49 protein-coding genes and 1 pseudogene (1 of these 50 running past the window's edge) are annotated in these 57,671 nt (G+C 43.3%); 29 read left to right on the top strand and 21 right to left on the bottom strand.

Annotated features, from left to right (window positions below):
- Positions 1 to 341 precede the first annotated feature (341 nt).
- The 5 genes from BS63_RS0101930 (at position 342) to BS63_RS0101950 (ending at position 5,535) form a co-directional block, all read left to right on the top strand.
- Positions 342 to 866: a DUF6287 domain-containing protein gene (locus tag BS63_RS0101930; RefSeq protein WP_002959657.1), complete on the top strand. Its 525-nt coding sequence runs from the start codon at positions 342 to 344 to the stop codon at positions 864 to 866.
- 244 nt (positions 867 to 1,110) lie between these two features.
- On the top strand, positions 1,111 to 2,133 hold the full coding sequence (argC, locus tag BS63_RS0101935; protein ID WP_002959656.1) for an N-acetyl-gamma-glutamyl-phosphate reductase: 1,023 nt from the start codon (positions 1,111 to 1,113) through the stop codon (positions 2,131 to 2,133).
- A gap of 73 nt (positions 2,134 to 2,206) precedes the next feature.
- Complete coding sequence (argJ, locus tag BS63_RS0101940; protein ID WP_002959655.1) at positions 2,207 to 3,400, top strand: bifunctional glutamate N-acetyltransferase/amino-acid acetyltransferase ArgJ; 1,194 nt, start codon at positions 2,207 to 2,209, stop codon at positions 3,398 to 3,400.
- A gap of 220 nt (positions 3,401 to 3,620) precedes the next feature.
- The gene (gene argB / locus BS63_RS0101945) at positions 3,621 to 4,355 is read left to right on the top strand and encodes an acetylglutamate kinase (RefSeq protein WP_002962442.1); all 735 of its coding nucleotides are present in this window, start codon (positions 3,621 to 3,623) and stop codon (positions 4,353 to 4,355) included.
- Positions 4,356 to 4,404: 49 nt separating this feature from the next.
- On the top strand, positions 4,405 to 5,535 hold the full coding sequence (locus tag BS63_RS0101950; protein ID WP_002962440.1) for an acetylornithine transaminase: 1,131 nt from the start codon (positions 4,405 to 4,407) through the stop codon (positions 5,533 to 5,535).
- A gap of 239 nt (positions 5,536 to 5,774) precedes the next feature.
- On the opposite strand, the gene BS63_RS1000000111610 is transcribed toward BS63_RS0101950, so the two are convergent.
- From BS63_RS1000000111610 to nrdH, 6 genes are all read right to left on the bottom strand, one after another.
- Entirely contained in the window at positions 5,775 to 5,936 is a 162-nt protein-coding gene (locus BS63_RS1000000111610) for a bacteriocin class II family protein (RefSeq protein WP_002962438.1), read from the bottom strand.
- A gap of 254 nt (positions 5,937 to 6,190) precedes the next feature.
- Entirely contained in the window at positions 6,191 to 6,886 is a 696-nt protein-coding gene (locus BS63_RS0101960) for an LrgB family protein (protein ID WP_028798409.1), read from the bottom strand.
- Between the two features lie 3 nt (positions 6,887 to 6,889).
- Positions 6,890 to 7,252: a CidA/LrgA family protein gene (locus BS63_RS0101965; protein WP_002962434.1), complete on the bottom strand. Its 363-nt coding sequence runs from the start codon at positions 7,250 to 7,252 to the stop codon at positions 6,890 to 6,892.
- 160 nt (positions 7,253 to 7,412) lie between these two features.
- Entirely contained in the window at positions 7,413 to 8,372 is a 960-nt protein-coding gene (gene nrdF / locus BS63_RS0101970; protein ID WP_019768892.1) for a class 1b ribonucleoside-diphosphate reductase subunit beta, read from the bottom strand.
- Positions 8,373 to 8,838: 466 nt separating this feature from the next.
- Positions 8,839 to 10,998, bottom strand: a complete 2,160-nt coding sequence (nrdE, locus tag BS63_RS01000000110810) for a class 1b ribonucleoside-diphosphate reductase subunit alpha (RefSeq protein WP_002961319.1) — start codon at positions 10,996 to 10,998, stop codon at positions 8,839 to 8,841.
- An 86-nt stretch (positions 10,999 to 11,084) separates the two neighbouring features.
- Positions 11,085 to 11,309: a glutaredoxin-like protein NrdH gene (gene nrdH / locus BS63_RS0101985; RefSeq protein ID WP_002961320.1), complete on the bottom strand. Its 225-nt coding sequence runs from the start codon at positions 11,307 to 11,309 to the stop codon at positions 11,085 to 11,087.
- 517 nt (positions 11,310 to 11,826) lie between these two features.
- Here nrdH and BS63_RS0101990 point away from each other — a divergent pair.
- From BS63_RS0101990 to BS63_RS0102000, 3 genes are all read left to right on the top strand, one after another.
- A complete protein-coding gene (locus tag BS63_RS0101990) occupies positions 11,827 to 12,090 on the top strand; it encodes a phosphocarrier protein HPr (protein WP_002961321.1) in 264 nt (87 codons plus the stop codon).
- Positions 12,091 to 12,094: 4 nt separating this feature from the next.
- Complete coding sequence (gene ptsP / locus BS63_RS0101995; protein WP_002961322.1) at positions 12,095 to 13,828, top strand: phosphoenolpyruvate--protein phosphotransferase; 1,734 nt, start codon at positions 12,095 to 12,097, stop codon at positions 13,826 to 13,828.
- 223 nt (positions 13,829 to 14,051) lie between these two features.
- Positions 14,052 to 15,482: an NADP-dependent glyceraldehyde-3-phosphate dehydrogenase gene (locus tag BS63_RS0102000; RefSeq protein ID WP_019768890.1), complete on the top strand. Its 1,431-nt coding sequence runs from the start codon at positions 14,052 to 14,054 to the stop codon at positions 15,480 to 15,482.
- Between the two features lie 107 nt (positions 15,483 to 15,589).
- On the opposite strand, the gene BS63_RS0102005 is transcribed toward BS63_RS0102000, so the two are convergent.
- On the bottom strand, positions 15,590 to 16,348 hold the full coding sequence (locus BS63_RS0102005; RefSeq protein ID WP_019768889.1) for a glucosaminidase domain-containing protein: 759 nt from the start codon (positions 16,346 to 16,348) through the stop codon (positions 15,590 to 15,592).
- Between the two features lie 950 nt (positions 16,349 to 17,298).
- On the opposite strand from BS63_RS0102005, the gene BS63_RS0102010 reads away from it, so the two are divergent.
- Both BS63_RS0102010 and tpiA read left to right on the top strand, forming a co-directional pair.
- Entirely contained in the window at positions 17,299 to 18,033 is a 735-nt protein-coding gene (locus BS63_RS0102010; RefSeq protein WP_002962970.1) for a PHP domain-containing protein, read from the top strand.
- Between the two features lie 97 nt (positions 18,034 to 18,130).
- Positions 18,131 to 18,889: a triose-phosphate isomerase gene (gene tpiA / locus BS63_RS0102015; protein ID WP_019771007.1), complete on the top strand. Its 759-nt coding sequence runs from the start codon at positions 18,131 to 18,133 to the stop codon at positions 18,887 to 18,889.
- A 101-nt stretch (positions 18,890 to 18,990) separates the two neighbouring features.
- On the opposite strand, the gene BS63_RS0102020 is transcribed toward tpiA, so the two are convergent.
- From BS63_RS0102020 to BS63_RS0102045, 6 genes are all read right to left on the bottom strand, one after another.
- Entirely contained in the window at positions 18,991 to 19,653 is a 663-nt protein-coding gene (locus BS63_RS0102020; RefSeq protein WP_002962972.1) for a CPBP family intramembrane glutamic endopeptidase, read from the bottom strand.
- Positions 19,654 to 19,955: 302 nt separating this feature from the next.
- Entirely contained in the window at positions 19,956 to 20,120 is a 165-nt protein-coding gene (locus BS63_RS1000000111620; RefSeq protein ID WP_019768808.1) for a ComC/BlpC family leader-containing pheromone/bacteriocin, read from the bottom strand.
- Between the two features lie 296 nt (positions 20,121 to 20,416).
- Positions 20,417 to 21,649: an aminoacyltransferase gene (locus BS63_RS0102030; RefSeq protein ID WP_002962973.1), complete on the bottom strand. Its 1,233-nt coding sequence runs from the start codon at positions 21,647 to 21,649 to the stop codon at positions 20,417 to 20,419.
- A complete protein-coding gene (locus BS63_RS0102035) occupies positions 21,646 to 22,860 on the bottom strand; it encodes an aminoacyltransferase (protein ID WP_002962976.1) in 1,215 nt (404 codons plus the stop codon). The genes BS63_RS0102030 and BS63_RS0102035 overlap by 4 nt, the downstream gene beginning before the upstream one ends.
- Positions 22,860 to 23,669, bottom strand: coding sequence for a sugar-phosphatase (gene yidA / locus BS63_RS0102040; protein ID WP_002962978.1), 810 nt, complete (start codon positions 23,667 to 23,669; stop codon positions 22,860 to 22,862). The genes BS63_RS0102035 and yidA overlap by 1 nt, the downstream gene beginning before the upstream one ends.
- A 613-nt stretch (positions 23,670 to 24,282) precedes the next feature.
- On the bottom strand, positions 24,283 to 25,575 hold the full coding sequence (locus tag BS63_RS0102045; protein WP_019768804.1) for an HD domain-containing protein: 1,293 nt from the start codon (positions 25,573 to 25,575) through the stop codon (positions 24,283 to 24,285).
- Between the two features lie 129 nt (positions 25,576 to 25,704).
- Here BS63_RS0102045 and BS63_RS0102050 point away from each other — a divergent pair, with 129 nt between their 5' ends.
- On the top strand, positions 25,705 to 26,094 hold the full coding sequence (locus BS63_RS0102050; RefSeq protein ID WP_002961446.1) for a YwiB family protein: 390 nt from the start codon (positions 25,705 to 25,707) through the stop codon (positions 26,092 to 26,094).
- 118 nt (positions 26,095 to 26,212) lie between these two features.
- Here BS63_RS0102050 and BS63_RS0102055 read toward each other — a convergent pair whose 3' ends face one another.
- Entirely contained in the window at positions 26,213 to 26,806 is a 594-nt protein-coding gene (locus tag BS63_RS0102055; protein ID WP_019772599.1) for a helix-turn-helix domain-containing protein, read from the bottom strand.
- Between the two features lie 124 nt (positions 26,807 to 26,930).
- Positions 26,931 to 27,992 (bottom strand): annotated as a pseudogene (locus BS63_RS0102060) (PrpR N-terminal domain-containing protein).
- Positions 27,993 to 28,151: 159 nt separating this feature from the next.
- On the opposite strand from BS63_RS0102060, the gene BS63_RS0102070 reads away from it, so the two are divergent.
- From BS63_RS0102070 to BS63_RS0102095, 6 genes are all read left to right on the top strand, one after another.
- A complete protein-coding gene (locus BS63_RS0102070) occupies positions 28,152 to 29,390 on the top strand; it encodes a four-carbon acid sugar kinase family protein (protein WP_028798410.1) in 1,239 nt (412 codons plus the stop codon).
- 13 nt (positions 29,391 to 29,403) lie between these two features.
- Complete coding sequence (gene pdxA / locus BS63_RS0102075) at positions 29,404 to 30,339, top strand: 4-hydroxythreonine-4-phosphate dehydrogenase PdxA (protein ID WP_231910500.1); 936 nt, start codon at positions 29,404 to 29,406, stop codon at positions 30,337 to 30,339.
- A 54-nt stretch (positions 30,340 to 30,393) separates the two neighbouring features.
- A complete protein-coding gene (locus BS63_RS0102080) occupies positions 30,394 to 31,563 on the top strand; it encodes a sialidase family protein (RefSeq protein WP_002961354.1) in 1,170 nt (389 codons plus the stop codon).
- Between the two features lie 216 nt (positions 31,564 to 31,779).
- A complete protein-coding gene (locus BS63_RS0102085; RefSeq protein WP_028798411.1) occupies positions 31,780 to 34,461 on the top strand; it encodes a cation-translocating P-type ATPase in 2,682 nt (893 codons plus the stop codon).
- 198 nt (positions 34,462 to 34,659) lie between these two features.
- Positions 34,660 to 35,226, top strand: a complete 567-nt coding sequence (locus tag BS63_RS0102090) for a helix-turn-helix domain-containing protein (RefSeq protein ID WP_002961358.1) — start codon at positions 34,660 to 34,662, stop codon at positions 35,224 to 35,226.
- Positions 35,227 to 35,517: 291 nt separating this feature from the next.
- Positions 35,518 to 36,696, top strand: a complete 1,179-nt coding sequence (locus BS63_RS0102095; protein ID WP_002961359.1) for a CPBP family intramembrane glutamic endopeptidase — start codon at positions 35,518 to 35,520, stop codon at positions 36,694 to 36,696.
- 161 nt (positions 36,697 to 36,857) lie between these two features.
- On the opposite strand, the gene BS63_RS0102100 is transcribed toward BS63_RS0102095, so the two are convergent.
- Positions 36,858 to 37,511 (bottom strand): MBL fold metallo-hydrolase, encoded by a 654-nt coding sequence (locus BS63_RS0102100; protein WP_002961361.1) that lies wholly within the window; start codon positions 37,509 to 37,511, stop codon positions 36,858 to 36,860.
- A 162-nt stretch (positions 37,512 to 37,673) separates the two neighbouring features.
- Between BS63_RS0102100 and BS63_RS0102105 the strand changes: the two genes are divergently transcribed.
- Together BS63_RS0102105 and BS63_RS0102110 are read left to right on the top strand one after the other, a co-directional pair.
- The gene (locus BS63_RS0102105) at positions 37,674 to 38,852 is read left to right on the top strand and encodes an ATP-grasp domain-containing protein (RefSeq protein ID WP_002961363.1); all 1,179 of its coding nucleotides are present in this window, start codon (positions 37,674 to 37,676) and stop codon (positions 38,850 to 38,852) included.
- 586 nt (positions 38,853 to 39,438) lie between these two features.
- On the top strand, positions 39,439 to 40,191 hold the full coding sequence (locus BS63_RS0102110) for an esterase family protein (RefSeq protein ID WP_019778096.1): 753 nt from the start codon (positions 39,439 to 39,441) through the stop codon (positions 40,189 to 40,191).
- A gap of 209 nt (positions 40,192 to 40,400) precedes the next feature.
- Here the strand turns inward: BS63_RS0102110 and BS63_RS0102120 are convergent, their stop codons facing one another.
- Positions 40,401 to 40,673, bottom strand: coding sequence for a GNAT family N-acetyltransferase (locus BS63_RS0102120; RefSeq protein ID WP_002961077.1), 273 nt, complete (start codon positions 40,671 to 40,673; stop codon positions 40,401 to 40,403).
- 98 nt (positions 40,674 to 40,771) lie between these two features.
- Complete coding sequence (locus tag BS63_RS0102125; protein WP_002961073.1) at positions 40,772 to 41,602, bottom strand: alpha/beta hydrolase; 831 nt, start codon at positions 41,600 to 41,602, stop codon at positions 40,772 to 40,774.
- Positions 41,603 to 41,767: 165 nt separating this feature from the next.
- Here BS63_RS0102125 and BS63_RS1000000111630 point away from each other — a divergent pair, with 165 nt between their 5' ends.
- From BS63_RS1000000111630 to BS63_RS0102165, 8 genes are all read left to right on the top strand, one after another.
- On the top strand, positions 41,768 to 41,869 hold the full coding sequence (locus tag BS63_RS1000000111630; RefSeq protein ID WP_002961071.1) for a hypothetical protein: 102 nt from the start codon (positions 41,768 to 41,770) through the stop codon (positions 41,867 to 41,869).
- 360 nt (positions 41,870 to 42,229) lie between these two features.
- Entirely contained in the window at positions 42,230 to 44,701 is a 2,472-nt protein-coding gene (locus BS63_RS0102135; protein ID WP_002961069.1) for a bifunctional DnaQ family exonuclease/ATP-dependent helicase, read from the top strand.
- A gap of 154 nt (positions 44,702 to 44,855) precedes the next feature.
- On the top strand, positions 44,856 to 45,335 hold the full coding sequence (locus BS63_RS0102140) for a cell wall elongation regulator TseB-like domain-containing protein (protein WP_002961029.1): 480 nt from the start codon (positions 44,856 to 44,858) through the stop codon (positions 45,333 to 45,335).
- On the top strand, positions 45,332 to 46,516 hold the full coding sequence (locus BS63_RS0102145; RefSeq protein ID WP_002961031.1) for a pyridoxal phosphate-dependent aminotransferase: 1,185 nt from the start codon (positions 45,332 to 45,334) through the stop codon (positions 46,514 to 46,516). Before BS63_RS0102140 ends, BS63_RS0102145 begins: the two co-directional genes overlap by 4 nt.
- Before the next feature lie 9 nt (positions 46,517 to 46,525).
- Entirely contained in the window at positions 46,526 to 46,897 is a 372-nt protein-coding gene (locus tag BS63_RS0102150) for a VOC family protein (RefSeq protein ID WP_002961032.1), read from the top strand.
- 275 nt (positions 46,898 to 47,172) lie between these two features.
- The gene (asnS, locus tag BS63_RS0102155; RefSeq protein ID WP_028798412.1) at positions 47,173 to 48,519 is read left to right on the top strand and encodes an asparagine--tRNA ligase; all 1,347 of its coding nucleotides are present in this window, start codon (positions 47,173 to 47,175) and stop codon (positions 48,517 to 48,519) included.
- 147 nt (positions 48,520 to 48,666) lie between these two features.
- Positions 48,667 to 49,761, top strand: coding sequence for an iron-containing alcohol dehydrogenase family protein (locus BS63_RS0102160; protein WP_002961034.1), 1,095 nt, complete (start codon positions 48,667 to 48,669; stop codon positions 49,759 to 49,761).
- Positions 49,762 to 49,779: 18 nt separating this feature from the next.
- Positions 49,780 to 50,157 (top strand): RidA family protein, encoded by a 378-nt coding sequence (locus BS63_RS0102165; RefSeq protein ID WP_002961035.1) that lies wholly within the window; start codon positions 49,780 to 49,782, stop codon positions 50,155 to 50,157.
- Between the two features lie 348 nt (positions 50,158 to 50,505).
- Here BS63_RS0102165 and BS63_RS0102170 read toward each other — a convergent pair whose 3' ends face one another.
- The 3 genes from BS63_RS0102170 to BS63_RS1000000111640 all read right to left on the bottom strand — a co-directional run bounded on the left by BS63_RS0102170 (position 50,506) and on the right by BS63_RS1000000111640 (position 56,041).
- Positions 50,506 to 51,297 (bottom strand): ElyC/SanA/YdcF family protein, encoded by a 792-nt coding sequence (locus tag BS63_RS0102170; RefSeq protein ID WP_019769676.1) that lies wholly within the window; start codon positions 51,295 to 51,297, stop codon positions 50,506 to 50,508.
- Between the two features lie 345 nt (positions 51,298 to 51,642).
- The gene (locus tag BS63_RS1000000111635) at positions 51,643 to 54,246 is read right to left on the bottom strand and encodes an acyl-CoA dehydratase activase-related protein (RefSeq protein WP_080651894.1); all 2,604 of its coding nucleotides are present in this window, start codon (positions 54,244 to 54,246) and stop codon (positions 51,643 to 51,645) included.
- 13 nt (positions 54,247 to 54,259) lie between these two features.
- Positions 54,260 to 56,041 (bottom strand): acyl-CoA dehydratase activase, encoded by a 1,782-nt coding sequence (locus tag BS63_RS1000000111640; RefSeq protein ID WP_002961424.1) that lies wholly within the window; start codon positions 56,039 to 56,041, stop codon positions 54,260 to 54,262.
- 442 nt (positions 56,042 to 56,483) lie between these two features.
- Here BS63_RS1000000111640 and BS63_RS0102180 point away from each other — a divergent pair, with 442 nt between their 5' ends.
- Both BS63_RS0102180 and BS63_RS0102185 read left to right on the top strand, forming a co-directional pair.
- Positions 56,484 to 57,092: a TetR/AcrR family transcriptional regulator gene (locus BS63_RS0102180; protein ID WP_002961423.1), complete on the top strand. Its 609-nt coding sequence runs from the start codon at positions 56,484 to 56,486 to the stop codon at positions 57,090 to 57,092.
- Positions 57,093 to 57,275: 183 nt separating this feature from the next.
- Positions 57,276 to 57,671, top strand: the 5' portion of a protein-coding gene (locus BS63_RS0102185; protein ID WP_002961422.1) for a DUF1003 domain-containing protein. It continues 360 nt past the right edge of the window; 396 of the gene's 756 nt are visible here — the first part of the coding sequence; the start codon lies at positions 57,276 to 57,278; its stop codon lies off the right edge, out of view.

The raw sequence follows: 57,671 nt of genomic DNA on the forward strand, positions 1-57,671 counted from the left end.
TCTGCTAGTGTTAACTGTTTCCCTTTTGGTGTATAATAGTCTTGCATCTCAGAGTCCTTCTAATTGTTGTTGTGGTGATTACAATTATATCTCTCTGAGGTGTTTTTTTATACCCTTGTGCTGGCTAACTTCATTTTAGAACTTTCAGTCTTTTTAAATTCAAAAATTTTTCAAAAAAATATTTTAATACTACTTGTCAAACCAAGAAATAGATGGTAGAATAATTTCTGCATTTGCGGGAGAGAGAAAAAACAGGAGGATAGTATTTTAATACTATTCTCCTGCCTGGAAACTTCTCTGAAACACTAGATATAGTATTTGAAGTTTGGGGGTGACACAAGATGTTGGTGAAGATGTCAAGTGTGCTAAAAGGGAGTAAAGAAAAGAACAAAAATCTAAGATTTGATTTGCAACTTGCTCTACTAATTACTATTGGTATTTTGATTGCTTTCGCTTTGGGAGCAATCGAGCATAAGGTAAGTTCAGATACATCTTCTTCAGAACATCCTGTTGCCCAGACTACTGGCAAAATTTTGCCTTTAGATGTTAGTGGTGTCTTGAATGGCGATTATTCAAGTGTGGTAGGTACCTGGAAAGGTGAGTCTGGTGCTAGTATCACCTTTGATACAGCAGGTCAAGTCACTTACAAAACAAAAAAGGGTAAGACCAGTAAAGGTCAAATTTATAATGCTCGTCTCTTGGACGGACGGTTGGAAGCCCAATTTCAAATCAAAGGCGGAGATGTCGTCAGCATCTTCCTTGTTCCGACTGGCACAGCAAGTAAATATGAAAACCAAACCTATCGGTCTGATGCTGTTCTCGTGAATTCCAAGACTTCAGATGATAAACATCCCTTTTACAGATAATTATGCTTTCCCATTTTTGAGTTAATGAGCGTATCGTTCATTAACTCTTTTTCTATTTCGGAAGGTAAAAAAATTAATACCCAAGAAAATATCAAGATTTAAACTTTGATTTTCATCAACTGTAATTAGAATAGAAAGAAAATTATTATTTATGCATAAAATCGTTTTTTTACGAAAAAACCTTGACATTTATACAATATTCTTTTAGAATAATCACATATTTATTCATAGCGAGGTAAAATACATGAAAGTAGCAATTGTCGGTGTAACAGGTTATAGCGGACTGGAATTAGTTCGTCTCCTGGCCCAACACAGCCAAGTCCAAGTAGCATCCGTCCATGCTACAAAAGAAATTGGCCAGAAGCTATCAGACCTCTATCCCCATCTAAATGGTATTTGTGATTTGCAGCTTGAAGAATTTCAAGCTTTGAATATTATACAAAATACAGACCTAGTCTTCTTTGCCACCCCTAGCGGCGTTGCCAAGGAGGCGTCAGAAGTCTTTGTCCAACATGATTTCCCCATGATTGACCTCTCGGGGGACCATCGTTTGCCAGCTGCGGTCTATGAAAAATGGTATGGCAAGAAGCCAGCTAGCCCTGCTGTTTTGGATAAATTCACCTATTCTTTGGCAGAATTTGCTAATGACAAACTGGGAAAATTTATCTCAAATCCTGGCTGCTATGCGACAGCGACAGAACTGGCTTTGATTCCACTCATGACTTGGGATAAGGTTGATTTGGATTCCATCATTGTTGATGCCAAGAGTGGTCTGACTGGAGCTGGAAAGAAGTTGGCTGAGTCCAGTCACTTTGTCAATGTCCATGATAATTATATGACCTATAAGGTCAATAAACACCAGCATATTCCTGAAATTGTCCAAGAGTTAAAGAAATTTAATCCTAATTTCCAACATCTGCAATTTTCAACCTCCCTCCTGCCTATCAATCGGGGCATTATGGCTACGGCCTATATCAAGTTGACGGCAGATGTCAGCCAGAAGAAAATCAAGCAATGTTACCAGGAATTTTATGGAGACAAACCTTTTGTTCGACTGCAGGCGGGCCTGCCTAACTTACACGATGTTCTTGGTTCGAACTTCACGGATATCGGCTTTGCCTATAATCCGGTAACTAAGATTTTAACCGTGGTTTCTGTCCTTGATAATTTGGTCAAGGGAGCTGCCGGCCAAGCTATTCAGAATATGAATTTGGCCTTCGGCTTTGCAGAAACAGATGGACTATTATCAGGACCGAACTACTTGTAAGAAGAGGATAAAAAGAGATGTTTCGCCAAGGCGAAAACTTCTAGCACACTTACGCGTTCATAAGGAGAAAATGATGGAAATTCTTGATGGAAATATTGCTAGCCCACTGGGCTTTTCAGCAGATGGCCTACATGCTGGTTTTAAAAAGCGGAAGATGGATTTTGGCTGGATTGTTTCAGAATGTCCAGCTAGTGTGGCTGGAGTCTATACCACCAATAAGGTAATTGCGGCCCCTCTGATTGCCACCAAGCAATCGGTGGAAAAGGCTGGACAGATGCAGGCTATCGTTGTCAATTCTGGCATAGCCAATTCCTGCACTGGCGTTCAGGGTCTGGATGATGCCTGGGAAATGCAAAAATTAACGGCTGAAAAATTAGGCCTGGCCCCTAAACTGGTTGGGGTTGCTTCGACCGGTCTTATCGGTGAGCTCCTACCTATGGATACCTTGAAGACAGGTCTTTCTAAGATTGTCGTGAACGGGAATGCGGATGATTTCGCCAAGGCTATCCTAACAACTGACACTCATACTAAGACGGTAGTTGTCCGCCAAGATTTTGGTCGGGACACGGTCACCATGGCTGGTGTCGCCAAGGGTTCAGGCATGATTCACCCCAATATGGCTACCATGCTGGGCTTCATCACCTGCGATGCCAATATTTCAAGCAGCACCTTGCAAAAAGCCTTGTCCAATAAGGTTGAAACCACCTTTAATCAAATTACAGTTGACGGCGATACCTCGACCAATGATATGGTTCTGGTCATGGCTAATGCTTGTGCCAAGAATGAAGAAATTCTGCCAGATACTCCTGAGTTTGATCAATTTCTTGCCATGTTGGAATATGTCATGGCTGACCTGGCCAAGCAAATTGCTCAAGATGGTGAAGGGGCCACCAAGCTTATCCAGGTTGACGTGGAAGGTGTAGCAAGGGCACTAGATGCTCGAATGTTGGCCAAGTCAGTTGTTGGGTCCAGCCTAGTTAAGACAGCTATTTTCGGTGAAGATCCCAATTGGGGTCGGATTCTAGCAGCTCTGGGCTATGCAGGCGTTGACATTCCCGTTGATAATATTGATATTTATCTGGGCCATCTGCCCGTTATGTTGGCTTCCAGTCCTGTCACTTTTGATAGTGAGGAAATGGATGAGATTATGCAGGCGGATGAAATTCAGATTAAGGTTGATGTCCATGCTGGTAATCAATCCGGTCGGGCTTGGGGCTGTGATCTCTCCTATGATTACGTAAAAATCAATGCCCTCTATCGGACCTGATGGCAGAGTTTATAAACTACTTAGTGTACTTGAGATTTTCTATGGAAAATCTCGTAGTAAAACGAGAACTATGCTATTTTGTGAGACTGCTCAATTGAACACGCCAACAACTCCGTGAAAAAAGACGAAATCACCTAGATGCTGTTCGCATCTTCGGTTCTTTCGCTATTTTTCTTTGAGTTGTTTAACGGCTTAGTATCTTAATCAAGAAAGGAACCCTATGTCAGATACAATCGTTATTAAAATTGGTGGTCGGGCCAGCCAGCACTTGTCTCAAGAATTTTTGGAACAGGTGGAGGCTTGGCAAGCCCAGGAAAAATCCTTGGTCATCGTCCATGGGGGTGGCTATGCCATTAATCAGCTCATGGAAGCGGCCCAGATTCCTGTCAAAAAGATTGATGGGCTAAGGGTGACTGACCAGGAGTCTTTGAAGTTGGTCCAACAGGCTCTCATTGAGATTGTTGGGAAAACCATTCATGCCAGCTTGACTCAGGCTGGTCTGCCTAGTCAGCAGCTGGTAGACCAGTTGCCAGACCTGGTTGAAGCGCAATTCTTGGATCAGTCCAAGTACGGTTATGTCGGCCATGTCAGCCAGATTCATGAGCAAGTCTTAGCCCCCCTCTTGGAGCAGGGAGTGATTCCCTTGATTCCCTCTTTGGGTTATCAGGATGGCCAGACTTTACTTAATATCAATGCTGACTACCTAGCAACAGGCTTAGCTGTCGCCTTGCAGGCGGAAAAATTAATTCTCATGACCGATGTTCCCGGTGTCAAAGAAAATGGCCAGGTTTTGTCCAGACTGAAAATTGGGGAGATTCCTGAGAAGATTGAGCAGGGCATTATCACCGGTGGCATGGTTCCCAAGCTAAAGAGTGCAGCCCAAACAGTTCGAGCCGGTGTTAAGCAAGTCTTGATTGGTGACAATTTGACTAGCGGTAGCCTGATTGAAGCCTGATAAGGTAATAGAAGAAAGATAAGAAAGCAGCAGCCAGCTGGAGGTTAAAATGACGAAACTATTTTCAAATTATAAGCGAGCAGACATTGAATTTGTCAAAGCCCAGGGCAATGAATTGATAGATAGCCAGGGCAAGCATTACCTAGATTTTTCAACAGGGATTGGGGTAACCAATCTTGGTTTCCACCCTCAGGTCAAGGCTGCCTTGGAAAATCAGGTTCAACAGATTTGGCACAGCCCCAATCTCTATCAAAATAGCCTGCAGGAAGAAGTAGCCCAAAAATTAATCGGTGATTACGACTATCTGGCCTTCTTCTGTAACAGCGGGGCGGAAGCCAATGAAGCAGCCATTAAGATTGCCCGTAAGTCTAGTGGCAAGCAGGGCATTATCACCTTTGAAAATTCCTTCCATGGTCGGACCTTTGGCTCCATGTCAGCCACCGGTCAGGATAAGATTAAGACTGGTTTCGGGGATGCCGTTCCTCATTTCACTTACGCCAAATTCAATAACCTAGCCTCTGTCAAGGCTCTGGCTAATGAAGAAACAGCTGCTGTCATGCTGGAAATGGTTCAGGGAGAATCCGGCGTTCTCCCAGCTGACCAAGGTTTCGTCCAAGATTTAGCGGTCTTTTGTCAGGAAAAAGGGATTTATCTGATTGTTGACGAGGTGCAAACGGGTATGGGGCGGACTGGTAAGCTCTTTTCCTTTGAACATTATGGCATTGTTCCCGACATCGTCACCTTGGCTAAAGGCCTAGCCAATGGTGTTCCCGTTGGGGCCATGCTGGCGAAATCAGCCCTTAGTCCGGCCTTTTCTTACGGTAGCCACGGTTCGACCTTTGGCGGTAATAAATTAGCCATGTCCGCCAGTTCAGCCGTTCTTGATGTCATGATCGCACCCGGTTTTCTCGAGCAGGCCTGGGAAAATGGAAATTACCTCCAAGACCAATTGAAAAAGGCCTTAGGAGATAATCCCAAGGTCAGCGATATTCGTGGTCTCGGTTATATGATTGGCATCCAGACGACTGAGAATCTGGCGGACCTGGTTCAAGCTGCCCGTGACCAGGGACTGATTGTCCTGACAGCTGGTAGCGATGTCATCAGACTCCTGCCCCCTCTGACTCTGAGCAAGGAAGAAATTGATCAGGGCGTGGCCATTTTGTCTCAAGTATTTGCCTAATCGAAGATTCCTGTTAAAATGACTTTTCCATTTCATAGTTGCCGAACGAAATGGACTAAAAAGATAAAAACTAGTGATGAATTTATCATCGCTAGTTTTTCTAATCAAGTTTTTTTGTCAAGTAATGAAGGACAGGCATCGCAGACTGAAAACAACTCTACTGACATAATGAAAAGAGCGCTTGGAATACTTTCCGAACACTTCTGCAATGTCAATAGAATTGTTAAGGAATCGGGGAATTACAAATATCTATCAAGAATCCAATGATTGATAGGAGGATCATCCAGATAGTAAACCTCTCTATATAAAGGGCCACCTATGTAGTCCCCGTCCCCACCTTCCACAGTAGCCAATGCTTGGCTGTCCATGGTGTTAAATTGTTCAAATGTTTTTGAATTCATAAGATCAACTCCTTCGTTTTTTTGATAGATTTCCTATCTGACAAAGTTAGTGTCAAATATTTTTTTTAGTTTGTGTACCCAAAAAGATTGAAGTTAGAGGGAAATAATGACTTTGTTAAATAAAAAATCTTTGAGGAATTTTAATTCAAAAATTCTTTCAAATGAAAATAAATTAGAGTAAACCTTATGATAATCATTAAATAGAAGTGGACCTGACTCAGTATGTCGCAGCAGTACTTCGCTACCTCGTAAATTTATTTCAAAATTAACTGGGCAACAATCGGGCTGATAATAACATACATGACACCAGTAATCCCAATGGCCAGTCCTGCCATGGCCCCCTGAATTTGACCATATTTGAGAGCGGCACCGGTTCCGATAGCGTGACCAGTTCCCCCCAGAGCCAGCCCGAAGGCAATTGGGTCCTTAATTTTGAAGGCCTTGAGCACGGATGGACCGATAACACTGGTTAGAATTCCTGTCATAACCACGACAGCCAAGGTCAGGGTTGTGAGTCCGCCCATCTTTTGGCTGATACCGATAGCCATGGCTGTTGTAACTGATTTGGGAAAGAGAGAAATTGAAAAGAAGAAATCAAGACCAAAGGCTTTAGCAATAAGAGCCGTATAGATGGTATTGACCAAAGTAGCAATCCCAGTTCCCAAAAGAATACTGCGGTAGTGGTGCTTCATCAGGGGAAAATTCCGATAGAGAGGAATAGCCAGGGCCACAGTCGAGGGAACAATCAAGGAATTGAGATAGACCCCGCCCTTGTAATAATCGGCATAGGAAATTCCCGTCAGCTTCAAAAAGACAATGAGAACGGCTGTTGCCATCAGAAGAGGAGTAGTTACCGGATGGGGAAAGCGACGGAAAATTAGCAGGCCAATCAAATAGGCAAAGATTGACAGAGAAAGGCCGAAAATAGGATTAGTATAGATAGCAGACATGACTCACTCCTTATAATCCCCTTCAAAGTGATTCTTTATCCAGGAAACGACAAAACCAATAGTCAAGAGATTCAAAATCAGAGCTCCAACGGTAATAATCAGAATGGGCAAGATATTAGGAATGATGACATTGAAGTATTGCATAATCCCGACACCGGCAGGCAGGAAAAGAATAGTCATATTATTGAGCAAAAATTTTCCCACAGTATAGATATGTCGCAGCCTCACCAGTTTTAATTCTAGGGCGATAAAGAGCAGGATTAGACCGATAATGCTCCCGGGGACCGGCAGCTTAAAGACTGTTGAGATAATTTCTCCGACCAGTGAAAACATGAGAATAATCATAAACTGGACATATAATTTCATAGAAGACTCCCATCCAAAAATCTAATGTTACAACCAGTTTACTACTATGAAAATATAATGCAAGATAGTAAAACGCTTTCAAAAAGATTGAAAATATTTTTGATTCCGGTCTGGGCAAAATAAAACCTCCCTAGATTTCTAGGAAGGTTAAGATGAAAATTTAGAGACCGTAATTGTAATCATCATCCTGCATGGCTTCAACAGTACCCAAGAGATAACCGTTTCCGACTTGTGAGAAGAAGTCGTGGTTAGAGGTTCCGGTTGAAATCCCATTCATGACGATAGGGTTGACATCATCGGCCGTATCAGGGAAAAGCGGGTCCTGACCAAGGTTCATAAGGGCCTTGTTGGCATTGTAACGCAGGAAGGTCATAACTTCATCCGTCCAGCCTACTGTGTCATAGAGGGTCTTGGTGTAGAGCTCCTCATTTTCATAGAGTTGGTAGAGCAGGTCATACATCCAATCACGGAAGTCAGCCTGTTCTTTTTCGGACAATTCATTGAAGCCCAGTTGGAACTTATAGCCAATATAGGTTCCGTGGACAGATTCGTCCCGAATAATCAGCTTGATAATTTCCGCCACATTGGACAATTTGTTATTGCCCAAGTAGTAGAGGGGCGTGAAGAAGCCTGAGTAGAATAGGAAGGTTTCAAGGAAGGTAGAGGCTACCTTCTTTTGGAGAGCACCACCGTGCAGGTAGATTTCATTGATAATTTCAGCCTTCTTTTGCAGGTATTCATTATTGTTGGTCCACTCAAAGATTTCCTCAATCTCAGACTTGGTGTTGAGGGTTGAAAAGATGGAAGAATAGGACTTGGCATGGACAGATTCCATGAATTGAATATTATTGAGGACGGCTTCCTCATGTTGGGTACGAATATCGCCACGGATGGCTTCAACCCCAGTTTGGGATTGCATGGTATCCAAGAGGGTCAGGCCACCAAAGACCTTACCGACCAAATCTTTTTCAGCCTCTGACAGTTTACGCCAGTCATCCAAGTCGTTGGACAAGGGAATCCGCGTATCCAGCCAGAATTGCTCGGTCAACTTTTCCCAAGTTGACTTATCAATCACATCTTCAATTTCATTCCAGTTAATGGCTTTATAGTAAGTTGTCATAATAGTATTTCCTAAAAAATTTGTCTAGATTACTTGTCTATTTTTCATTGCTTGTCGGGACGAGTGTCAGGGGCTCTTCTCATCAGCCTTGGATTCATTAGCGGTTTCATACTCAATAAATATCAAGCGTTTATTTTTGATATTTTCTTAGGTAGTGCGGACGGAAGCAACCTCCTCACGGAGTTTCATTCCTAAGATTGAGCCAAAATCTCAATCTTCCGTTATAAGTGACATTAACTGTGTCACTTATAATACCACTACGGCGAAAATATCAGGTTAATCTAACTTCTTTTACGATTGACTACGAAAAAATAGTGCATACTGCACATATAGATTGGTAGTATTGATTTAGTCTCAGGCTTACCGGTACTGCGAGATCACGACAGGGAATAAAAATCGCAAATAATGAGATTCCTATAGAGTTAGAGTAGCAAGGAAAAATCCTATGGGACTTTCCCTAGTTTTATTAGATTACGCAGCTCTCACACTGGTTAGCCCCAACTTCATCGCCGTTATCGGTGAAGGTCCGGACATAGTAGATGGACTTGATGCCCTTATTGAAGGCGTAGTTGCGCAGGATAGATAGGTCACGGGTGGTCTGTTTGTTTTCGGTCTTCCATTCGTAGAGGCCTTGTGGCAATTCGCTGCGCATAAAGAGGGTCAGCGATAGGCCTTGGTCCACGTGTTGGGTCGCAGCAGCATAGACATCAATGACCTTACGCATATCCATATCGTAAGCTGAGGTGTAGTAAGGAATGGTATCGGTTGAAAGGCCACTAGCTGGGTAGTAGATCTTACCGATTTTCTTTTCTTGGCGTTCTTCGATCCTTTGGATAATTGGGTGGATTGAAGCCGACACATCATTGATGTAAGAAATAGAACCATTTGGTGCAACCGCCAGGCGGTTTTGGTGGTAGAGACCATCCTTCATAACAGCCTGACGCAGGGCTTCCCAGTCTTTTGCTTGCGGAATAAAGTGCTTGGCAAAGAGTTCCTTGACTTTAGCAGATTTAGGTTGGAATTGACCGGTCACATACTTGTCGAAATAAGTACCATCCGCATATTTAGACTTTTCAAAGCCGACGAAACTTTCGCCACGTTCACGAGCAATATTGTTAGATTCCACAAGAGTCCAGTAGTTCATCAGCATGAAATAAATATCGGTGAACTCAATTGATTCAGGACTACCGTATTCAATGTGATTGCGGGCCAAGAAGGAATGAAGCCCCATGGCACCTAAACCAAATGTATGGGCTTGGGCATTACCATTCTTAATGGTTGGCACAGCCTCAATATTTGAAGAGTCGGTGACAAAGGTCAGAGCCCTTGTAATAGCCTTGATTGAGCGACCAAAGTCAGGAGAAGCCATCATGTTAACGATATTGGTTGAACCCAAGTTACAGGAAATATCGGTTCCCATTTTGACAAATTCTTGGGCATCGTTAATCAAGCTAGGTTTTTGTACCTGGAGGATTTCCGAACAGAGGTTGGACATAACAATCTTACCATCAATGGGATTAGAGCGATTTGCCGTATCAACATTGACAATGTAAGGATAGCCAGATTCCTGTTGCAGTTTGGAAATTTCTGTCTCCAATTCGCGGGCAGAAATCTTGGTCTTGGTGATATTAGGGTTGGCCACCAGCTCATCATATTTTTCCGTAATATTGATGTAGTTGTAAGGCAGGCCGTATTCCTTCTCAACCGTATAAGGGCTAAAGAGGTACATGTCCTCATTCTTACGGGCCAATTCGTAGAATTTATCAGGAACAGTTACACCCAAGGAAAGGGTCTTAACTCGGACCTTTTCATCGGCATTTTCCTTCTTAGTTGAAAGGAAGTTGAGAATATCTGGGTGGAAGACATCCAGATAAACAACCCCAGCCCCTTGACGTTGGCCCAGTTGGTTAGAGTAGGAGAAGCTATCTTCAAAAAGCTTCATGATAGGTACAACTCCAGAAGCTGCTCCTGCATAGCCCTTGATAGGAGCTCCGGCTTCCCGCAGGTTGCTGAGGGAAATCCCAACCCCACCACCGATACGAGACAGCTGCAGGGCAGAGTTGATGGAGCGACCAATCGCATTCATATCATCAGTCACCTGAATCAAGAAACAAGAAACCAGTTCCCCCCGACGGCTGCGACCGGCATTTAGGAAGGAAGGGGTTGCTGGTTGGTAGCGTTGAGCAATCATTTCCCGAGCCAAATCTTGGGCCAAGTCTTCATTGCCATCTGCGAAATAGAGGGCGTTGAAGAGAACCCGATCTTCGATACTTTCTAAGTAGGCCTCACCATCATTGGTTTTGAGGGCATATTGCTGATAGAATTTGTAGGCCGCCATAAAGGATTGAAAGTGGAAATCGGCAGCCTGCAAATCCTTAGCTAGACTTTCAATAAATTCTGGCTTGTACTTAGCGATAAATTCAGATTCAATATAGTCATTCTCAACCAGAAATTTGATTTTATCAGTAATAGAATCAAAGGCCATGGAGTTAGGAAGGACATTTTCCTTGAAGAAGGCTTCAAGGGCTTCCTTATCCTTATTAAGAGGGATTTGTCCATCGACGGGACGATTGATTTCATTGTTGAGGCGGAAGTAGGAGACATCGCCTAAATCTTTGAGACTCATAATTTTTCCTTCTTTATTATTTATTGGGGATAATTGCCTAAGAAGAACCAAGCTCAATGCTGAGCTTGGCCATTTATATTATTAGGTTAGACGATTTCTTTCAATTTTGCAGGTTGGAAGCCTGAGAAAGTTATATCGCCAGCCTCTATAACAGGAGCAGCAGTGAAACCTAGACTTTTAACGTAGTCAATTTTTTCTGGATGCTCGTCAATATTAATTTCTTGATATTCGGCACCATTTTGATCCAAAAATTTCTTGGTCATCTTACATTGCATACAGTTGTTTTTTGAAAATAATGTGATTTGTGACATTGTTCTCTCCTCAAATTTAATACCTACATAGGATACCCAAATCAGCTAAAAAAATCAAGCGATTTTGCTCGAAAAACACAATATTTTGTGTTTAAAAAAGGTTAATCCCCAATATGTTGTGGTTGGTTTTAGGGATTAAAATATCAGTGAGAAAACTAGAGCTAGCAAGGGATGGAAGAAACTTGGGAACAAAAAAATTTTCCTTCCATGTAAATTAAAAAAGGTCAACTCCAATTTAAAAACTATTAGAAAAAATATTGCAATAGATACTTTTTCTCAATTTAAAAGACGAGTCACCTTGGACATCAAAAGTAGAATTTTAATCTAATAAAGGGTACCGATTTTTCCCATTATTTCCTGAAAACTTGGCCTGAAATATTTAGGAAAAGGGTTTCATTTTTTTATGTAAAGTTGGGTTAAGTCTTGAAAACGAGAGGGTGATATGATATAATCCTAATTTGTAAGGGTTATCATAAGATAATCCAAAATATTTACATTAGAAAAAAGGAGAACCATTATGGCTTCTAAAGATTTCCACATTGTTGCAGAAACAGGTATCCACGCTCGCCCAGCTACTTTGCTTGTTCAAACAGCTAGCAAATTCGCTTCAGATATTACTTTGGATTACAAGGGTAAATCAGTAAACCTTAAATCAATCATGGGCGTTATGAGCCTTGGTGTTGGTCAAGGTGCTGATGTTACAATTTCAGCTGAAGGTACTGATGCAGACGATGCAATTGCAGCTATTAACGAAACAATGACAAAAGAAGGATTGGCTTAAGACTATGACAGAAATGCTAAAAGGAATCGCAGCATCTGATGGTGTTGCTGTTGCTAAGGCATATCTACTGGTTCAGCCGGATTTATCATTTGAGACTGTATCCGTTAAAGATACAGATACAGAAGAGGCTCGTCTGGACGCAGCTCTGGCAGCGTCACAAGACGAGCTTTCTCTTATCCGGGAAAAAGCAGTTGATAGCCTTGGAGAAGAAGCTGCAGCCGTATTTGATGCCCACTTGATGGTTTTGGCTGACCCAGAAATGATTGGTCAAATTAAAGAAACCATCCGTGCAAAAGAAGTGAATGCAGAAGCCGCCTTGATAGAAGTGACTGATATGTTCATCACTATTTTTGAAGGCATGGAAGATAATCCTTACATGCAAGAACGGGCAGCCGACATTCGTGACGTAACCAAACGTGTTTTGGCAAACCTGCTCGGTAAGAAGTTACCAAACCCAGCTTCCATTGACGAAGAATCAATCGTTATTGCCAACGACTTGACGCCTTCAGATACTGCGCAGTTGGATAAGAAGTTTGTTAAGGCTTTTGTAACTAACATTGGCGGTCGGACTTCTCACTCAGCTATTATGGCTCGTACTCTGGAAATTGCTGCTGTACTCGGTACCAACAATGTGACCGAAGTGGTCAAAAACGGAGATATAGTTGCCGTTAACGGTATTACCGGTCAAGTCATCGTTAACCCAAGTGATGACCAGGTTGCCGAATTTAAGGCCGCTGGCGAAGCCTACGCTAAGCAAAAAGCTGAATGGGCTCTTCTGAAAGATGCTGATACAGTGACCGCTGACGGCAAACACTTTGAGTTGGCTGCTAATATCGGTACGCCCAAGGATGTCGAAGGCGTTAACGACAATGGGGCGGAAGCAGTCGGCCTTTACCGCACAGAATTCTTGTATATGGATTCGCAAGATTTTCCAACTGAAGAAGATCAATACGAAGCCTACAAGGCTGTTCTCGAAGGTATGAACGGTAAACCAGTTGTTGTCCGTACAATGGATATCGGAGGTGATAAGGAATTACCATACTTTGATCTTCCAAAGGAAATGAACCCATTCTTGGGATACCGCGCTTTGCGTATTTCTATTTCTGAAACTGGAAACCAAATGTTCCGCACCCAATTGCGGGCTCTTCTCCGTGCTTCTGTTCACGGTCAATTGCGGATCATGTTTCCAATGGTTGCCTTGCTGACAGAATTCCGCAAGGCTAAGGGTATTCTCGAAGAAGAGAAGGCTAAACTACAGGCCGAAGGTGTTGCTGTAGCTGATAATATTGAAGTTGGAATCATGATTGAAATCCCAGCCGCAGCTATGCTTGCTGATCAGTTTGCCAAGGAAGTTGACTTCTTCTCAATCGGTACTAACGACTTGATTCAATACACCATGGCTGCTGACCGTATGAATGAACAGGTTTCATACCTCTATCAACCCTATAACCCATCAATTCTTCGTCTTATTGACCGTGTTGTCAAATCAGCACACGCAGAAGGCAAATGGGCTGGTATGTGTGGTGAAATGGCTGGAGACCAAACAGCTGTGCCGCTCTTGGTGGGTATCGGACTTGATGAATTCTCAATGTCTGCGACATCCGTGCTTCGGACTCGTAGCTTGATGAAGAAATTAGATACTAAGAAGATGGAAGAATTAGCACAGCGTGCTTTGACAGAATGTTCTACTATGGAAGAAGTTCTGAAACTTGAAAAAGAATATGTCGATTTTGACTGATTCATAGATAAAAGCTAGGGGGAGCTCTAGCTTTTTTGTTAAACTTGAATAAGAGAAAATGGCAGTTTCTCGGATTATTCGCAACTTTTCGTTTGTAAACTAGTCTATAAAGCCCTATTGGAAGGATCAGATTTCAAAATATTCAGATTATTAACATATCAGATATTGGAAAATTGATTAAAAAGTGATAGAATAGGTCTATCATAAGTAAAAGGAGAACTAGATGACGAAGCAATACAAAAACTATGTCAATGGTGAATGGAAGTTATCTCATGAAGATATTACAATCTATGAGCCTGCGACTGGCAAAGAATTGGGTACTGTACCAGCTATGAGCCATGAGGAAGTTGATTACGTTTATGAATCAGCTAAAGCTGCTCTTCCAGAATGGCGAGCACTTTCCTATATCGAGCGGGCAGCTTACATTCATAAGGCAGCTGACATTTTGGAACGTGACGCTGAAAAAATTGGATCCATCCTTTCCAAAGAAATTGCTAAGGGATTGAAATCAGCTATTGGAGAAGTAACTCGGACAGCAGAAATTGTAAATTTTGCTGCTGAAGAAGGTGTTCGTGCTGAAGGTGAAGTTCTTGAAGGCGGCAGTTTCGATGCAGCTAGCAAGCGCAAAATTGCAGTTGTCCGCCGTGAACCAGTCGGTCTGGTTTTGGCTATTTCACCATTTAACTACCCAGTAAACTTGGCTGGTTCTAAGATTGCTCCTGCCCTGATTTCAGGGAATGTTGTTGCCTTTAAGCCACCAACGCAGGGATCAATTTCTGGATTGCTTTTGGCTGAAGCTTTTGCCGAAGCTGGTTTGCCTGCTGGTGTTTTCAACACCATCACTGGTCGTGGTTCTGTTATTGGGGACTACATTGTTGAACATGAAGCGGTTGATTTTATCAACTTTACAGGTTCAACACCAGTTGGTGAAAATATCGGTAAATTAGCTGGTATGCGTCCAATCATGCTGGAACTCGGTGGTAAAGATGCTGCTATCGTTTTGGAAGATGCTGATCTAGAATTAACAGCTAGCAACATCGTTGCTGGGGCCTTTGGTTACTCAGGTCAACGTTGTACTGCCGTTAAGCGTGTCCTCGTAATGGATAGTGTTGCTGACCAGTTGACTAAACTGGTTACCGAAAAAGTTGAAAAACTTTCTGTTGGTATGCCAGAAGACGATGCTGACATCACGCCATTAATTGACACTAAAGCCGCTGATTATGTAGATGGCTTAATCCAAGATGCAGCTGATAAGGGTGCAGTAGCCACAACCCCAATCAAGCGGGAAGGCAATACTATCTACCCAACTGTCTTTGATAAGGTGACAACTGATATGCGTTTGGCATGGGAAGAACCATTTGGTCCTGTTCTGCCAATTATCCGTGTCAACTCAGTTGAAGAAGCTGTTGGAATTGCCAATAAATCTGAATACGGTTTGCAGTCTTCTGTCTTTACCCAAAACTTCCCATTAGCCCTTAAAATTGCGGAACAATTGGAAGTTGGTACTGTTCACATTAACAATAAAACTCAACGTGGTACCGATAACTTCCCATTCTTGGGAGCTAAAAAATCTGGTGCTGGTGTTCAAGGGGTTAAATATTCTATCCATGCCATGACAAATGTTAAGTCTGTTGTTTTCGACATTGCGAAATAAACGAAGCACAAAAAAGAGCTTTTCTTAGGAAGAGCTCTTTTTCAATCTAAAATTTCATGTTTCCAATTTAAGTTAGTAAATAAATCTGTTGGCCTCCCTAGGCAGGTCTAGTTGGTCAGTTGACCTTTAGCCCAGTTATTGTCTGACTTAAGGGTTTGGATGTCGGTATAGGCCATACGATAGACATTGTAGACTTGGCCAGGTTTGTAGGGATTGATAGGCTGGTCATAGTCAGTCAGATGGTAAAGTTTGATAAGACGATTGAGCTTGGCATTATAGCTGGTATCGGTCGCATACCGTCCTGTCAGGGCCTGGGTTGCCTCTTGATAATTAGTTGTGTTGGATTTTCTAGCATCCGCATAGAGATTTTTGCTGAGTATATCAGCATAATCCTCTAGCGACTCTTTATAAGAGGGGTATTTGCGAAAGGCTGCATTAATCTTATAGGTATTGCCCTTACCATCATCTTCCCAGGTTTGGAAGCTAGCAGAGTTCCCCTTGTAATTTCCCTTGATGCCAAAGAGATTATAATTGGGTTCAGAGCCCAATTTAGAAGTACCGTGGTTGCTTTCCAAGATGGCCTGAGCAATCATGACTGAAGCATAGAGGTCATTTTCCTGAGCGATACTTCTAGCATCTTCACCGATGTTATTGATAAAGTAAAGAACGGCGACTTCTCTATCGTCTTGACGGCTTTTAGGTGGCTGGGTATCAATAATGGTCATTCGGCTGTATAAGCCATAGCTCAGAAAAAGAAAGATGGCTAGAATGAGAATCAGAGTAAGGGTGAAAGATTTACGATTTTTCTTTTTTACCTTAAAGAGTCTTTTAAAAAGGCTTGGGAAAGATTTCTTCTTTTTAGCCATGTCTGCTTCCTTTCCATAAGATACTAAGCCGTTAAACAACTCAAAGAATTTTAGGGAAATCAACGCAGGTGCTTGCACCTAAGTGATTCATCTAAATTCACAGAGTTGTAGGCGTATTCAATTCAATCAGTTAAGGAAATAGGCCATTAAAATGGCTCTATTTCCTACGGCAAGCACTATGGTGTCTTGCTTAAACTTCTTACTAAGTTGGATAAGCGACCATTATCGGCTCGCTTATCCAACTGTCGCAAACGTTAAGGAAACAGTCCATTAAAATGGCTCTATTTCCTACGGCAAGCACTATGGTGGTTCGCCTAAACATCTCACTAAGTCAGAAAATCGAGCATTATCGACTCAATTTTCTGACTGTCGCAAACGATACCACGGAGCAAAGCCGTCTTCTTGTCCATACAAGAGCTGGCTAACTTCAATCAGCCAGTATTTTCGACTGGCTGGTTCTCGTGTCGCTAAGCCGTTAAGCAACTCATAGGGTTAAAAAGGTCTGGGAGACCTTTTTAACCCGAACCTGAAAATAGAAGAGTGAGGTTGAAATCAACGCAGGTGCTTGCGCCTAGGTGATTTCATCTAAATTCACAGACTTGTAGGCGTGTTCAATTCCTAACTCATTGGCTTAAACCTTTAGAAACTAGTATAGCATAGATGAAGGAATTACGGTGGCCAAAAAGGAGGAAGAAAGTTAAAATTATACTGCAGGGACCTTGGTCAAATATGATAAAATGGAAATACCTAATCGTCACGGATAAAGTTACTCTTTTGATGCTTTTTTAAGAGTGACTACGAAAGCTACTATTTTGAGTTTTCTATATTTCTGACTAACTTAGATCAGGCAATTTTATCGACTTGTCTTATCCACGGATCAAGTCAAGCCCATTATTTCCAATTTGAACGATCGGTTACCTATTAAAGACTGTCGCAAAAGGAGGTCTTATATGCGAGATAATCACCTACACACCTATTTTTCCTATGATTCCCAGGCTAAATTCGAAGACTATCTGGCTACCTATCCTGGAGAAATCGTGACAACCGAACATTTTGATTTGTCCAACCCCTATACGAAAAAGGATGATGCTCCTGATTATGCTGCCTACAGTCGGGAAATTGAGCGACTCAATCAACTTTACGGTAATCGCATTAAACGTGGCATCGAGATTGGCTATTACCAGCCTCGGGAAGCAGATATTTTAGCCTACTTGGCAGATAAGGACTATGACCTCAAGCTGCTGTCGGTTCATCACAATGGTCAAAACGATTATCTGGATGATGAGATAGCAGAGCGTGATAGGGATGAGGTTATTTCTGAGTACCTGGATTTACTCGAGGCTGCCATTGGACGGGTGGATGCTCATGTCTTGGCCCACTTTGATTATGGCTTTCGGCTCTTTGAGCTTAGTCCTGCTGACTTGCAGATTTATGAACCACAACTGATTGCTATTTTCCAAAAGATGATCAAGAACGACTTGGCTTTCGAACTAAATAGCAAGTCTATGTATCTTTATCATCACGAGGATCTTTATCGCTATGCCTTGGGTCTGGTAAAAAGATTGGGCTGCCAAAAGTACTCCCTAGGTTCTGATGGCCACAAGCTAGAACATTTTCGCCTAAATTTTAAACAATTGGAAGGCCTCTTAACCGAGTTTGATATCGGCTTAGACCAACTGATCTGATGGGCTTAATACTGGAGAAAAATCTGGGTAAATCTTTAAATGCCTAGTGATTTGTGGTAGAATAAGGGAGTAAATAAAAATAGAAGAGGTATGTGAAATGTCACGTAAACCAATTATTGCCGGTAACTGGAAGATGAACAAAACAGCAGCAGAAGCTCGTGAATTTGTTGATGCGGTTAAAAATAATATCCCGTCAAACGAACTTGTTGATACTGTTATTGGTGCACCAGCTATCTTCCTTGAAGGAATGAAGAAGGGTGTTAAAGGAACTGACTTACAAGTATCAGCCCAAAACTGTTACTTTGAAGATTTTGGTGCCTTTACGGGTGAAAACAGTCCTGCAACAATCGCAGCTCTTGGTGTTGAATATGTCATCATCGGTCACTCAGAACGCCGTGATTACTTCCACGAAACCGACGAGGAAATCAATAAGAAAGCTCATGCTATCTTTAAGCATGGTATGACACCAATCCTTTGCTGTGGTGAATCGCTTGAAACTTATGAAGCTGGCAAGACAGCAGAATGGATTGAGGGGCAAATTACTGCCGACCTTAAAGGCTTGAGTGCAGAACAAGTATCTCACTTGGTTATCGCTTACGAACCAATCTGGGCTATCGGGACTGGTAAATCAGCTGATGCGAATATTGCTGATGAAATTTGTGGCGTTGTTCGTTCAACTGTTGAAAAACTTTACGGTAAGGAAGTCTCTGAAGCTGTTCGTATCCAATACGGCGGTTCTGTAAAACCTGAAAATGTTGCCGAATATATGGCTAAAGAAAACGTTGACGGGGCTCTCGTGGGCGGTGCTTCACTGCAAGCAGACAGCTTCTTGGCACTTTTGGACTTTGTAAAATAATCAATAAGCAAAAATAGTTAAATAAAAAAATAGGTTAGAAGTTATTTGTACTTCTGACCTATTTTTATGGAATTTTAGACTCATAAAAATCTATAAGATTACTAATGGAAAATCAGTGCAACTACTGTAATTAGACTATTGAAGCCGATGTGAGCTATAATACTGTATTTTATCGTTCTAGTTTTCCAATAAATCAAAGTAAAATATAAACCACTTATTAGATAACCAAAGAGATTAAAATTGAATGAATAGGTGTGTAGGAAAGCAAAGTAAAAAGCGACTAAAAGAACGACAATGATCTCAGATTTGGGAAATAGCTGTAGCAAAATTTCTTGTAAAAAACCTCGAAAAAGTAGCTCTTCTAAAATAGGAGCCATTAGATTTGTAGCAAACAGCATGAAGTAAAATTTATCAGAGAATAGATATTTTATAATAGCTTGATTATTACCCGATTCAGTATATAGTCCTAATTTGATTAGAATACTATTGGCTAACAATTCAAGAGTAAATATGGATATGACCCTAAGTAGAATCTTCCAAATAGCCATTGGTTTTCTCGGCAAATGTTTCTTTCTTAGGATTTTCTGTCTAAGCAAAAAGAGAAGGAAGAAAATGGTACAAGCGACGATTAATGCTATAAAAACTTCCTTCATATCAAGCCCAGCCTGATTCATTTTCTGAATGACAATATAAGTCGGAAGTTGGATGAGGATAGATAAAATAAAGGTAATAATTACTAAAGAGACAGATCTGATGATTTTCATATTTATTGCTTTTCTAATGGAATGGAGGCAGAACTGTTAAATTAAAGAAGATAAAAAATAAGAAGCCCTAGCCTAATCTGTTAGTAAGCTAGGGCTTCAAAAGATTTATATTAGTACCAATGCACTTTTAGCAGTGACCACGACGGCGTTTACCATTCCAACCATCAGCCAATCCACAAAAGGATCTTAAAAGTTGATTATAGGTTGGAAGTGTAGGAATTAAGCCTCCACCACCACCAACGATTGAGACAGTTCTACAGCAGTCATATTTTGATAGTTTTTCATAGTATTACTCCTTTCTTTTACCCTTTACACCAGTTAGACCAATTACAAAAGCCACGATATTGTTGTCGAGCCCATTTTCCAATACCATACCAGAAGTTATATCCCTCATCTCCTCCACCCTTTATTTTAACCAGTTGAGTATTATCCAAAGTTTCAAAGTTACTAAGAACATCTTTATTCATAACAGACCTCCTATTTCTGTGTTTTGAGCTTCTGTAACACCAAAATGTCGCAACTCAATAAGGTATAATTGAAAAAGCTTTGATAGATATTTTTTTGTCTTATGCACCAGACACTTGTATAATATCACAGAAAAAGGGTGAAAATTCATCTATGTCGTGAAACGGTCTAAATTTGTCATGAGATGAATTTTCTAGGAAAATTTCGATTTTTTAATCAAAGGATTTGATGCTCTTGTCAAAAATTTTTGAACTAAAAAAGACTGAGAGAAATTCAAAACTCTCAGCCTTTTTGTTTACTAGCGTCCCAATACTTTCTTAATGCCCTTGAGGGCTTTGAATTTGAGGGGACTTGGGTAGTAGCGAAAGGTTCCCATCTTACGGGTGATGTAACCGTTGAAGTTTTGTTTGAAACGTAGAACGCCGTCAGAGCCATCGAAGATACCTTCGATTCCTAAAAAGTTATAGCTGGGGATGCCACGCTTGATGGCTTCCAGCATGACATGCTCCTGCAGGAGGGCAGGGGCATAGAATTTATTGAATTCGGTATAGGAGCCTGAGAAGAGGTAAATAGCTTCCTGTTTGGTATAGACAAAGAGACTGCCAGCTAGAATCACATCTTGATGACCATGGTGATCAAGCAGCTCCTGCGCTTCCTCTAGGCGTTTATCAAAGGTAGCGACTTGTTGGTCCAGTTCTTTTTTTTGCCTTAGGTATTTGGAAGATTCAAGATTTTTGGCGTGGGTCTGGGCGAGTTTGTCTAGTTTGGCTTGAAGTTTGGTCTGACTATCTTTCAGATGATCAGCGTAATCTTGAAAGTTAAGACTGGCAATCATAAATTCTGCCTGGTCGCCCCAGCTGTCAAAGAAGGCTTGGTAGTATTCCAGGTCCTTGTCGGTATAATCCCTTCGGTCAGAAGTAGAAGACGTGATTTCCTTGAACAGCGCTAGCTCTTCTCGGCTCAATTTTTTCAGCTTGGTTCCAAAGGTTTTGGATTTCTTAACCAGAGGTCGGCCCTTCTTACTCAAGGATTTCATGAGGTTATCGGCAGTAATCTCCCGCATATCCTTGACATAATGCCAGTCAGGCTCACCCCCAGGATAACCGGTTTGCAGGCCATCGTGAACAAAGCCCAAGTCGGTCAAGGTCTTAATCAGCTCTGGGCGTTCGTCATCAATCGGATTACCATCGCTGTCAAAGGTTTGGTAGGTATCGTAGGGCTTAACCAGCAGCTCTAGAGCCCCTTCATTTTTAGCATAATCCTGCAAGCCACGGTAGAAGTCGCTCAGGTACTTTGTGTCTGTTGAGAAGGGACCCGAATTGATTTCCATATGGAGACCACCAGTCATAGGCATAGAGTAGACTAGGGCAGCCACCTGCAGATCTCCATCGGCTCTGAGACCAACGTAGGCAATGCTATAGCCCCGTTTTTTAAAGAGCTCAGCCATCTGGCTTGACTGCATAAAGGACTTATAAGCTACCTTTTGGCTGAAGGTCTCGAAGACCTTCTTGCTTAAAATTTCAAAGCTCATTCGTGGTTACTCCTTGCTTGTTTACGTTTGTTGTAAGCGTACATAGCTGGTTTGTAGAGGAAGCTGACTGGGATGTTAAATTCCCCGATAAATTCCTCAATGGTTGGATTGAAGTTGGACTTGAACTTGGTCAGGCCATCATCTAAGGTTCCTTCAACACCACCCATATTGGCCCAGATAATACCATCAGCATAGGCATCATCAAAGACTTTTGGATAGAGGGAATATTGGGGATAGAATTTCTTAAATTCATCATTCATGCCGGCATAGAGCATTTCCATGACATTGCCGAAACGAACGGACAGGATACCAGCGATAATCAGCTCATCGTCATACTTGCCAACATATTCTTCAAATTCGCTAATATATTTTTGAACAGAATTTTTTTGTTGGGTCAGCTTGGTCAGCCGTTTCTTTTGATTTTCGGCTGTTTCCGATAAATCCTTTTCAATCTGAGCCAGTTGCTCCTTGTATTCGGCTAGGCGTTTAGGCAGATTGACCTTGGCCAGGTGCAGATAGGCATCATCACCATAGATGGTCATCATCTTCTTGAAGTAATCATAATTACGCAGGGCAACACCCTTACGATTTTCTGTCAGAGCCACGACATCTGCGAAGGCTTGGACATCATCGATAGTTCCTCGGCTGGTAATAACACCCCGTTTCTGGGCATCTTTCATCAGCCGTTTGGTGTGCTTAGGGAAGGTTGAAAGCATGTCTTCTTGGGTGTAGACATTGGCTTGAAAACGTGGTTGGATACTTTCAGCGATCTCCATGGTGCGACCAGTCCACTGGGCCCCAGCCTTTTTGAGGTTTTCGAGAACAGCTAGTGTTTTAGAATTTTCCTCAACTTCCTCGCCAATTTTATAGGCCTTGAGCAGGAGGGCTGGATCAAATTTGATAAAGAGGGCGTGCTTGGACTTACCGTATTTTTTTAGGGATTTAATGACATAGTCAACAACCTCTTGGTTTTGGTAGTCCATAATTGGTCCGCGAGGGACATAGAGCATGGTCATTCCCAGAGGTAGGCGTTTAATCAGTATAGAAGCAGAAGCGACTAATTTGTCATCCTGGTAGAAGCCTAGGCGTTCATTGTCCCAATTATCTTTGACCTGAGCCCAGTTGGAGCTTTGGAGCAAATTGGTTTGGTTGCTGGCCTTGGCAAATTGGTCATGTTCTTGGGCAGAAATTCCCACTTTATAAGTAAACATTAATCTAAAACCCACTTTCTAATGGCATAAGCGACACCGGAGTCATCATTCGATTTGGTAATGTGTTCGGCAATTTTTTTCAATTCTGGATTCCCATTTTCCATGACAATCGGATGGCCGACAACCTCTAGCATGGTCCGGTCATTTTCTTCATCGCCGATAGCCATGGTTTCTTCGACAGCAATGCCCAATTTTTCAGCCAAATGAAGGACTGCAGTCCCCTTGCTGGAAGTTTTATTGGTCAGTTCTAGGTAGAAGGGCCGAGATTTTACGATGGTAAAACGGCCATAAAATTCTTGAGGAATTTTAGCAATGGCCGCATCCAGAATTTCAGGTTCATCAATATACATGGTCTTGACGAATTCCCTATCGCGATTTTCCTCAGGTGTCCGATAGAAAATTGGCATGCTGACCAGGGTAGCTTCGTGGACCGTGTAGTGCCCGATGTTACGGTTGCTGGTGTAGATGCCGTCCTTGGTGATGGCGTGGGAGTGAACCCCTAACTTAGTTGCTAGAAGCTCAATGTCTAGGTAGTCATCGTAAGAAAGGGCATCCTTGATGACTTCCTGGCTGCTAGCCGTCTCTTGAACCAGAGCCCCATTGAAGGTAATGACATAATTGTCAGGCTCGTTTAGGCCTAGCTCTTCTAAGAGAGCTTGGACACCAGCGATAGGGCGACCTGTTGTGATGACGATCTTGACACCGACAGCCTTAGCCTCCTGGATGGCTTGATAGACCTCGGGCGTGATTTGGCGGTCACTGTTGACTAGCGTGCCATCAATGTCGATAGCAACAAGTTTGATTGACATGGTTTTTTTCTCCAGTTTTTATTACTACTCGATGAAAATCGAAAATAAGATGGAGCAAAGACACCAACCACTAAAGTGGTAAATATCTAACGGTAATCTCTATAGCGATTACCTAGCTCCCTTACTAACACGGATGAAGTAGTGTTATCGATTACGTTATCCGTGTGTCACCAGTTAACTGACTGGGCTGCTGGTAGCTCAAAAGGTCTGGGAGACCTTTTGAAGTGGAAAACTGAGAAAGATTTACTTTCCTCACTCAGTAGGTACGGCAAAGCGAGTTAACGCTGCGACACGAAAACCAGACAGTCGATTTTACTGTTTGGTTAGAGTTAGTGAATGACATAGGTAGACCACAATGGTGACTACCGTTGCAAATCAAGATTTTCTAAATCTTAGATTTGCCTTGTCATCAAATTGTTTTGATTTTCAATGAGTAAAAGTAAAAGCCCAAGCACTCAGTGGCAAGGGCTTGAGGGCTCATACATCCCTATTATTTTACTAAAAATTAGGCTATTTGTCAGCTGGGATACTAGGTTAATACAAAGTTCTCAAGTACTGGGCTGATATCAGGTTATGAAGTAGGTCAGGAAAATTTTAGGAATAGAAATTTCCACTACTGCAGGACATCATTCTTGATGTGGCTGAGGAAGACCTCCTTTTCTCTAGCAAAAAGGTCGTCAGTCGCCAGCATTTCAGCTGGGAAATAGAAACGCCTATCTCCGTGAACCGTTCCAGTCAAAGCTTTGACGAGGTCAGATTCTTGACTGAGTTCCTTGAGACTGCCATCTTTTTGCAAAAGCTCAATCTGAGTTCGGGGATTCTCTTTTTCCGGCCGATAAATATCATAGGGCAGGTCGAAATTCTTGTGTTCAGCGGTGTAGTAGTCAGGGTCGTAACCAATGGCAGCGACTAGCTTCCTCAGGTCTGCCAGTGGTGTTTGACTTTGGTTGGTCAGAATCACTGATTTAAAGAGTCTACGATTGATAAAGCGATTGGCCAAATCAGCCAGGATGGCATCTTCTGAGGTCATCCAGCTTTGAAAATAAGTATTCATGACCCCATCATCCAAACGCAGATAGTCCTGCAGACTGTAGTTCTTTTCAAAAAAAGGAATCAGGCAGGGTGAGGTTTTCTCAAAGTAGACCTTTTGATCGGGATAGAGGACCTTGGCCCGCTTGAGCAGATTTTGTAGGAGGACCTCCATGGCCCGACTGGCTGGATGGAAATAAACCTGCATATACATCTGGTAGCGACTGACCAGATAGTCTTCAATAGCATGCGTTCCATTAATAGTAAAGGCAATTCTATTACCATAGGGACGGATAACACTAAGGATACGGGTTAAATCAAATTGTCCATAGCTGGCTCCTGTATAATAAGCATCTCTCAGGAGGTAGTCCATACGGTCGCAGTCAATTTGGCTGGAAATCAATTGTTCTACCTGCTTGTTGGGATAGGTATGGTTGATAACGCTGGCCACCTTGTCGGGGAAGTCAGGTGAAATTCGTCGCAAGACCGCATTGACCTCAGTTTCTGGATTGGTGATAATCTCCTGAGTAACGGCTTCATGGTCTGTTCCAAAGAGTCGTTCAAAGGTGTGGGAATAGGCCCCGTGGCCAAGATCATGCAGGAGACCTGCTGCCATGGTCAGAAGACTGTCCTCTTGATTCCAGTCATCAGGATAGTGCTTTTCAAAGTAGGATACCACTGAATTGGCCAGATGATAGACTCCCAGACAGTGGGAAAAGCGACTGTGTTCAGCTCCATGGAAGGTATAGCTAGTTGTTGCCACCTGTTTAATCCGTCTCAGACGCTGAAATTCGCTGGTATTAATCAGGTCGTAAATGATTGGATCTGTAACAGATATATAATTGTGAATAGGGTCACGAAAAATTTTTTCATTCATGATTTTAGTATAGCAAAAATTGCCAAGTTCTGCCGAAATTGGTAGAATAATAAGTCGAAAAGACAGGCTTGTCCTAGTTTTTGAGTCGGTCTAGAGATGACGAAAAATTTGATGTTTTGGAGGCAGATTATGCAGCTTAAAATCTATAATCTTATTCAAATGGAAGATGATACCGAAATCATTGAAGAAATCCATGATTGTCAATGGACCAGTAAAGGGGATTATGACTATTTGGTTCACCAAAATGATCATGATGAAAAGGTGGTTATCAAATTCAATAGTCAGGAATTGACGATGACCCGTTTTTCTCAACCTAAATCCATTATGCATTTTGTTAAAAATGAGGACAATCTGGCTTCCATCCCTACTTCTATGGGAGTGCAAAGCTTAGTAACTCGGACAAAAAGTTTTGTCTTTGAAAAAGAAGCACGGCGGCTTCATTTGGGATATGATCTTTTGACAGACTCCGAAGCAAAAATTCCCTTGGCCTCTTACAAAATGCAAATAAGTTGGAGCTGAGAGCCATTATTGACAACTGGTTCTTGGCTTTTTTGAGTTTATGGGGAGTTACTATAAGTGGATTCATCCAAGACTTTAGAGATTTGGACTTAACTTTTGGAGCAGGTCAAAGACATAATTATTTCGACTTTAAGTATCGCCATAGAGTAGTTCGACTGATACCAAGCTGTTTAGCCGTTTTAGTCTGGTTGCCATGGTTATGTTCAAGGACTTCTCTTACGATATCTTGTGTATATTCAAACAAACTTTTGTGCTCTGCTATTAGTTGCTCAGTCTTTTTATAATAAGAATTTGTTTGCATAGCCTTTCGTTCCAGTTCTAAAGCAGCTACAACCTGTTGCTGCGTGATATAGTAACTGCTCGACTCCAAGGCTAATTTTTTTATGATTGAAGAAAGTTGAGAGAAATTTCCCGGCCAGTTAAAGTCAATCATTTCTTTGAGAGCATCAGGCTCGAATCCTAAAATTGAAGTGTTGCATTGGATGTTGATTTGATTGAGAAAGAGTGGAATAATCATCGCCAATTCACTTTTTCTTTCTTCAATTGAACGACAATAGATACTTGTGCAATCCAAAGTATTGACAATTTTGTGATAGATTTTTTGATTGGGATCTTGACCGTTGGTATTGTAGGTGAAAATGATACGGTTGGTGCGAGAAAAATTATTATCATGAATAAGACTAACCAACCGATTTAACTGGACAAGTGGCATTTGGTCGCTATTTTGAAAGAGGAGCGTATTACCGATTTCAATTAGTGGACCGTTATTGAGGTTGGTAAGAAATTTCCATGTTTTATCGTTAAAAACACTAGCGTCTATTGTTATTAAATTCCGATTATAATCGGAATTTAATAAATAAGTATTGGGCCAAACTCGTCTTAGAAGTTCCGCTTTCACCAAAAATTAGGAGAGAGCGAAAATAATTATCCAATCGTTTGGCTTTTTTCTTATTCTCTTCTTCAATGAAAGTGGTAAAGGTTAGTTGTTGAGAAATATCTTGTTTAATGTCATCAAAATGCTGGTACTTGATACCAAATTGATTATTGATTAAAGGAGGTGTTGATAACTTTACCTCAACAAGATAGTAGGAACCAGCTGATGATGTAAAATTGGAAATAGCCAAGCGATAAAGTGCTCTTTTGAAAGAATGATAATAGATTTGGTGATCTTGCAGAAGAGTTTTTTTAGCTAAAAAGGCCAGCACCGATTGTTGGAGTTCCTGCTCAATATTAGAATAGTGAAGTTTAAAGTTAGCATTGAGTAGCAATAAGGCATTTGATTGATTGGTGAGAGTTTGCTCTAAAATTTGTGTCTGCTGATTTGAATTTTCTATTAGATGTGTAATTTGTAGGACTTCTTTAAAGGCATGCTTAATACTTTCGGTGCCCGAGGTAATCAATATCGTCTTGAAAGATTTTTCAATGGCAATTTGATTAGTAATGACATCACATAGAATTAAAGAGTAATTATCTTTTTGCATTTTGGAAAGTCCCTGTTGGGCTTCTTCTATACTATTAATTGTGATAATTGGAACCTTATATTGCATTAAATCACAGATCAGGTAGGCTGGTTCTGTTACTCCTGGAAAACCAATAATAGCGTAATTATCTGAATAGTTCTTAGCAATTTGTAAGGTACTGAGGATGTCCTAGAGAGAGATTGAAACATCAATAACAGGGATATTAATCATATCTTTGATAAGATCAGCCGTCCCCCCTCGTGAAAGAATGGCATCGTATTGATGAGGACTAACACTTTTGACAATTTCCTTGGCGCTATCTAAGTTAGCAAGACAGGTATCAATTTCGATATCAGGAAATTGCTTACTGACTTCCGACATTGATTGTTGGAGTTCGCGATAAGGGGCGATTCCTAATACTTTAACAGTTGGCATCATACATAGCCTCCTGTTTCATTTTAAAACATTATACATCACTTTAGATATACTTCAATAGTTTTTATGCATAGTTTCAATATGGAACCATATATTTTTTTATCGTCCTACACAAGCCTTTTTAAAACAGTATAATAAAGGCTAGTAGGGAGGTGAAGTTCAATGGTGAAATTATTGGTTCTAGCCGATGATTTTACAGGTGCCTTAGATACCGGAGTCCAATTTTCAAACCTAGGTGTCGAAACTTTGGTGACAACACAAGTTCAGTTAGAGCAAGTGAAAATTCCCTTAAATCTTGAAGTACTAGTGGTCGATACAGAAACTCGGCATGTCTCGGATACTGCTGCCTATGACCTTATTCATAAGCTTGTAGAATTTGCCCATCGTAAAAATATCCCCAATATCTACAAAAAGGTTGATTCAGCCCTACGGGGAAATGTGCCAAGTGAAATCAAAGCACTGGTAGATGCCAGTGCTAGTAATCATGTTGCTTTCTTACCCGCTATTCCAGAAATGAACCGAGTGGTTCGGGACGGGATTTTATATATTGATGGCTTACCAGTTTCTGAGAGTATTTTTTCAGAGGATCCCTATGAACCAGTAAAGGAGAGCAATATCCTTACACGTTTAAAAGGAGAAGCCGGCTTAGATGGAATATTAGTAAAACAGGGAGACGAGTTTGCTGCTCAAGATCCTTTCCATATCTTTGATGCTGAGACGGATCAGGATTTAAAAGCTATCGGAATGGTCTTGAAGGAAAAAGGCTTGCTTTTGGTAACCGTCGGTTGTGCTGGCTTTGCTAAAATTCTCAGCCACTTATTATTTAAGCCCACTGTATCGGCTAGGTCGATAAGACTTAAATCTTTGGTTGTTATTTGTGGTTCTGTCAATGAGGTTACAAAAAATCAAGTTGATTATGCACAGAAACAGGGAGCTTTGAGGGTCTCCTTAAATTCTCAGCAGTTGTTTAATAAGGGCTATTGGACAAGTCAAGAAGGGAAGAATATTCTCTCGGATATTCTCACTAAGCCTGGCAATCAGTTGCTCATCTTTGAGACCTTTAGTGAAGAGATCTCTCAAGAGATTAAAGAGTTGGTTAGGCTTGGCAAGCTTAACTCGGAGCAAATTCGTTTGGATATAGGTCAAACCTTAGGCGATCTGACCCAACAGATTTTAACTCAAGCTCCCGATAGGACCTTATTGCTGACTGGTGGTGATACCCTTTTTCAGACTATGGGTGTGTTAAAAATCACAGATGTCAAGCCAATTGTCGAGTATGAACCGGGAATTGTTTTTTCAGAGATTGTTTGGCAAGGCCAACCTTATCAAGTATTGACTAAATCGGGAGGCTTCGGTAAAGAATCCCTCTTTATAGCCTTAAATCAAGAAGCAAAGGAGTAAAAAATGCTAACAGATTACAGTTTACAAATGCCTAAAAAAGTTATCGGTTGTGGACTATTATCTCAATAAACATCCAGAACTAAACCTAAGTCTTAACGTTATTTCCAAACCAGCTCAAGGAGCCTATACTTATGGAACAGTAGATTTGATTGACCTTGGTGTCGTTGATATGGCTAACTTTGAAATCGGTAAGGTCTCTAAGGTTGGCGGAGATGCTGCCTTCCAATATGTCAAAAAGGTCATTGAATTAGCCCTTGCTAAGGAAGTTGACGCTACTGTAACTAATCCATTGAACAAGGAAGCCATGAACTCGGCAGGCCATCATTATGCGGGTCATACAGAAATTTATGCTGACTTGACCAACACAGAAAAATATACCATGATGTTGGCCGATGGCAATTTGCGGGTTGTTCACGTTTCGACTCACGTTTCCTTGCGAGAAGCTTGCGACCGAGCAACCAAGGAACGGGTTCTTGACGTCATTCGGATTGCCAATCAGGCTTGTAAGGATCTTGGAATTGAAAACCCTCGAGTTGCCGTTGCTGGTTTAAATCCTCACTGCGGCGAAAATGGTCTCTTTGGCCGAGAAGAAATCGAAGAGATTGACCCTGCAGTTGAATCAGCTCGAGCTGAAGGTATCAATGCGGAAGGCAGTCTACCACCTGATACCCTCTTTTCAAAGGCAAATGGAGGAATGTACGATATTGTTGTTGCCATGTATCACGACCAAGGCCATATTCCTTTGAAACTCTTAGGTTTTGTTTACGACCAAAGTAAGGGGGATTGGAAGGCAGTTGAGGGTGTCAATATTACCTTAGGTTTGCCTATCATTCGTGCCTCTGTTGACCACGGCACAGCTTTCGACCCAGCGGGAGAATGGACAGCTAGTGAGCTAAGTCTGGAAAATGCCATTGACTACGCTATCCGTTTGGCTGACCATAAAAAATAAAGAATTATCTGGATAAATTGCAGTTAGTAAAGCTAGAAATAAAGAGGTGGCAAAATGGTGAAACTTCCAAGTGTCAGAGTATCAGACCCCAATGGTGTGGTTTATCGCGATGAATTTTTAAATGTTGACTTTGCTTTGATTCCAACAGGTGGAAAAGCTACTGCTCATGTCCCAGCTTTAATTGAAACAAAGGATGGCGGCTTGCTCTGTGCCTGGTTTGCTGGATTGTTTGAAGGCAGTGGGGATATTTCAATAGCAGTTTCAAAATTGAATCCGGAAACTCAAGTCTGGTCCGATGCTGTCATCGTCTCTAAAGGAAAAAATCGCAGTGAGCAAAATCCGGCCTTCTTCCGTGCACCGGATGGTCAAATTTGGCTGATTTATACTTCACAACTCAGTCGCCAAGAAGGTAAGGACAATATGCAGTTTACCTCCATTATCATGGTGCAAAAGTCTTCTGATGAGGGCCTTACTTGGGGAGAGCCCGAAGTATTATTCCCAGAAGAAGGAACCTTCTCCCGTCAGGTCATTCAAATTTTGAGCAATGGTCGCTGGATTTTTGCGACTTGGCTTTGTGAAGATTCTGCAGAAGGTTTAACCAATGACCCGACAGAATTTCGAGTTTCCGATGACCAAGGTCAAACCTGGCGACGAGTTCGGATGCCTGAAAGTAACGGTCGAGTGCATGCTAATATCGTGGAAATTGAAGAGGGGCACCTAGTTGCTTTTCTGAGAAGTCGTTTTGCTGACAATATTTATATTAGTGAATCGCATGATTTTGGTGATTCTTGGACGGTGCCTGAAAAATCAGTCCTTCCAAATAACAATGCCAGCATTAGTGCCATTAAGCTGCAGACTGGAGAAATTGCCCTATCCTACAATGTCAATTCAGCCAGTCATCCCGAATTTGGAAAGGTTTCTTGGCCTGGCTTGAGGAATCCAGTCGCAGTTTCTGTCTCTGAGGATTTTGGTCAAACCTGGCCAATTGGACGTGTCTTGGAACAGGCTGAAGGCTATATTGGTGAGGAAAACAAGACCAACAATGCTCAGTACGAATACCCAACCCTTTATCAAACTAAGGATAGTCTGCTTCATTTAGTTTATGCCTACCACAACCGACTTTGTGTCAAGTATGTCCGTTGTAGGGTTGAAGATATCTTCGGTGAAAAGCGTGAGGCCGAAGGAATCTATAATCCAACGTCAGGTCAAGGTGTTGAGAAGTAGTAAGAGATTTGGTATAATAGTTGCTATATCAAGGGAGTAGCAGACGTTTGCGGTCCTAATTTTGGAAGGGCAATCGTGTCACTGTCGTCATTACGAAAGAAATTTCCGGCACTGACTTAAACAGCGAGACTTGTTTTTTTAGAAAACAGGTCTCTTTTTTATCGGAAAAGTCGGCCTGTCTAATATTGTTATTGAGGAATGGAGAAAGGAAAATCTATGCACAAAGAACAAGAAAGACTTCCCTATCATATTCAAACAGGGGACGAAGTTCTAAAAGAAGTTGACAGCTCTAAGGAGGGCTTGACTTCTAGTCAGGCACAAAGTCGGCTGGAAGCCTATGGAAAAAATGAGTTGGAAGAAGGCGAAAATCGAGGGCTACTTGCCAAGTTTATCGACCAATTCAAGGATTTAATGATTATCATTCTTCTGGTAGCAGCAGCCCTGTCTGTGATTACCGAAGGGATGCATGGGCTGACGGATGCCCTAATTATTTTAGCCGTCGTTATCCTCAATGCTGCCTTTGGGGTTTACCAAGAAGGACAAGCTGAAGCGGCCATTGAGGCCCTCAAGGATATGTCCAGTCCCCTGGCTCGTGTTCGTCGGGACGGCCATGTAACTGAGATTGATTCCAAGGAGTTAGTTCCAGGTGATGTCGTTCTCTTGGAAGCCGGTGATGTCGTTCCAGCGGATATGCGATTGCTGGAAGCCGCCTCTCTGAAAATCGAAGAAGCTGCCCTGACAGGGGAATCTGTGCCAGTTGAAAAGGATTTGACAGTTGACCTAGCGGAAGATGCTGGAATTGGTGACCGTCTCAATATGGCCTACCAAAATTCCAATGTGACCTACGGGCGTGGGTCTGGTGTCGTGGTCAACACAGGGATGTACACCGAAGTTGGTAAGATTGCTGGCATGCTGGCCAATGCCGATGAAACGGAAACCCCACTCAAGCAGAGCCTGACCCAACTGTCTAAGGCCCTGACCTATCTGATTGTTGCCATTGCAGCGGTGACCTTCTTAGTCGGCATTTTCGTCCGAGGTGAAGAACCCCTTAATGGACTGATGGTAGCTGTAGCCTTAGCGGTTGCGGCAATTCCGGAAGGTCTGCCAGCCATCGTTACCATTGTCTTGTCTCTGGGAACAACGACCCTAGCTAAACGCAATTCTATTGTTCGGAAGTTACCAGCGGTTGAAACCCTGGGTTCTACAGAAATTATCGCCTCAGATAAGACTGGTACCCTAACCATGAATCAGATGACCGTTGAAAAAGTTTATACCAACGGCCAATTGCAATCATCGGCAGCTGATATTGCCGCAGATAATAACACCCTGCGGATTATGAACTTTGCCAATGACACCAAGATTGACCCACAAGGCAAGTTGATTGGCGATCCAACCGAAACAGCCCTGGTGCAATTTGGTTTTGACCACAATTTTGATGTCCGTCAAGTCCTGCAAACCGAGCCTCGTGTGGCTGAGTTACCATTTGACTCGGACCGCAAGCTCATGTCCACCATCCATAAAGAAGTGGACTCTTCTTACTTTGTTGCTGTTAAGGGTGCCCCTGACCAACTGCTCAAACGGGTAACGCAAATCGAGGAAAATGGTCAGATTCGTCCTATTACAGAGGCCGATAAGCAGACCATCCTAGCAACCAATAAGGACCTGGCCAAACAGGCCCTGCGAGTGCTGATGATGGCCTACAAACGAGTAGCTAGCCTGCCAGAGATGGAATCTGAAGTTGTTGAAGCTGATTTGGTCTTCTCTGGTCTGGTCGGTATGATTGACCCCGAACGGCCAGAAGCCGCCCATGCGGTTGCGGTAGCCAAGGAAGCTGGGATTCGTCCGATTATGATTACCGGTGACCACCAAGACACAGCAGAAGCCATTGCCAAACGTTTGGGAATTATTGAAGAAGACGGTCAAGACCATGTCCTGACTGGTGCTGAGCTCAATGAGCTCTCAGATGAGGAATTCCAAAAGGTCTTCCAAAAATACTCCGTCTATGCTCGGGTATCACCTGAACACAAGGTCCGCATCGTCAAGGCTTGGCAAAATGAAGGCAAGGTCGTTGCTATGACCGGTGACGGGGTCAATGATGCCCCATCTCTCAAGACTGCTGACATCGGTATCGGTATGGGAATCACCGGAACGGAAGTTTCTAAGGGGGCCTCCGACATGGTATTGGCCGATGATAACTTCGCTACCATTATCGTGGCGGTTGAAGAAGGACGTAAAGTCTTCTCCAATATCCAAAAATCCATCCAATATCTCTTGTCTGCCAATATGGCCGAAGTCTTCACCATTTTCTTTGCCACCCTCTTTGGCTGGGGTGTTCTCCAACCTGTCCACCTCTTGTGGATTAATCTGGTAACCGATACCCTGCCAGCCATCGCCCTGGGTGTTGAGCCAGCGGAGCCTGGTGTCATGACCCACAAGCCACGTGGTCGCAAGTCCAACTTCTTTGATGGCGGTGTCTTTGAAGCCATTATTTATCAAGGCCTCTTGCAGACTGCTCTAGTAATTGGTATCTACGGCTGGGCCATCATGTCCCCAGAACATAGCAATAACCAGATGGTTCACGAAGATGCCCTGACCATGACCTTTGCTACCCTAGGCTTGATTCAACTCCTTCATGCCTTTAATGTTAAATCGGTTTATCAGTCTATCTTTAAAGTTAAACCATTTAGCAACCGAACCTTTAACTGGGCTATCCCAGTAGCCTTCCTAATCCTCATGGTGACCATTGTGGTTCCTGGCTTCAACCAGCTCTTCCATGTTTCCCACCTTGATGCAACTCAATGGTTGGCTGTCATTATTGCCAGTCTCCTCATTGTCGTCTTGGTTGAAATCGTCAAGGCCATCCAAAGAGCCCTCGGACAGGATAAAAAGGCAATCTAAAACAAAGAGCACTTCCACTCTAGGAAGTACTTATTTATTGGAAATTTCAACTATAATATCGAATTGTTTAATTTTAAAAAGCCCTTCCTAGCTAAAAAGCTAGGAGTTCAAGAGATAAAGCGACTAACATAGAAGCCTCTTGACAGTGACCTAGAAAAATGCTAATTTTAACAAACAATAGGCAGCAAAGGGGCCAAGATGGAAATAGGAAAACGTTTGAAACAAGCTAGAATCAATGCAGGTCTAACCCAAGAGGAGGTATCTAAAAAGCTTTTTATCACTAGACAGACAGTATCGCGTTGGGAACAGGAAAAAAATCTTCCCAATATCTATGTTTTGAAGGATTTGAGCCAGCTTTACAAGGTTGAAGTAGCCTATTTTTTATTAGATACTTCTCAAGTTAAAAAGCAGATTAATTTTTACGCTTTGTTCGGTGTTATTTGCTTTAATGTTTTCTTTGTTAGCTTTGCCTATCTTGTGATGTCAGTCTTTCTATTTATGTCTTGGTTTATGTCTATTTTCTTTGTCTTCCTGCCACTGATAACAGCCTTACTAGATTTGAGAACCAGTAGTCAAGTGCAACTTCAGATTATTATAGCAGGTAAAGAATTTAACCCAGGTCATCCTTATTTCAATTCAACCCTATTTGCATTAATCGGTCTTATTCTTCTACCTTTGCTCTTTTTATTAACCCGAAAAATTTGGCGTTTAACCAAACAGTACGTTCGTTATAATATAAAGAATATCTATAAGGATGTCCATTAGAACCAAAGTAGAAGTTGCTTAAAAATTTCACAGACAATTATAAAATTTCAAAATAAGCTAAGATATTTAATATCTTAGCTTATTTTTGCTTGTCAACTAAATTGACAAGTACTGTAAAGTTCCCTCTAAAATTTCTCTGATTAAAATAACAAAAGCTTTGCGAACCTTATAAAATCAATATGTAACAAAAGGCTTGCTTGGTTTTTCTTCGCTTTTTAAGTAAGCTAAGTAGGTCAAGAAAATATCTTGACTGCTCGAGTATTATTCTCATTAGAAAGAAGGCCAATGCCTATGAAAAAAATTATGAAGTGGTGGTATATCACTCAATACTTTGTTTTTATTATCATCTTTGCTTTTGCCAATATAACAGCTGGAAATATAGATATAGGAAGGCTCCTTATATCATCAGTCTTAATCCTTACCATGTTAATGGGGGCTAGTCTGACTTTGCTAGAAAAGCGATTGACAAAACTAATTCTAGTCTTTCGGTGGATAGAAGCGCTGTTTTATCTTGTAGTCTCAAGCACTATTTATAGTTTCCTAGGTCAACGTCTGCACAGTCTACCTCTTGTGTTAGTCTTGGCACTCTACACCTTAGTAACACTCTTGCCGGTAATTTATAATTTACTCTCAGTTTTTACTCCCCTAGTCAATCGACTCCTATTCAGTTATATCTGGTTCTTGTGGACTCCTCCTATGGTAGCATTAACGAGACAAAAACTAGGAAATCAGTTTCTCCAAGACCTCTTTTCTAGTGGTCTTTGGGATGCTTTGGCTTACGTCATCTTTGCCCTTTTTTTGATGAGGCAATTAGGATTTGGCTCTTGTGACTGGGGGCCTATTAAAAAATTATCGGTTTGGACAGTCAGCTTGATAGGCCTTTTTGTTCTCTATTTTTCTTTCCTCAATGCTTTCTCAATAGATCAAAATTGGCTAAAAGCTCTCTTTGTTTTTGACTTTAGTGACTTTAAACCAACACTCCCCCTTACCTTCGCTGCCTTACGAGCTGGGGTTGGAGAAGAAATCGTCTGTCGCTATATTTTTCTTCTATCATTACTTCATTTCTGGCGTAACCACAAGTATCAAGTCCCCCTAGCTATTTTTATTAGTTCAGCTCTATTTGGTCTAATTCATTTTGGCAATCTTATTAAGGGACAGGATTTAGTAGCCACTACCTCCCAAGTGATTTTTGCTACTGCAGTGGGGATAGCTTTCTCTGTTATCTATCTCTATACGGGTAAATTGTGGACGGTTATCCTTTTCCACGCGATTATTGATCTTTTAGCATTTTCCAGTAGTGGTTCTTCTACGATGGCAGCGATGTCTGTCGGTGATCTGTTAACGCCTCAAGATGTTTATCTGTTCCTATTTTCTTCGTTATTTTCTATCTGGATGTTGACAGGTCAGCGTAAACGTCTTATCTATGCGAATGTAGGACAATTATTTAACCCAAGTAATAGCAAGATTTAATACTTCTAAATTAGAGAATTTCTTTTCTATTCATATTTTGATAATGATGATACAGAAATAAGATGATAATCAATCATCTTTTAGATATCGCAACTTTTTATACATAGTCTCCCATAATGACCTATTTCTGTGAGTATGGATGCAGTGCTTATGAAGTGCGTCTATCTCCAGTCTCTATCACAAATAAAAAACGGGTTAAAGCTCTTCTCGTGGCCAATGGTGGTGTCAAAGCCGTGGCCGGGGTAGACCTGATAGTGGTTGGGCAGGGTGAAGAGTTCCTGGCGGATGGAGTCAAGGAGTTGCTGGCGATTGCCGGTTGGGAGGTCGGTTCGGCCGATAGTCTCGCAGAAAAGGGCATCGCCGGAAAAGACGACCGCCTCATCCTTGAAGATCAGTGATACGCTACCCCAGGAATGGCCTGGCGTTGGAACGACGCTGAAGGTGAAGTCAACCAAATCATAAGACTGGTAATTGCGGTAGAAGTGGTTGGCAGGTCTGGCTGTCACATCGGCCATATCGTCATGGCGGGGCAGGCCTGACAAGTTATCCACTGGGCTGGTCAACCAGCCAGCTTCTTTTTCTGAAATATAAACTGGAGCTTGTTCAAAGGCATCACGGACGGCATCCAGACTCATGATGTGGTCGTAGTGGGCGTGGGTCAGGAGGATTGCTGCGACTGGCTTGGCCAGCTCTTTTAACTTGTCTAGAATTTCTTGTGTATTGCTACCAGGATCAATGACCAAGAGGGCCTGGTCATTTTCCAAGATATAGGTGTTTTCTAGGGCGACTTGATTTTTAATACTATAAATGTTCATGGGTGATTGACCTCAATGGATAGATTTGTCCCTATTATAACGCAGGGGAAGGCAAATGTCCTTGGGAAAGTTGTAGCCGACTTTGGGAAGTTTTCAGAAAAGTCTGTCAAAACAGCTTGAAAGATGATAGAATAGGAGTAACGATAAATAGAGGAGGCTCAAATGACAAGACCCTTAAATTTTGTGATGATTTCCCCTCATTTCCCAACTAACTTTGAACCCTTTGCCCATCGCCTAAGGGCCAATGGTTTCAAGACCTTGGGAATTGCGGACACCCCTTATGATGAACTTTCAGATAGCTTGAAGGCTGCTTTGACGGAATACTACCGTGTGGATAATATGGAGGACTACGACCAGGTCTATCGGGCGGTGGCCTACTTTGCCCATAAGTATGGTCGGATTGACCGCATTGAATCCCACAATGAATACTGGTTGGAATTGGATGCTCACTTGCGGACAGATTTCAATGTCTTTGGTTATAAAAATGATGATATGTTGTCCATCAAGACCAAGCGGCAGATGAAAGAGATCTTCCGCCAAACTGGTATCAAGGTGGCCCGTGGTGAGGTCTTCCACAGCGATGATGAGGCTCGCCAATTGGCCAAGGAACTGGGCTTTCCAGTTATCATCAAGCCCAACTCAGGGGTTGGGGCTTCTGACACCTATAAGATTAAGTCTGAGGCAGAATTGGAAGACTTTTTCGGCCATCAAAGTCCAGGTGTTGAGTACATTATGGAAGAATTTATTGATGGGGACATTATCACCTTCGATGGTCTGACCGACCATGATGGCAATATTGTCTTTTATTCCGGTTTAGAATACTCGGAGGCTGTCCTAGATACCTTGGACCATGATAATGATATGTTCTACTATGTCCCAAGAGAATTCTCGCCAGAGTTGATTGAACTGGGCAAGAAATGTGTCGAGGCCTTTAATGTTAAGGAACGTTTCTTCCACTTTGAATTCTTCCGGGTTAAGAAAACTAAAGACCTGATGGCTCTTGAAATCAACTGTCGGCCACCAGGTGGCTTGACCATTGATATGTGGAACTATGCGGATGACTTTGATATCTTTGACCAGTATGCCAAAGTTGTGCGAGGTAATCACTTTACAGCGGACATTCAACACCGCTACAATGTGGTCTATATCTCGCGCAAGGCCAATCGCAATTATGCCCATTCTGTTGAGGATGTTGAGGCCCACTTTGGTGACAAGATTATCTTGACCAAGTCGGTTCCAGGTGTCTTTGCCCAAATCATGGGAGAAGTCGGCATCTTGGCTAGAACCCAAACAATGGATGAGCTCAGAGAATTAGTTGCTTACGCCCAAGAAAAGGCTTAAAAATTTAGCGACAGTCCGATAAACGAGCCGATAATGGTCGCTTGTCGGACTTAGTAAGAAGTTTAGGGAGTGGGACAAAAATCGTCATTTCGAAGAAATTGATTTACCTCACTCTTTAGTTTCAAGGTTCGGGAAGAAATAGTCTATCCCCAGACTATTTCTTTCCCACCCCCACACAGTTGACTTGGATTTCTCCAACAGCCCCCAGACTGTTGGACCTGTCCCGAAGGGAACAAGTACTTTACCGCCGTTTCACTGGCATGTGAGTGACTAAGCACTAAAGTGTCAAGTCACTCATCACCAATCAACCACTGCGTCAAACTGTTTGATGTTGAAAAAGTAACAGGGTGAAGATTTTTGTCTCACCTCGTAGGAAATAGAGACATTTTTAATGACCTATTTCCTTAACAAATTGCGACAGTCAGATAGGTGAGCCGAAAATGCTCAATTATCTGACTTAGTAAGAAGTTTAGGCAGACCACCCTAGTGGCTGCCGTAGGAAATAGAGACATTTTTAATGACCTATTTCCTTAACAAATTGGAAGGAAAAGGCAGGAGTTCCCTGGAGCACCTGCTAGTATCTATTATGCATTTTGAAAGCAGAAGTCAATGGTCGGGGGAACTCGGCCGCAAGATGTATTTTAATGTTTATGGTCATGCTGGAAAACCCATCATCGTCTTTCCCTCATCAGGCGGTAGCCAAAATGAATACGGAGACTTTGGCATGATTGAGGCTTGTCAGGATTTTATTGACCGAGGTCTGGTTAAGTTTTATACACCGGATTCGCTTGACAATGAGTCTTGGCTCTGTGAGAGCAAATCACCCCATGATATGGCCTTGGCCCACGAGGCCTATGACCGCTATATCGTCAATGAGTTGGTGCCCCTGATTCGTTATGAGTCCAACTGGCAGGGACCAATGATGGCGACTGGATGCTCTATGGGAGCCTTTCATGCCATCAACTTTGCTCTCCGCCATCCAGATCTCTTCGATATTGCAGTAGCCCAGTCAGGCGTCTATGATGCCCGCTTCTTTACGGGAGAATACTATGGTGACCCTGCTGTCTACTACAACTCACCGATTGATTATCTCTGGAATCAAGAAGACCCTTGGTTCTTGGATCGCTACCGGCAAAATGCTTATATTGTGTCGGTTGGGCAAGGGGACTGGGAAGGCCCTCATATCGCGGATACCATGCGGTTAGAAGAAGCCTTCTCTCACAAATCTATTCCAGGTTGGTTTGACTACTGGGGCAATGACGTTGCCCATGACTGGCCCTGGTGGCGGCAACAAATGCCCTATTTCCTTGGGAAACTTGAAGAAGATGGAAGGATTTAAGCACCTTACTCAATAAAAAGGCTATTTATCAACTCTGGTGAAAAAAAAGCTCTATTCGCGAGAAGACCTATTTGGTCTTCTCCTTTATGATGTCCAAATTATGAAAAATTTTGTTTTTAATATAGTTAACATTAGGAAAAGCAAGAACAGACTGCTTGATATCTATAATGAGGTCATTAGCAATCTCGTCCTTACCGTAAATCGTCATTTTATACTAAAACACCCCAATCATAGGCTTTTTGTCGCTCACTTGGTCTGATGGAATAGCCGATGTGTCCCGTGACATTAAGCAGCCGCTCTTGGTTGAGCTTATGACGAATGTTGCAGATGCCCACCATGTTTTGGTCTGACTGACGAATGCAGAGATAGGTTGAAGACGGAGTCTGCTCTTTCTGCCAAGTATCATAGGATGAAGCCTTCTGAACATGCTCCAGCCATTCGATTAAATTATCTATTTCTTGTAAACCTGCCCCGCCATACATGTGCTCACGAGAAAACTCAGACTTGTAGGCTAGAATTTCTTTTTCAAATGCCAGATTTAGTGTGACGAGTTGTAGCTCTTACATAAAGGCTTCGCTCCTCATTCTTTCAAGGTAAATTCCAAGAATTCTAAGAAATGGTCGGCCCAATACTTTTCGTGATGGATTTCATTCGCCATAACCCGCAATTCAATCTTGTCCATGGGACTGCCCGACTTGAGCAAAGATTGGTAGTAGTGGAGGCTGCAATCAATGTAGGCCTGATTCATATTGGGAGCAAAGGCCTCATCAACTTCGTCTCCTTCCTTGGTCCCTACTTGAATATAAACGTTTGTCTCCTTGTCTAAGGGATGACTGTCGCAATAACGCAGAAAATCGCGTTCGCTGAACCAGGAAGCTAGGGAGAAGACCCCTAGGCCTCCGAAGGTCTCTGGATAGGCAGCTCCCATATAGGCAGTGATGATACCTCCCATTGAAGAACCGGCCAGTAGGGTATGCTCCCGGTCAGGCTTGGTCCGATAAGTCTTGTCAATGAAGGGTTTGACTGTATTGATAACCCATTCGCCGTAGGCCATACCATCACCGCCCACACTAGCTGTTTCAGGAGTGGTACCAACATCGGTCATCCAAGGTGCGTACTCATTGAGACGGTTCCCTTCGGCATTATCAATTCCAACGATAATAACCTTGGGTAATTCCTTGTGCTTCTTGATGGTCGGGATAATCTTCCAAGAATAACCAGAAAAGGATTCCTTACTATAGAAGATGTTTTGTCCGTCATGCATGTAGAGAACGGGGTAGCTAGCCCAGTCCTCTTTGTTGTAGTCCTTAGGCAGGAGAACCCGAATCCGCCTTTCCTCATCATAGTAAGGAAGGTGCAGATAGTGTTCTTCCATCTCCAGATAATAATTGTTGAGCTTGGTCCGTCTCATAGCTTTCCCCCATCTAGTATTTGCCCATATTATAGCATAGAAAGCAAGGAAACTAAATAGAATTAGAATAACCAGAAAATCATTCTTTTGATGGTTCTGTAAGACTTTTCTTGTTGATAACAATAAAAGGCTATAATAGTGCCATCAAAATTTGGAGGTCATTTTATGACAAAAGTTTCCATTGTTAGGGGTGCCAGTCGGGGAATTAGTTTTGCTATTGCTAAACGGTTGTACAAGGATGGATTTAAGATTGGAATCCATGACTAGGATGAAGAAACGGTTAAGGAGGCGGTTGGGAAATTATCACCTGAACTGACCTTTGTTGTTACCGATGTCAACAAGACCAAGTAGAAGCAACTGTTGGAAAAGTTATCGAACATTTTGAGGATTTAACTGTTTTTTTGAATAATGCTGGCCTTGACCCGAATTTGAACTCGAATTACATTACTGGTCAAACGATTGTCGTTGATGGTGGTGTGCAATTTTACTGCTACTTAGGCGTGTTAAATGAGCTGGAAAATTTGGTCTTATCTTTAGAGTTGGAACTTACTTTTCCAGCTTTTTTGTATTCTTCTGTGATTCAGCCCTTATCCACTTTCAACCTATTCATGCTATAATAGAAGCACTATGACTGACAAGAAACTTGGACGAAAGTATGCCGTTGTTGACTTAGAAGCGACCAGTGCTTCGACAGCGGCTCAGATTATTCAGGTTGGGATTGTCATCGTTGACCAGGGTCAAATCGTCCAGACCTACCAAACCGATGTCAACCCTCATGAAGCTTTGAGCAAACATATTATTGACCTGACAGGTATTACCGATCGGCAGCTGGCAAAGGCCCCTGATTTTTCTCAGGTTGCCGGTGACATTTTTGCCCTGATTAAGGACTGCATTTTTGTGGCCCACAATGTTAAATTTGATGCCAATCTCTTGGCAGAACAGCTCTTTTTAGAGGGCTATGAGCTAAAGACCCCGCGGGTAGATACGGTGGAGCTCTCCCAGGTTTTCTTTCCAACTCTGGAGCGCTACCGCCTGTCGGATTTGGCCTGGCATCTGCAACTGGATTTGAAGCGTGCCCACACAGCCATAGCAGATGCTTATGCGACGGCCAAATTATTGATTAGTCTGCAAGAAAAAATTGCTAGCCTCCCTCGTTTGACAGTTGAGCGTATTTTGGACTTTGCCGACTACCTCCTCTATGAATCCCGTCTCCTAGTTGAAGAGGTTTATCAGACCATGTCACTCAACAGCTCGGATGACTTTGTAGAAGTACAAAATATCCTTGTAAGGAAGGAAGTTTCCCTGCTTGAGGAGCGCCGGCTATCGGCTGATTTTGCAACCAATCTGGCCCTCCTAGACCTAGACAAGAGACCCCAGCAGGAGGACTTTGCGGCTGAATTAGCCAAGTACTATGACCAGCCCACGCCTCTCTTTATCCAAGCACAGACTGGTCTGGGCAAGACTTATGCCTATCTCTTGACCTTGCTCAGTAAGGTTAAGGATGAAAAAATTATTGTCACGGTGCCCACCAAGGTCCTCCAGGACCAAATTATGGAGCAAGAGGGTAAAAAACTGGCCCAGGTTTTCCATATTAATCTCCACAGTCTCAAGAGCCCCAGAAACTATATTAAACTAGACACCTTCGCAGCCAGCCTAGCTAAGGAGGACAGCAACCGCTTGGTCAATCGCTACAAGATGCAACTTTTGGTCTGGTTAACGCAAACGCAAACCGGTGACCTAGATGAAATCAAGCAGAAGCAGCGCTTTGAAACCTACTTTGACCAAATTCGCCATGACGGAGAACTCAGTAAAAAGTCTCCTTTTTGGGATTGTGATTTTTGGAATCGGTCTTATGAGCGGGCCAAGCGGTCTCGTCTGATTATCACCAACCACGCCTATTTTCTGACTCGAGTTGAGGATGATAAGGACTTCGTTAAGGACCAGGTTTTGATTGTTGATGAGGCGCAGAAACTCTTCTTGAATTTAGAACAGTTTTCCCGCCGCCAGGTCAATTTGACAAAAGTGATGAAAGAAATTCATGCTGGCCTAGAAAATCCAGAAAGCCACTTGCAGGGTAGAATTTTGGAGAGTCTGCAATTTGAATTATCCAATCTAGTCCAGGGCTATTACAAGAATCATCAGGCCAACCTTTCCAAGCAATCGGTCAAGCAGATTAGTCAAGACTTGGCTGAGCTGGATAACCCTGAATTTAGAGAGCTAAAGGATGCTTTTGCACCGGTATTCTCTGACTTCTGGCTTAGCCAAGATTGGGCAGCAGAGCACCGGATAACTAAGTTAAATAGTGCTCGGATGGACTTTATGAATTTTCGTGATTTCCTACCTCAGACCCAAAAGACTTATTTTATCTCTGCTACCCTAGAAATTAGTGCTCGGATTTCCTTACCAGACTTGCTAGGTTTTGAGGCTTATGACTATTTGCGGTTAGCCCGAGAGTCTCATAGTGGCCAAAAAATCTGGCTGGATAGCTCCATGCCAAGTATTCCTGACTTGTCTGCCCAGAATTACGCCCAGGAGATTGTAGCGAGATTACTGGATTTAGCCCAACTCAAGAAACCTATCTTGGTTCTTTTCAACGCCAAGAAGCCCATGTTTGACGTCTCTGAAAAATTAGATGAGACAGGGCTAGCCCACCTTTGTCAGCATAAGAATGGCCCGGCAGCCAATGTCAAACGGCGTTTCGACAAGGGAGAGGCTAACATTCTTCTGGGAACGGGCTCCTTCTGGGAAGGGGTGGATTTCGCCAGTCAGGATGGCCTGATTGAAGTCATTACCCGTCTACCCTTTGATAATCCAGAGGATCCCTTCATTAAGAAGGTCAATCGGCAACTGACTGCTTCAGGCAAACATCCTTTTTATGACTACAGCCTCCCTTTAACTATTTTGCGGCTCAAACAAGCTATCGGTCGCAGCAAACGTAGAGAAGATCAGATGTCAGCTGTCCTAATCCTGGACAAGCGGGTCTTGACGAAAGGGTATGGTCATCAGATATACCAGTCCCTAGCCCAAGAGTTCCCTCTAGCAGAAGGGAAATTTGCAAGAATATTGGCGGAAGTGGCTCAATTTTTCAAAAATATTTGATATAATAACGACAGTCAGATTAGAGAGCCGATAACGCTCGAAAATCTGACTTAGTAAGAAGTTTAGGCAAGCCACCCTAGTGGTTGCCGTAGGAAATAGAGCCATTTTAATGGCCTCTTTCCTTAACTGATTGACAGTTGAAAAGGTTGGTAGTATGAAAGAGCCTAAAAAAGGCCATTTTTGGCGGTATTTTATCAGTATTCTGGCAGTTTTAATTCTTATTGGCGCCCTTGTTTCTATTTTTTTGGTTGGAGCTATTAAGCCTCACCGAGACGCGAGGAATCAGGCTATTCGGACAGCCAAGCAGTATGCCAATATTAGCGCCATTAGCGATGTCGAGCAATATAATGGCCATGAGGTCTTCTACACGGTCTTTGGCAAGGATAAGTCGGGCCAAAAGATTATGGTGACCATCAATAAAAAGCATGCTGGTCAGGTCTACGTTTACCAGGCTGACCAAGGCCTTACAGCAAAGGATGCCCAGAAGGTGGCTAAGACTAATGGTGCCAAGACCATTCAAAAGACAACCTTTGGGATGGCCAAGGGCGTGCCCATTTGGGAAGTGCGCTCCGGTAGCCAATACTACCTCATCGACTTTAAAACTGGTGATTTAATTCAAAGGGAGGGCTTATGACTTATTTATCCAATCGCGTTTTAGAAATGGCGGAAAGTGTCACTCTAGCAGCAGGAGCAAGAGCCAAGGAACTCAAGGCTCAAGGGCGTGATATTCTTAGCCTGACATTGGGACAGCCCGATTTTGTAACGCCTAAGAATATCCAAGATGCTGCCATCAAGGCCATTCAAGGTGGACAAGCTTCTTTTTATACAGTGGCTTCTGGACTACCTGAACTCAAGGCTGCCATCAATAGCTACATGGAAAATTTCTATGGCTACTCCGTAGAGCCCAACCAGGTAGTAGCAGGAACAGGGGCGAAGTTTGTCCTCTATGCCTTCTTCATGGCAGTCCTTAATCCTGGTGACGAGGTCATCATTCCCACCCCTTACTGGGTCTCCTATGCCGATCAGGTCAAGGTGGCTCAAGGTCAGCCAGTCTTCGTTCCCGCCAAGGAAGAGAATCACTTCAAGGTGACGGTCGAGCAGTTGGAAGCAGCCAGAACCGATAAGACCAAGGTCTTCCTCCTAAATAGTCCCTCCAATCCAACAGGGATGATTTATGAGGCTGACGAGTTGCGGGCCATCGGGGACTGGGCTGTCCAACACGACATCCTCATCCTGGCAGATGATATCTATGGCCGTCTGGTCTATAATGGAGCCAAATTCACACCCATCTCAACCCTATCCGAGGCCATCAGAAAGCAAACTACTGTGGTCAATGGGGTAGCTAAATCTTACGCTATGACCGGTTGGCGGGTCGGTTTTGCTGTTGGTAATCCTGAGATTATCGCAGCTATGGCCAAGATTATCGGCCAGACAACATCCAACCTGACAACTGTTTCCCAATATGCGGCTATCGAAGCCTTCACGGGCGACCAGTCCACAGTTGAAAGCATGCGCCAGGCTTTTGAGGAACGCCTCAACACCATCTATCCTCTGCTCAATGAGGTTCCTGGTTTTACCACAGTCAAGCCTCAGGGGGCCTTCTATCTCTTCCCTAATGTCAAGGAAGCCATGGCCTTGAAGGGCTACGATGACGTGACGGCCTTCACCACCGCTATCCTAGAAGAAACGGGCGTGGCCATGGTTACGGGAGCTGGCTTTGGGGCACCTGATAATGTTCGCCTCAGTTATGCGACCGATTTGGACACCCTCAAAGAGGCTGTCCGCCGTCTAAAGGTCTTTATGAAAGGTGAATAGGAGATTATTATGATTGATCATTTTGGAATAAAGGTGAAAGACTTACAATCCTCAAAAGATTTTTACCAAAAGACGCTTGCTCCGCTAGGCTATGAATTGCGATTTAATAATGAATACACCGTTAGTTTTGGCGATGAACGCAGCACAGATCCAGGTGGTGATTTCTGGTTAAACGCTAGTCAGCAAGCCCCCATGCATTTTGCCTTCAATGCTAAGACACATGCAGAAGTAGAGGCCTTTCACCAAGCCGGTCTAGCAGCAGGTGGAAAAGATAACGGTGCACCTGGGCTTCGTCCACACTACCATGCCAATTATTACGCAGCCTTTTTACTTGACCTAGATGGCAATAATATTGAAGCTGTTTGCCATGGCGATAAGTAAAAGTGAACGGATGTAATCCCCTGTGACACAGTGGAAAGGTTCGTTAAGTAGAAGTTTTCAAAGCCCTGATTTTCAGCACTCGGTGTAACTTAGAAAATATGACAAATCAGTTTCATCTAGATTATAAATATGTCAACGAGAAGGCAAGATATGCCTCCCTCACCAAAAACTATATTATCTCCCTTGACTGCCAAAATGGTGTCATTAGCAAAATTACCCTTGAGGACAATAGTCCCGCCCATAAATAAGAAGTAGAAAAAAGAAAGAGAAAATTCATGTCAAAAGAACTCATATCAATTATTGATGTTAAAGACCATGTTGGTCAGGAAGTTACCATTGGAGCCTGGGTGGCTAACAAGTCCGGTAAAGGGAAGTTAGCCTTCCTCCAATTGCGAGATGGAACAGCCTTTTTCCAAGGTGTTGCCTTCAAGTCAAACTTCATCGAAAAGTATGGCCAAGAAGCAGGACTGGAGAAATTCAACCAAATCAAGCACCTGAGCCAGGAAACTTCTGTCCTAGTTACAGGGACCATCAAGGAAGACGACCGCTCTAAGTTTGGCTACGAAATGGATGTGACCGATGTCCAAGTGGTTGGTCAGTCTCACGACTATCCCATTACCCCTAAGGAACACGGAACAGACTTCCTCATGGATAACCGCCATCTCTGGTTGCGGTCTCGCAAGCAAATGGCCATCATGCAAATCCGTAATGCTATTATTTATGCGACTTATGAATTCTTTGACAAGAACGGCTTCATCAAGTTTGATAGCCCAATCCTGTCAGGAAATGCGGCAGAAGATTCAACCGAACTTTTTGAAACCGACTACTTCGGAACCCCAGCCTACCTCAGCCAGTCTGGTCAGCTCTATCTTGAAGCGGGTGCTATGGCTCTGGGCCGGGTCTTTGACTTCGGACCTGTTTTTCGGGCTGAAAAATCTAAGACCCGCCGTCACTTGACCGAGTTTTGGATGATGGATGCGGAGTATTCCTTCCTCAATCACGACCAGTCACTGGACCTACAAGAAGCCTATGTCAAGGCTCTGATTCAAGGCGTTTTGGACAAGGCTCCTCATGCTCTGGAAATCTTGGAGCGGGATGTAGACCTGCTTAAGAGCTACATCGACAAGCCTTTCAAACGGGTTTCTTACGATGATGCCATTGACCTCCTGCAGGAGCATGAAAATGATCCGGATACCGATTACGAGCATTTGGAACATGGGGACGACTTTGGCTCCCCTCATGAAACCTGGATTTCCAACTACTTTGGTGTCCCAACCTTCGTGGTCAACTACCCAGCCAGCTTTAAGGCCTTCTATATGAAGCCAGTCCCTGGCAATCCTGACCGGGTCCTCTGTGCCGACCTCTTGGCTCCAGAAGGTTATGGGGAAATTATCGGTGGTTCCATGCGGGAAGATGACTACGATGCCCTCGTTGCCAAGATGGACGCCCTGGAAATGGACAAGTCCGAGTACGAATTCTACCTGGACCTGCGTAAATATGGTTCCGTCCCTCACGGTGGCTTTGGTATCGGAATCGAACGGATGGTCACCTTCGTCGCCGGCACCAAACACATCCGCGAGGCCATCCCATTCCCACGGATGCTCCATCGGATTAAACCCTAAGATACAAAGCCGTTAAGCCCTTTTTCTCCTGTTTAAATCTTCTGAATATTTTGCTATAATAGGGGCACCATGGGGGCTTGGGCTTCCCAAATCTATTTTGTTACCGCTAATCAAATAATAATCAAGAGATGATTAGGAGGAGATGTTATGACAACGACTGTAATGGCTAACTACAGCTACGGAGAAGACTGTTACCAAGAAATTCCAAAGGTGCTCAAGTCTTATGGGATTCATCGTGTGGCCCTCATCGGTGGAAAGAGAGCTCTGGCGGCAACGGAAAAAGAGGTTCGAGAAATCTTGTCTAAGGCCGGCATTGAGACGACCGGAAGCTTTGTCTATGGGGTGGATTCAACCCAGACCAATATTGATAAGTTAGTCGCCAAACCAGCTGTCCAAGAGGCTGATGCTATCTTTGGTTTCGGTGGAGGTCGTGCCTTAGATACCACCAAGATGGTCGCAAAGGAGTTAGACAAACCAACCTTCACCTTCCCGACTATTTGTTCAAATTGTTCAGCAGGGACAGCCATTGCTGTGGTCTACAAGGACGATCATTCGGTGCTCCGCTACGGTTACCCAAACTCTCCTCTGCATATCTTTATCAATACTCGCGTTATTGCCCAAGCCCCAAGTAAATATTTTTGGGCCGGTATCGGTGATGGAATTTCTAAGGCACCGGAAGTGGAGCATGCAGTAGCAGAAGCTAAGAAAAAGGGTTTGCTTGAGCTCCCTCATACAGCAACATTGGGTCACGCTGTTGCCCTATCCTCCAAGGATGCTTTCTATTATTATGGTAAGCAAGGTCTGGAGGATGTAAAAAATAAGCGACCTTCAAAGGCGGTTGAAGAAATTGCTTTGGACATTGTTGTCTCAACAGGTTATGCCTCAAACTTAGTCAACCAACCTGATTTTTACTACAATTCTTGCCATGCTCACGCTTTTTACAATGGAACAACGGCCATTCAACGTCAGGGTGAGTACCTGCATGGTGTTGTTGTATCCTATGGTGTCTTAGTTCTTCACGCCTACTTTGAAGAAACTGATGAGTTAGAAAGAGTTGCCCAGTTCAATAAGGAACTGGGACTACCAACTACTCTCAAGGAATTGGGTTTGACGCAAGCTGACGTTCCCAAGATTGTCCAAGTTGCCCTGACGACCAATGAATATAAGAATACCCCTTTTGATGGTGAAAAATTTGCCAAAGCCATCTTGGCTGTTGACCAATTAGGGCAAAAGTTAGCATAAATTAGAAAGTGTCATTTTATGAAAACCTTCCATACTGATAAAGCTCCTAAGGCCCTAGGCCCTTACGTTCAAGCCAAGCAAGCTGGCGACCTCCTCTTTGCCTCTGGTCAAGTTCCTCTGTCTCCAGAAACGGGCCAAGTGGTTGGCACTAGCATTGAAGAGCAGACTCAGCAGGTATTAAAAAATATCAAGGCTATTCTGGAAGCCGCTGGAACCGACTTTGACCATGTGGTTAAAACCACCTGTTTCCTGAGTGACATCAATGATTTTGCGGCATTCAATGAAGTCTATGCGACGGCCTTCAAGGAAGAATTTCCTGCTCGCTCCTGCGTAGAAGTGGCCCGCCTGCCTAAGGATGTCAAGGTCGAAGTAGAAGTCGTTGCCTATCTGGGATAAACCAGCAGAAATAGTTGGGCTATCTGATTTCATACTTATTTAACATTAAAACTTTCATTTTTGATACTTTCTTAAAATGTGCGGACGCAAGCAAACTTCTCACGAAGTTTCATTGCTAATTTTCGAGCCATTGTCTCGAAAATTCCCGTTATTAGCTAAAACTGTAGTTGTCGCTAATAATACCACTTTGGCGAAAGTATCACTTTATCATTCTGTCATCCAATTAAAGTACTCGGCTTTTTAGCGAATTGTGTCCATGATGGAGCAAAAGATAGCAGGTTTTAAACTTTAAAGAGTATCAAAACATAAGCAAAGACCCTTGGTTGGATATCAGGGGCCTTTTGTATTCTATTTATCTGCAAACTCTGGATTTGCCTCACGGATCAGATGCCCATAGGTTGGAAGAAGGCTGTCAAAAGCTTCTTGAACTTGGTCTGGAATATCGACATGAACCAGATAGTTTTTCCCCCTTGGTCCGTAGCCGTCAGGCTTGTCTTGTAATCGAGGAATTTCTCCCATGAGCAGACGGATGTAGTCTTGTGCTGACCACATGCCCAATGAATTCTGTGGTTGAAGACTGATAGTCTCGTCTTGACTGATGAACTCAACTTCATAGGCAGCATAGTGGATAGCCTTGATATGGGGTGCTTGCTTGGCAAGCGTAGCCCCCATCCGTCTTTGCATGCTGGCATCTTGGCAGAGGATTATGGATTGACACTCCAGATTTTCAGCAGCAATCAGGTCCAGAAGATAGCTAATATTATTGCCACAGTTGGTAGATTTGGTCTCCAAAAAATCAGCACTGAGACCGTATTGGTCTTGGAGAATTTGGTTAAATAGCTGAGCCTCTGTTGTATTATTTGGAACAGTGAGATTTGGAAATGCTTTTCTAGCTTCTTTTACCAGTGCAGGTGTAGTATGTCCGGCCCCACCAATGATGATGTAATGCTTGGCTATTTGATTGTTCATGGCCTGTGCCAGCACATTGATCCCTTCCAAAATACTGCCGCCAAAGAAGGCAAAGATGTCTGCTTGGCGGATGCCTTGATGGGTGTAAAGATTGCCCTGATTGATCTGGTCGAAGTCTCTGGGGCCCAAGTAGCTGGCTAGGGTGTTGAGGGCTGAAATGGTGTCTGTCATGCTTGGTCCTTTCAAGTGCTCTTGGCTACATTATAGCACGGCTCATCACCAGAGTGTACACAGAGAACTTTCCAAGAAACTGGCTGCGCAAAAAAAGCAAGCTAAATCTAGGAAGTAGAACTGTTATTAAACCTATTTTCAGAAGTGTAAATGTCCGATTTTTTGCTAGGTTGCCTTGATGTGATACACTAAAGGAACTTAAAAGTCCGAAGAAATTAATACATAAGAAAAACACCTAGACGGCCATCTAGGTGTTCCTTTTTAGCGATTTTGCTTACCAGACAGGAGAAAGTAGACAAATTGTAGCAACTCTAGACCATGGTTTGATCTATGGCTTTTCTATTTTTAGCCATGACTTTCAACCTTCTGCATTTTCTTGGCGGTTGTCATCATGAGGCGAATTCGGTTGAGTTGGTTGACCTCTGAGGAGCCTGGGTCGTAATCAATGGGAGCGATATTGGCTCCCTTGTATTGGCGACGGAGCTCCTTGAGCATACCCTTACCAACCACGTGATTAGGCAGGCAGCCGAAAGGCTGTAGGCAGACGATATTTTTGACATTGCTATTGAGGAGCTCAATCATTTCCCCAGTCAGGAACCAACCTTCGCCGGTATGGTTACCGATGGAGATAATTTTTGAAGCCTGGCTAGCGATTTGGTAGATGGACTCGATACCGTCAAAACGCTGCGATTTTTCTAAGGCCTTGTTCATCGGTTTTTCTAGGAAATTGATGGTATCAATGGCCAGCTTAGCAAAACGTTTAGCCTTGGGGCTCATGTCCAGCTCGTCAGACTTCCAGATTTGATTGAAGAGGGAGTAATTCATAAAGCCAATCAGGTCGGGAACGACGGCCTCACCCCCTTCACGCTCGATGGTACCAACGATGTCATTATTGGCAGTTGGGGCATATTTGACTAGGATTTCGCCGACCACGCCGACACGCGGTTTACTATCGAAGTCCTGGGTTGGTAAATTATCAAAATCCTTGATAATCCGCTTCATATTGCGGTTAAATTCAAAGTAGGAACCGGATTTGATATTCTTTCTGGCAATCTCTAGCCACTTGTCATAGAGGGCATTGGCGGAGCCAGGAACCGCTTCATAGGGACGAACCCGGTAAAGCAGACGCTCGAAGAGGTCCCCGTAGAGAACGGCAATCAGCAGGCGTTTAACAAAGGGCAGGGTGATGTTCCAGCCAGGCGTTTCCTCGGTCCCTTGGTTACCCATGGAAATGGAAACGACAGGAATCTGTGGAAAACCAGCATCCTTGAGGGCCTTACGCAGCAAAGGAATATAGTTGGTAGCCCGACAGCCGCCACCGGTCTGGGTCATCATCACACTGGTGTTATCCAGATCGTAGTCACCACTTTGCAGGGCTTCAACCAGCTGACCGATGGTAATGATGGCAGGGTAGCAGGCATCATTGTGGACAAATTTGAGGCCAACATCAACGGCCTGCCGGTCCATGGCTGGCAGGATAACCACCTTGTAGCCGGCTTGCTTGAAGGCCTCCTCAATTAGGCCATTCTGGTGAATAGGCGATAGCATAGGCATGAGGAGGGTGTGGGTCTTCTTCATGGCCTTGGTAAAGACAGGTTCTGCTGGCTTTTGCTTGTCCTCCTTATCGGTCTCATCCAGCTTCAGGCTAGTGACCTGATTGAAGATGTGGTCCAGATTGACTGTTTGAGCCTTCTTATCACGTTCTTGGACGGCAGCCTTGAGCGAGCGTAGCCGAATTCGAATGGCTCCCATATTGCTGCCTTCGTCAATTTTCAGGACGGTGTAGAGTTTATTGTGGCCCCGCATGATTTCTTCGACCTGGTCAGTTGTAACGGCATCCAGACCACAACCGAAACTATTAAGCTGGACTAATTCCAGATTGGGATTTTTAGCGACCACCTTGGCGGCAGCGTAGAGACGGGAATGGTAGACCCATTGGTTAACGACCCGCAGGCCGGAAACTTCTTCCAGACTAGAGACCATGTCCTCGGTCAGGACGTGGAAGCCTTCTTGGGTGATAATATTGGCGATGCCGTGGTTGATTTCAGGGTCTAGGTGGTAGGGCCGACCAGAAAGGACGATGGCCTTTTCTTTCTTGAGGGCAATCTTAGTCAACAACTCATCAGTCTTGGCCTGCAAGTCGGCCTTGAAATCGGTCAGGGCCTGATAACCATGTTCAACTGCCTGGCTAATGGCTTCCTGGCTAATATCAGGATAGTCCTTGGCAAAGGCCTTGGTCAGGGAAGAAACCAGGGTTTTGGGATTGGCCAAATTCACGAAGGGATGGAAGTATTTGACCTGACCATCACGGATAGGGTCCATGTTCTTCTCGATAACTTCAGGATAACCCTGAACAATAGGACAGTTGTAGTGGTTGGGTGCCTTGCTATTTTCAATCCGTTCATAGATGACACTAGGATAAAAAATGGCATCCACCTGCTTGTCAATCAGGGCCTGAATATGACCGTGAACCATCTTGGCAGGGTAGCAGACGGTGTCGCTAGGAATGGTTTCAATCCCCTTCTCATATAAGGCTTTGTCAGACTTGGGGGAAATCTGTACCCGAAAGCCCAGGTCGGTCAGAATCGTATGCCAGAGGGGATAGTTTTCATACATGTTGAGCACACGGGGAATCCCCATGACCCCGTGTGGGGCCTTGCGTTTGGACAGAGCCTTGAATTTAAAGAGTTTTTTGTACTTGTAATCGACCAGATTTTCTTTCTGCTGGCTGCGGTCAAATTTAATCTTGGTTACCTTTTCAGCCCCCCGCTCACAGCGGTTGCCGGTAACGAATTTGGAGCCGTCACTGAAAATAGTCACGGTCAGGGCACAGTTATTTTCACAGAGGCCACAGCGGGTGAATTCTTTTTCAGCTGTAAAATGATCCAGTTCAGACAGGCCCATGATGGCTGAGCTGGTCTTTACAGCTGCCTTCTTTTCTTCAGTCATAAGATTCTCTCCTTTAGGCTTGAGCTGGAGCCGGCTGACTTAACTGAGCCTGACTCAGTTCGTCTTCATATTTTTCTTGGGCAATTAGGGCACAGCCATAGGCCCCCATGAGACCAGCGATACTGGGACGAACCACTTGCCGACCGGAAACCAATTCAAAGGCTCTTAGGACGGCTTCGTTGTAGAAGGTTCCTCCTTGGACAACGATTTTTTGGCCCAAATCCTCAGGCCTTTTGAGCTTGATAACCTTGTAGAGGGCATTCTTGATAACTGAATAGGAGAGGCCAGCCGAGATGTCAGCAACAGTCGCTCCTTCCTTTTGTACCTGTTTAACTTTGGAGTTCATAAAGACGGTACATTTTGAGCCCAGATCAACAGGATGCTTAGCTAGGAGGGCAACTTGAGCAAAATCTCTGACATCGTACTTGAGCGACTTGGCAAAGGTTTCGATGAAGGAGCCACAGCCAGACGAACAAGCTTCGTTGAGCTGAATGCTGGAGAGAGCCCCATCCTGAACGCTCATGGCCTTCATGTCCTGACCGCCAATGTCGAGGATAAAATCAACCCCAGGATTGAAGTAGTTGGCGGCCTTGAAGTGGGCGACGGTTTCTACCTCACCATAGTCAACCCGCAGAGCTGCCTGAATTAATTTTTCCCCGTAGCCGGTCACGCAGGAGCGAGCGATGTAGGCACCTTCTGGCAATTGTTGATAGACCTGCTTGAGGACAGTGATGATATTTTCCAAGGGTTGGCCTTGGTTGTTGCCGTATTGTTGGAAGAGAATGCTGCCATCAGGGTCGATGAGCACCAGCTTAGAAGTTGTTGATCCGGCATCAATTCCCAGAAAGAGAGGACCGCTGGCTTGGGCAATATCCCTGTAACTCACGCTGGCTTCATTATGGCGTTTTCGCCAATCTTCCAGTTCTTCCTGGTCGTGAAAGAGGACATCCAGGGTATTCTTGGGGTTTAGGGTTTGGCTTTGCTTGGTTTCTAGGTTGCTAATGATTTGCGACAGCTTGAGCTGGGCCTGTTCCTCATTGAGGGCTGCCCCCATGGCGACAAAGAGCTGCGGATTGTCCGGGAAAATGACATCTTCAGGAGCAATATCCAGGGTCTCAATAAAACGTTGGCGGAGCTCACTCATGAAATAGAGAGGACCACCCAGAAAGGCGATTTTCCCTTTTATCTTACGGCCCGAAGCTAGGCCGGAAATAGTCTGATTGACCACGGCCTGAAAGATAGAAGCCGCAATGTCTTCCTTGCGAGCCCCTTCATTAATCAAGGGTTGAACATCAGTCTTGGCAAAGACCCCGCAACGACTGGCAATAGGATAAATAGTTTGGTAGCCCTTGGCGAGTTCATTAACTCCGTCAGCGTCTGTCTTGAGGAGCTGAGCCATCTGGTCGATAAAGGCTCCTGTTCCGCCGGCACAGGTCCCATTCATCCTCTGTTCCAGACTGTCGCCAAAGAAGGTCATCTTGGCGTCTTCGCCCCCCAATTCAATAACCACATCGGTCTCAGGAATCAGGGCCTCAACGGTGGTTGTCGCCGCAATAACTTCCTGAACGAAGGGGATTTGTGCTGCGTCTGCCAGTCCCATACCACCAGAACCAGTAATAGCAATGGTGACAGGGCAGTCGCCCAACTCAGCCATGGCATCTCGTAGCACCTTGATAGTGGCTGTTTTCACATCCGAATAGTGACGCTCGTAACGGGCAAAGAGGAGTTGATTGTTTTCGTCAAAAATGACTACCTTGACAGTAGTTGATCCAACGTCGATACCTGCTTTATACATCATCACACATCAGGCAAACAAGGAGGCTATCAGCCCCTGTCAGAGAATAGACTATGGTCAGTCCATCCCGCTAACTTCTGATTGCTTGTCTGCCCTTCCATCCTTTCTTTTCATAAATGATTAGATTGGCCAGTTGGGTGGGAAACCAGTTCTTTAAGAACCGACTTGACGATTTTATCAACCGAATGGACTTCAAAATCGTTGGACTTTTAAGCCTCATTTCGCAAAAGGTCTCAGAAATGCTAACCTTGATTAGAATCAGTTAGAAAACCTGTCAAGAATTCCGCAATCTACTGGCTAATAAACGGACTGTTTATTATAATGTTATTATAAAACCCAAGGGATTTAATTCAATCATTGATTTTAAAAAAACTGTTGTTTAAACAACACTTACCTAACAATCTGTTGTTTAACTCCATTTGATTTAATAAAGAAGGCTCTTATGAAATTTACAGATATTCGCTACCTCCGAACGGAAAAATTGATTTTTGATGCTTTGATCAGTCTTCTGAGCGAAAAGTCCTATGAAAAGATAAGTGTCCAAGATATTACAGACCGTGCCATGATTAATCGAGCCACCTTCTATGCCCACTATGCCGATAAGGACCAACTTCAGGCGGGGATTCAAAAACAACTCATGGATCAACTATCGGATATGATTGATGCGGCTCAGGTAACCTCAGGTGATACGGTTAAGGTCAAGAAGGCGGAGAAACTTTTGGCTGATTTTTACCATGGGATTGAAAAAGACCCGGCGGTGGCTAAAATCGTCAGTCGCAGTATCTCTCAGGAGCTTGTTAAAGAGAAGTTTAGCCAACTCTTGCAGGAAAAGTATGCCCATCTCTTAGCGAAGCTCAACGTGCTAGAGTCAGGTCAGCCAGTCCCGACCGATTTCATCGTCGCCTATCTAACCAGTATTTTTACAGGCACCCTCTATTGGTGGCTTAAGTCCGATTTCGCCATGCCGGCCAAGGAATTAGCCCGCCTAGTCATCACCCTGATTAGTAATGGCCATCTGACAGTCATGGGGGTCATCATTAACCGTGATTGATGATAGAGCTAAGATAGGACGGGTCCCGCTATGTTTAAGGCTCTGATGACGACCAATCAGTTGCTTCAACAGACCCTAAAGGCTACTTCAGAGGAAAGGAATGCAATCTTATACTCATTACGGGGGCCTGTCCTAGCCTCTTGATTTTTGCTATAATAAACTGGTATAGAAAGTAGGTAAAATATGTCAGAAGACAAACACGTTTATGACGCTCTTAACCACCAACCCTATCACTTGACTGAAGGGGTCTTTTTATCGGAAGTTGATGGTCAGCTTAAAAATCTTATCAAGCATGATCATCCCCAGCTTAAAGATGATGATTTTATTTCTAATAAAAATTTGCTTCATTATCGTCTGATTTTCCTTAATAATACCATTGAACGAGCACAGGTGACAAACGATTATATCCGTGAGACAGTCTATGATGTTACTAAAAATGGCGATTATCAGACTATGGATGTCCAAGAAGCCCTAGATAGTAAGGTTACATTTGGCCAAAGGATTGCTGATGATGTGGCTCGCTTCGGTGGCTCCTGGACCTTTATTATCAGCTTCACCCTCTTTATGGCGATTTGGATG

The organism is Streptococcus sobrinus DSM 20742 = ATCC 33478 (genome assembly GCF_000686605.1).
In the GTDB taxonomy this organism is placed as follows: domain Bacteria; phylum Bacillota; class Bacilli; order Lactobacillales; family Streptococcaceae; genus Streptococcus; species Streptococcus sobrinus.

Bases quoted from the DNA above. Each gene is read 5' to 3' on its own strand.
- BS63_RS0101930 (WP_002959657.1), top strand. From the start codon at position 342: ATGTTGGTGAAGATGTCAAGTGTGCTAAAAGGGAGTAAAGAAAAGAAC.
- argC (WP_002959656.1), top strand. From the start codon at position 1,111: ATGAAAGTAGCAATTGTCGGTGTAACAGGTTATAGCGGACTGGAATTA.
- argJ (WP_002959655.1), top strand. From the start codon at position 2,207: ATGGAAATTCTTGATGGAAATATTGCTAGCCCACTGGGCTTTTCAGCA.
- argB (WP_002962442.1), top strand. From the start codon at position 3,621: ATGTCAGATACAATCGTTATTAAAATTGGTGGTCGGGCCAGCCAGCAC.
- BS63_RS0101950 (WP_002962440.1), top strand. From the start codon at position 4,405: ATGACGAAACTATTTTCAAATTATAAGCGAGCAGACATTGAATTTGTC.
- BS63_RS1000000111610 (WP_002962438.1), bottom strand. From the start codon at position 5,936: ATGAATTCAAAAACATTTGAACAATTTAACACCATGGACAGCCAAGCA.
- BS63_RS0101960 (WP_028798409.1), bottom strand. From the start codon at position 6,886: ATGTCTGCTATCTATACTAATCCTATTTTCGGCCTTTCTCTGTCAATC.
- BS63_RS0101965 (WP_002962434.1), bottom strand. From the start codon at position 7,252: ATGAAATTATATGTCCAGTTTATGATTATTCTCATGTTTTCACTGGTC.
- nrdF (WP_019768892.1), bottom strand. From the start codon at position 8,372: ATGACAACTTACTATAAAGCCATTAACTGGAATGAAATTGAAGATGTG.
- nrdE (WP_002961319.1), bottom strand. From the start codon at position 10,998: ATGAGTCTCAAAGATTTAGGCGATGTCTCCTACTTCCGCCTCAACAAT.
- nrdH (WP_002961320.1), bottom strand. From the start codon at position 11,309: ATGTCACAAATCACATTATTTTCAAAAAACAACTGTATGCAATGTAAG.
- BS63_RS0101990 (WP_002961321.1), top strand. From the start codon at position 11,827: ATGGCTTCTAAAGATTTCCACATTGTTGCAGAAACAGGTATCCACGCT.
- ptsP (WP_002961322.1), top strand. From the start codon at position 12,095: ATGACAGAAATGCTAAAAGGAATCGCAGCATCTGATGGTGTTGCTGTT.
- BS63_RS0102000 (WP_019768890.1), top strand. From the start codon at position 14,052: ATGACGAAGCAATACAAAAACTATGTCAATGGTGAATGGAAGTTATCT.
- BS63_RS0102005 (WP_019768889.1), bottom strand. From the start codon at position 16,348: ATGGCTAAAAAGAAGAAATCTTTCCCAAGCCTTTTTAAAAGACTCTTT.
- BS63_RS0102010 (WP_002962970.1), top strand. From the start codon at position 17,299: ATGCGAGATAATCACCTACACACCTATTTTTCCTATGATTCCCAGGCT.
- tpiA (WP_019771007.1), top strand. From the start codon at position 18,131: ATGTCACGTAAACCAATTATTGCCGGTAACTGGAAGATGAACAAAACA.
- BS63_RS0102020 (WP_002962972.1), bottom strand. From the start codon at position 19,653: ATGAAAATCATCAGATCTGTCTCTTTAGTAATTATTACCTTTATTTTA.
- BS63_RS1000000111620 (WP_019768808.1), bottom strand. From the start codon at position 20,120: ATGAATAAAGATGTTCTTAGTAACTTTGAAACTTTGGATAATACTCAA.
- BS63_RS0102030 (WP_002962973.1), bottom strand. From the start codon at position 21,649: ATGAGCTTTGAAATTTTAAGCAAGAAGGTCTTCGAGACCTTCAGCCAA.
- BS63_RS0102035 (WP_002962976.1), bottom strand. From the start codon at position 22,860: ATGTTTACTTATAAAGTGGGAATTTCTGCCCAAGAACATGACCAATTT.
- yidA (WP_002962978.1), bottom strand. From the start codon at position 23,669: ATGTCAATCAAACTTGTTGCTATCGACATTGATGGCACGCTAGTCAAC.
- BS63_RS0102045 (WP_019768804.1), bottom strand. From the start codon at position 25,575: ATGAATGAAAAAATTTTTCGTGACCCTATTCACAATTATATATCTGTT.
- BS63_RS0102050 (WP_002961446.1), top strand. From the start codon at position 25,705: ATGCAGCTTAAAATCTATAATCTTATTCAAATGGAAGATGATACCGAA.
- BS63_RS0102055 (WP_019772599.1), bottom strand. From the start codon at position 26,806: ATGCCACTTGTCCAGTTAAATCGGTTGGTTAGTCTTATTCATGATAAT.
- BS63_RS0102070 (WP_028798410.1), top strand. From the start codon at position 28,152: ATGGTGAAATTATTGGTTCTAGCCGATGATTTTACAGGTGCCTTAGAT.
- BS63_RS0102080 (WP_002961354.1), top strand. From the start codon at position 30,394: ATGGTGAAACTTCCAAGTGTCAGAGTATCAGACCCCAATGGTGTGGTT.
- BS63_RS0102085 (WP_028798411.1), top strand. From the start codon at position 31,780: ATGCACAAAGAACAAGAAAGACTTCCCTATCATATTCAAACAGGGGAC.
- BS63_RS0102090 (WP_002961358.1), top strand. From the start codon at position 34,660: ATGGAAATAGGAAAACGTTTGAAACAAGCTAGAATCAATGCAGGTCTA.
- BS63_RS0102095 (WP_002961359.1), top strand. From the start codon at position 35,518: ATGAAAAAAATTATGAAGTGGTGGTATATCACTCAATACTTTGTTTTT.
- BS63_RS0102100 (WP_002961361.1), bottom strand. From the start codon at position 37,511: ATGAACATTTATAGTATTAAAAATCAAGTCGCCCTAGAAAACACCTAT.
- BS63_RS0102105 (WP_002961363.1), top strand. From the start codon at position 37,674: ATGACAAGACCCTTAAATTTTGTGATGATTTCCCCTCATTTCCCAACT.
- BS63_RS0102110 (WP_019778096.1), top strand. From the start codon at position 39,439: ATGCATTTTGAAAGCAGAAGTCAATGGTCGGGGGAACTCGGCCGCAAG.
- BS63_RS0102120 (WP_002961077.1), bottom strand. From the start codon at position 40,673: ATGTATGGCGGGGCAGGTTTACAAGAAATAGATAATTTAATCGAATGG.
- BS63_RS0102125 (WP_002961073.1), bottom strand. From the start codon at position 41,602: ATGAGACGGACCAAGCTCAACAATTATTATCTGGAGATGGAAGAACAC.
- BS63_RS1000000111630 (WP_002961071.1), top strand. From the start codon at position 41,768: ATGACAAAAGTTTCCATTGTTAGGGGTGCCAGTCGGGGAATTAGTTTT.
- BS63_RS0102135 (WP_002961069.1), top strand. From the start codon at position 42,230: ATGACTGACAAGAAACTTGGACGAAAGTATGCCGTTGTTGACTTAGAA.
- BS63_RS0102140 (WP_002961029.1), top strand. From the start codon at position 44,856: ATGAAAGAGCCTAAAAAAGGCCATTTTTGGCGGTATTTTATCAGTATT.
- BS63_RS0102145 (WP_002961031.1), top strand. From the start codon at position 45,332: ATGACTTATTTATCCAATCGCGTTTTAGAAATGGCGGAAAGTGTCACT.
- BS63_RS0102150 (WP_002961032.1), top strand. From the start codon at position 46,526: ATGATTGATCATTTTGGAATAAAGGTGAAAGACTTACAATCCTCAAAA.
- asnS (WP_028798412.1), top strand. From the start codon at position 47,173: ATGTCAAAAGAACTCATATCAATTATTGATGTTAAAGACCATGTTGGT.
- BS63_RS0102160 (WP_002961034.1), top strand. From the start codon at position 48,667: ATGACAACGACTGTAATGGCTAACTACAGCTACGGAGAAGACTGTTAC.
- BS63_RS0102165 (WP_002961035.1), top strand. From the start codon at position 49,780: ATGAAAACCTTCCATACTGATAAAGCTCCTAAGGCCCTAGGCCCTTAC.
- BS63_RS0102170 (WP_019769676.1), bottom strand. From the start codon at position 51,297: ATGACAGACACCATTTCAGCCCTCAACACCCTAGCCAGCTACTTGGGC.
- BS63_RS1000000111635 (WP_080651894.1), bottom strand. From the start codon at position 54,246: ATGACTGAAGAAAAGAAGGCAGCTGTAAAGACCAGCTCAGCCATCATG.
- BS63_RS1000000111640 (WP_002961424.1), bottom strand. From the start codon at position 56,041: ATGTATAAAGCAGGTATCGACGTTGGATCAACTACTGTCAAGGTAGTC.
- BS63_RS0102180 (WP_002961423.1), top strand. From the start codon at position 56,484: ATGAAATTTACAGATATTCGCTACCTCCGAACGGAAAAATTGATTTTT.